Origin of the sequence: Rhodopseudomonas sp. G2_2311 (assembly GCF_047501505.1) — a bacterium.
GTDB lineage: Bacteria > Pseudomonadota > Alphaproteobacteria > Rhizobiales > Xanthobacteraceae > Rhodopseudomonas > Rhodopseudomonas palustris_H.
Genome location: NZ_JAZDRK010000003.1, coordinates 224585 through 280142 on the forward strand (window position 1 = coordinate 224585; position 55558 = coordinate 280142).

Sequence of the window (55558 nt, forward strand, 5' to 3'; positions counted from 1 at the left end):
ATCACCTGCACCTGCGAGTTCCGCGGCCGCCGCCGCGACGTGATGGCGACACGGAGCTGGACCGAGCTGTTCTTTCTCGACGAGGCGACCGCGCTCGCGGCTGGGCATCGGCCTTGCTATTACTGCCGCCGCACCGACGCGAATGCCTTCGCCGCGGCCTGGGCGCGCGGCAACGGGCTCGAGCAAGTCAGCGCCAAACAGATCGACGCCACATTGCATCGCGAACGGCTCGACGGCCGCGCCAAGCGACTGCATCCGTTGCCGTGCCCGGTGAGCGAGTTGCCGGATGGGGCGATGGTGGCGGACGTAAAGCACGACGATGCCGGCGTCCGCGAGGGTGACTGCACCGACATTGCCTATCTGGTCACGCGGGGCCGGCTGCTACGGTGGTCGTTTGAGGGTTATCTTCCGGCCGAAGCGGCGATGCTCGAAGGCTTGCAAGATCGTCTCGTCCTCCTCACGCCACCATCGACGCTAAGGGCTCTTGAAGCCGGGTACCAACCCGCACTGCATCCGACCGCAGGCACAAACTAACCACGTCATTCCGGGGCGCTCGCGCAGCGAGCGAGCCCGGAATCCATACCCCCTGTGCATGTGATTGAGCACTGCGGCGCGGGCTTCGAGCCACATTTTCACTGGGGGTATGGATTCCGGGTTCGCGCTACGCGCGCCCCGGAATGACGAAAGAGCGGGCAATAATGCGTTGCGCTCGGCGAGTTAAGCTCACTACGCAAACCGCTGCCGTGCCAATTCCGCCCCCGCGCCGAGCGCAAATAGCTTCGCCTCCGCGATCTCCCGCCGCATCGGGGCCATGCCGCAATTGGTGGTGGCGATGATGTTGCTCTTCGGCACGTGCTGCATCACCGCTTCGATCGTGGCGCAGACGTCTTCGGCGGTCTCGACTTCGTCGCTGGCAACGTCGATGACGCCGGCCTGGACGATCTTGCCCTTCAGCAGCGACAACAGTTCCAGCGGCACTTTCGAATTGCGGCATTCGACCGCGACCTGCTGGATCGAGCTGGCGTCGATCGCCGGGAAGATGTCCTCGTATTGCCGCCACTCGGCGCCGAGCGTTTCCTTCCAATCGGTGTTGGCCTTGATGCCGTAGCCGTAGCAGATGTGGACGGCGGTGGCGCAGGTCAGGTCCTGCGCGGCGCGCTCCAGCGCCTTGACGCCCCAGTCGGCAGCCTCGCTCATGTAGACATTGAACGCCGGCTCGTCGAACTGGATCATGTCGATGCCGTCGGCCTGCAGCGCCTTGGCTTCCTCGTTGAGCTGCTCGGCGAAGGCGAATGCCATCTTGACGCGGTCGCCGTAGTAGCGATCGGCGATGGTGTCGATGATCGTCATCGGGCCGGGCAGGGTGAATTTGATCTTGTGCGTGCTATGCGCGCGTGCGATCTGGCCTTCGAAGCCGTGAACGCGGCCCTTCAGCCGCAGCGGCGCCACCACCTGCGGCACCATCGCTTTGTAGCGATCGTTGCGGATGCCCATCTCGACCTTGTGGGCGAAGTCGATGCCCTCGACGGCTTCGAGGAAACCGTGGACGAAATGCTGCCGCGCCTGTTCGCCTTCGGTGACGATGTCGATCCCTGAGTCTTCCTGCAGCTTCAGCGCCAGGATGGTGGCGTCGCGCTTGGCGCGGAGCAGCTCAGCGCCCGTCGACTTCCACGGCGCCCACAGCTTGTTGGGCTCGGCCAGCCATTCCGGTTTCGGCAACGAGCCGGCGATCGTGGTCGGAAACAGCATCGTGTTCTCTCCCTGCAGCCTGACATGGGCCTGATTGACGCCCTCTGTGCCACGTCCGCGGCGGGGCGTACAGAAGTGCGAGACCGAGGTGACAAGCCGGCCGAAGCCGGGCTAGGATCGACGCAAACCCGTCAAGAGGACCCTGCCGCCATGATCGATCTGTATTACGCGCCGACGCCGAACGGCTGGAAGATCTCGATCATGCTGGAAGAGTGCGGCCTGCCTTACAAGGTGGTGCCGATGCAGCTCGGCCGCGGCGATCAGCACCAGCCGGAATTCCTCAAGCTCAGCCCCAACGGACGCATGCCGGCGATCGTCGATCACGCGCCGACCGGCGGCGGCGTGCCGCTGTCGGTGTTCGAGAGCGGGGCGATCCTGATCTATCTGGCGGAGAAATCCGGGCAGCTGATGCCGACCGAGACGCGCGCCCGATTTGAGGTGATGCAGTGGCTGATGTGGCAGATGGCCGGGCTCGGGCCGATGCTCGGGCAGAACGGCCACTTCCTGCTGTATGCGCCGGAGAAGATTCCGTACGCGATCGACCGCTACAGCCGTGAAGCGAAGCGGTTGTACGGCGTGCTCGATCAGCGGCTGGCCGATCGCGACTATATCGCCGGCGACTACTCGATCGCGGACATCGCCTGCTTTCCCTGGATTATGACCCACAAGGCGCAGGGCTTGACGCTCGACGACTATCCCAACATCAAGCGCTGGTACGCGACGTTGCGCGCCCGGCCCAAGCTGCAGGCCGGTCTCGCCCTCGGCAAGGAGGACAAGAAGCCGATGGACGAGCAGGCCCGCAAGCTGCTGTTCGGCGTCGACAAGCCGGCGCATGCCGACGCCCAGGCGCAGAGCGCGCAGCAGCAGTGATGATGCGGCACAGCGCAAGGCGCGACACAGGGATGGGCGCACGATCAGCTTCTGGCGCATTCCCGATCATCGACGTCATCGCCCGGCTCGTCCGGGCGACCCAGTATTCCCGAGCGTCCGTTGCCGAACGTCTGCGCTCTGCAATACTTGATCCCCCGCATCCGCGGGGGATGACGGTGGTAGCGTAGCGATGTCGTGCACGAACTCAGCGTTCGTCATTCCGGGGCGCGCGGCGAAGCTGCGCGAGCCCGGAATCCATACGCCGCAGCGTTTGCGGTTGAGCAGGGCATCGGTTGCGCTGTGCTTCATCGAGAGGCCAGGGGTTATGGATTCCGGGTTCGCGCTGCGCGCGCCCCGGAATGACGAACGAGAGTTTGATCGCTTAGAACGGGACCAAATCACCATCAAAATCGACGATGACTACGAAGACAAATAACAACAACCAAGAAAAGGAAACGCCGATGCTCGAATTCTTCTTCGACTGTTCCAGTCCTTGGACGTATCTCGCCTTTCACAACATCCAGCCGCTGGCGAAAGAGTTGGGCGAGGAGATCACCTGGCGGCCGATCCTGGTCGGCGGCATCTTCAACTCGGTCAATCCGAGTGTGTACGAATCCCGCAAGACGCCGGTGCCGCTGAAGGCGCGCTACATGGTCAAGGACCTGTCGGATTGGGCGCGCTCGGCGGGCCTTCCGATCAAGATGCCGCCCAGCGTGTTTCCGGTGAACAGCGTCAAGGCGATGCGCGGCTGTCTCTGGTTGCTGCGCGACAAGCCCGACGCGATGGTGCCGTTTGCGACCGCGGTGTTCGAAGCGTATTGGGGTGACGATCAGGACATCTCCAAGGACGATGTGCTGACCGCAATCTGCGCCCGGTGCGGCCTCGACCCGCAGGCATTCTTCGCCGCGATCGCGGAGCAGAGCATCAAGGACCAGCTTAAGGACAACACCGACGAGGTGATGGCACGCGGCGGCTTCGGATCGCCGACCATCTTTGTGGACAAGACCGACATGTATTTTGGTAACGACCGGCTGCCACTGGTGCGCGAGGCGCTGGCGCGTCGCAAGGCGGGTGCCGCCTGATGCCGAAGGCTGTGGTGTGCCGCGAACTCGGACCTCCCGAGTCGCTGCGGCTGGAACAGATCGAACGCAAGGCGTTGAAGTCTGGTGCGGTGCGGGTCGCGATCCGCGCCGCCGGCATCAACTTCCCCGACATCCTGATGTGCGCCGGCGAGTATCAGCTCAAGCCGGAGCTGCCGTTCATTCCCGGCATGGAAGCGGCCGGCGAGATCATCGAACTCGGCGCTGATGTTGCAAACGTGAAGCTCGGCGATCGGGTGATCGTCAAGCTTCGGTTCGGCGCCTATGCCGAAGAGGTGGTGGCTGCGGCCTCGCAGCTGGCGCCGGCGCCGGCGAATTTCGATTTCGCCGAAGCTGCGACTTATCTGGCCGGCCATGGCACCGCCTGGCACGGCCTGGTCGAGCGTGGCCAGCTGCAGCCGGGCGAAGTGCTGCTGGTGCACGGCGCCGGTGGCGGCGTCGGGCTCGCGGCGGTCGAGGTCGGCAAGTATCTCGGCGCCACTGTGATCGCGGCGGCGTCGAGCGAAGAGAAGCTCGCGGTGGCGCGGCAGCGCGGCGCCGACCATGGCATCCTCTATGGCGCCGAACCGTTCAAGGATGCGGTGAAGCGCATCACCGAGGGCCGCGGTGCCGACGTGGTGTTCGATCCGGTCGGCGGCCAGATCTTCGAAGACAGCGTGCGCTGTATCAATTGGGGCGCGCGGTTGCTGGTGGTCGGCTTCACCGGCGGCATCGGGCTCGCTCGCACCAACCTGATCCTGATGAAGGGCGCAAGCGTGATCGGCGTCCGCGCCGGCGAGGCGGTGCGGCGCGATCCGGCGCGCGGCGAGCAGCGCACCGCCAAGCTGCTCGAACTCGCCGCCAAAGGCGTGCTTCGGCCCAACGTGTCGCATCGCTTGCCGCTCTCCGAGTGGGCACCGGCGATGCGTTTGCTGATCGACCGCAAGGCGATCGGCAGGGTGGCTTTGCTCCCGTAACACGGAATGTTCTGCACCCGCGCCGCGCGAAGATTTCGCTTGGCGCGGGTTTCGCGATGTGGAAAGTGCAGCGCGGAACAACGAGGTTGGAATGAGCACTGAACTGGAACTCGACGCCTATATGAAGCTGGTCGGCACCGAGATCGGCGTGTCGGAATGGCATGTGCTCGATCAGAAGCGGATCGATCAGTTCGCCGATTGCACCGAGGATTGGCAGTATATTCACGTCGATCCGGAGCGCGCCGCGCGCGAGACGCCGTTCGGCACCACGATCGCTCACGGCTTTCTGACGCTGTCGATGCTGAGCGTGTTTTCCTACGAGGCGATGCCGAAGATCAAGGGCGTCACCATGGGCGTCAATTACGGCTTCGACCGTCTGCGCTTCATCTCGCCCGTAAAGGCGGGGTCGCGTGTGCGTGGCCGTTTCATGCTGGCTGAAGCCACTATGCGCAAGCCGGGCGAATTGTTGTCGCGTACCAGCGTCAACGTCGAAATCGAGGGCGAGAAACGCTCCGCGCTCGTGGCCGATTGGCTCGGCCTGATCTACTTCGAACAATAATCCGGGGAAGCAACACACATGGCTATCAGGTTCGACGGACGCGTCGCCATCGTCACCGGCGCGGGCAACGGTCTCGGCCGCGCGCATGCGCTGGGTCTCGCGGCGCTCGGCGCCAAGGTGGTGGTGAACGATTTCGGCGGCGCGCGTGACGGCACCGGCGGTTCGATGACCGCGGCAGAGACGGTGGTCGAAGAAATCAAGAAGGCTGGCGGCACCGCGATGGCCGACGGCGCCGATGTGTCGAACTACGAACAGGTCCAGGCGATGGTTGCCAAGGCGACCAAGGAGTGGGGCAGCGTCGACCTGCTGGTCGCCAACGCCGGCATCCTGCGCGACAAGTCGTTCGGCAAGATGGAGCTGAGCGATTTCCAGAAGGTGATCGACGTGCATCTCGCCGGCACGTTCTACTGCTGCAAGGCGGTGTGGGATGGCATGAAGGAGCGCAACTACGGCCGCATCGTGCTGACCACCTCGTCGTCGGGCATGTTCGGCAATTTCGGCCAGGCCAACTACGGCGCCGCGAAGGCCGGCATCGTCGGCTTGATGAACGTGCTGGCGCAGGAAGGCCGCAAGACCGACATCCGCGTCAACACGGTTTCGCCGACCGCCGCGACCCGTATGACCGAGGAGCTGCTGCCGCCGCAGGCGCTGCAGCTGATGAAGCCGGAGGCGATCACGCCCGCGGTGCTGTTCCTGCTCAGCGAGAACGCGCCGACCCGCACCACGCTCGGCGCCGGTGCCGGCTCGTTCGCGCAGATCAAGATCGTCGAGACGGAAGGCATCAACCTGCCGGAATCCGAATGGACCGCCGACGCGATCGCGGCGCACTTCGCCGAGATCAGTGACGACTCCAAGGCCCAGGCGCTCGAAGGTGCGTTCCAGCAGACGCAGAAGTACGTGGCCCAGGCCGCAGCGAGGCTCGGCATCAAGATGTGAGGGGGCTGCGGCTCGGTTTGAGTCGCAGAACAGCTCCGGATTCCGGGTTCGCTCGCTGAGCGCGAGCGCCCCGGAATGACGCATTATCTCTCCACGAGTCATTCCGGGGCACGCCGAAGGCGTGAACCCGGAATCTCTACGCCGATCCCGGTTGGTGTATAAGCGCCGGATGATTTTCATCGCAGGCAGCCGTGGTGGCTGACATTCTCGACATCGACGCCGCTGTGATCGGCGCCGGGCCGGCCGGACTGATGGCGGCCGAGCAGCTCGCGCTTGGCGGCATGCGCGTCATCGTGTTCGACGGCATGGGGGCACCGGCGCGGAAATTTCTGTTGGCCGGGCGCGGCGGCCTCAATCTCACGCACAGCGAAGCGATGCCCGACTTCCTGTCGCGCTACAGCGCGGCGCAGGCGTGGCTGACTCCAGCGCTCGAGGCGTTCGGCCCCGAGCAACTGCGCGCCTGGGCCGATGATCTCGGGCAGCCGACCTTCGTCGGCTCCAGCGGGCGGGTGTTTCCGGTGGCGATGAAGGCCTCGCCGCTGCTGCGCGCCTGGCTGCGCCGGCTCGATGCGCTGGGCGTGCAGCTCCGCCTGAAGCATCGCTGGACCGGATGGGACGGCGAGGGGCGTCTGTCGTTCGACACAGCGGATGGTCCGCGCAGCATCGCGGCGCGGGCGACGGTGCTGGCGCTCGGCGGCGCCAGCTGGCCGCGGCTCGGTTCGGATGGAAGCTGGAGCGATCTGCTCGCCGCCAGAGGCGTCACGATTACGCCGCTGCGGCCGGCGAATTGCGGTTTCGTCGCGCAGTGGTCGGCGCTGTTCGCGGACAAGTATCAGGGCGCGCCGCTGAAGAACGTCGCGTTGTCGTTCGGCGCACGCACCGTACGCGGCGAGGCAGTGATCACCCGCGACGGCATCGAAGGCGGCGCGATCTATGCGATCTCGGCAGTGTTGCGCGATGCGATCCTGGCCGAGGGCCAAGCGCGGCTGTCGATCGCGCTGCGGCCGGATCTCAGCATAGCTGATCTCGCGGCGCGATTAGCGAAGCCGAGGGGCAAGCAGTCGCTGTCGACGTATTTGCGCAAAGCCGCGGGGCTGTCGCCGGCCGGCATCGGTCTGCTGCAGGAAGCCGCGCATGGAACGGGCGTTGCGCTCGCGACGCTGCCGGCCGATCAGCTCGCCGCACTAATCAATGCCGTGCCGGTGCGCTTAGTTGCCACCGCGCCGATCGCCAAGGCGATCTCGACCGCGGGCGGCATTGCACTCGGTGAGATCGACGCGGACTACATGCTGCGCAAACTGCCCGGCGTGTTCGCCGCCGGCGAGATGCTCGACTGGGAAGCGCCGACCGGCGGCTATCTGCTCACGGCCTGCTTTGCGACCGGCGTGATGGCCGGCCGCGGCGCGCTGCGCTGGCTGCAACGCGCCTGACGCCGCGTGGTTATTGCGTCACGACCGGACGGTTCGCCCGGCTATGCGTCGCGTCGCTGTGGCGGTTCGGGAACATCACCAGCGAGCAGGCCTGGCTGAGCTGGGTGCGCTTGGCGATCAGGCAGGCGGTGATGGCCGGCACATCGGGAATTTCGGAGCGGCACAGCCGCATCACGTCGGGCCTGCAGGCGCGGCGCTCCTCCGGCGTCCCTTGCGCCGAGGCCGCGTTCACCGTCACGGTCGCGCACAGCGCTGCGGCCGCGAGCGAAGCGATGCGGAGCCTGAAGCGGCGAGCGGAATGATCGGCTGAAGCAGTCATGGTCTGGTCCTTCACGAGGTGGGGGAATGCAGAAAGGTCGCGACGATGCTGCGCGCCAGCAGGGACGGCGCTTCGGCGGGGGCGATGTCCGGCGCGATCTCGTTGAGCAGCACCGGCACCGAGTGCGGCTGATGCACCGAGTTGCTGAGCAGCAGGAAGAACAGCGCCGGATGCGGCGTCCGCACCACGCCGCAATCGATGCCGGCCTGCACCAGATCGCGGATCGACAGATAAGCGGGACGTGCGAGCCGATCGATCAGCAGCGCGGCGCGCTCCGGCGTTTCGGCGGCGTGCTGCGCGACGAACTGGCGGACTTCCGGATGGGCGATGCCGAAGGCCACGAAGGTCTCGATCGCCTCGCGCAGCCGGTCGTAGGCCGGGCGATCGGTTTCGGTGGAAAGCTTGGTCATCACCGCCATGATCGGCGCGGCTTCCTGGGTCACCGCGTCGAGGCAGGCGAGCCATAGCGCTGCCTTGTCGCCGAAATGGATCCGGATCAGACCGGTATCGACGTCGGCGGCTTTGGCGATGCTGCGCAGATCCGCGCGCTCGAAGCCGAGTTCGGCGAAGGCGCGGGTCGCGGCGGTGAGCAGGGCGGCGCGGCCGCTCGGCGCCCCGGAGGGGCGGCGGCCACGTGGGCGACGGGATGGGGTCGGAACAGCTGTCATGGCTAATATCTACAAATGTAGATATAAACTCACGCACGTGCAGAGTCAACCGCTCGGTCGGCGTGGTGATTAAATACCGTTCAAGGCTTCGGAGGAGCCCGGGTCAGGCGCTTTCGATCTCTTCGCGCAGCATCTCCAGCTCGAGCCAGCGCTGCTCGGCGGCGTGCAGCTCGTCGTGCGCCTTGGCCATCGCGGCCGAGACCTTGTCGAACTTGGCGCGGTCCTTGGCATAGAGCTGCGGATCGTCGAGCTGCTTCTGCAAGTTCGCGATCTCGGCTTCCAGCTTGGCGATGGTCTTCGGCAGCGTCTCCAGCGCGTGCTTCTCGTTGAAGCTCAGCTTGCGCTTCGGCGCAGGCGCGGCGGCGGGCGAGGGCGCCGCCTTCGCGGCCGTCGGCTCGGTCGCGGCGGCCTTGGCCGGCTGCCGGGTCAGGTCGGCGCCGCGCTGCGCCAGCATGTCGGAATAGCCGCCGGCATATTCGATCCATTTGCCGCCGCCGTCCGGCGCGATCACCGAGGTGACGACGCGGTCGAGGAAGTCGCGGTCGTGGCTGATCAGGATCACCGTGCCGTCGTAGTCGCCGAGCATCTCCTCGAGCACGTCGAGGGTTTCGAGGTCGAGGTCGTTGGTCGGCTCGTCGAGCACCAAGAGGTTCGACGGTTTCGCCAGCGAGCGCGCCAGCATCAGCCGGCCGCGTTCGCCGCCGGACAGCGCTTCCAGCGGGGTACGGGCCTGTTCCTGAGTGAACAGGAAGTCCTTCATGTAGCCGATCACGTGGCGCGGCTTGCCGCCGACCATCACCTGGTCGCCGCGGCCGCCGGTCAGTGCATCGCTCAGCGTCGATTTCGGGTCCAGGCTGTCGCGGCTCTGATCGAGCGTGGCGATCTCCAGATTGGTGCCGAGCCGCACCGTCCCGCTGTCGGGGGCAAGCGCGCCGGTCAGCAGGCTGATCAGCGTGGTCTTGCCGGCGCCGTTCGGGCCGACGATGCCGACGCGGTCGCCGCGATTAATCCGGATCGAGAACGCATCGACGATCGGCCGGTCGCCCCAGGCCTTGTTGATCGACTTGGCTTCGATCACCAGCTTGCCTGACTTGTCGGCTTCCGCCGCGGCGAGCGAGGCGGCGCCAGTTGGGCCGCGATAGTCGCGGCGCTGCGCGCGCAGCTCGTGCAGGCCGGCGAGCCGCTTGACGTTGCGCTTGCGGCGGCCGGAGACGCCGTAGCGCAGCCAGTGCTCTTCCATCACGATCTTGCGGTCGAGCTTGTGCTGATCGCGCTCTTCTTCGGCCAGCACGTCGTCGCGCCAGCTTTCGAACTGCGAGAAGCCGCGGTCGATCTGGCGGATCACGCCGCGGTCGAGCCAGGCGGTGGCGCGCGACAGGTTGGTGAGGAAGCGACGGTCGTGGCTGATCATCACGATCGCGCATCTGCGCTGGGCGAGATCGTTTTCCAACCATTCGATCGTGGTCAGGTCGAGATGGTTGGTCGGCTCGTCGAGCAGCAGGATGTCGGGATCGGGCGCGAGAATCCGCGCCAGCGCCGCGCGCCGGGCCTCGCCGCCGGAGAGATTGGCCGGATTCTCGTCGCCGTGCAGGCCGAGCTGCTCGAGCAGATAGGCGGCCTGATAGTGATCGTCGCCCGGCGCGAGCCCGGCCTCGACATAAGCCAGCGTGGTGGCGAAGCCGTTGAAATCCGGCTCCTGCGGCAGATAGCGCACGGTGGCGCCGGGCTGCACGAAGCGGCTGCCGCGGTCGGGCTCGATCAGGCCGGCGACGATCTTCAAAAGCGTCGATTTGCCGGAGCCGTTGCGGCCGATCAGGCAAAGCCGGTCGCCGGCTGAGACGGCGAGTTCGACGCCGTCGAACAGCGCGGCGCCGCCGAAGGTCAGCGCGATGTCTTTCAGTTGGATCAGCGGCGGCGCCATGGTCGGTCCATCAGGTCGGAGCGGCCCTGCGGCGCGCGATCCTGCGGATCGCGCTGTCGAGCGCCGAAAGAAAGGTGGAGCGGTCGCGCGGCGAAAACGCGCGCGGGCCGCCGGTGATCTCGCCGGTCGAGCGCAGATCGGTCATCAGATTGCGCACCGCCAGCGTCATGCCGATCGACTCCTCGGTGAACGGCTTGCCGTTCGGAGCGATCGCGGTGGCGCCCGCTTTGACGCAGCGGCTCGCCAGCGGAATGTCCGCGGTGACGACGATATCGCCCGGTTTGATCCGCTCCGCAATCCAGTCGTCGGCCGCATCCATGCCGGAACCGGCGGCGACACGCTCGATCAGCGGATGCTGCGGCACCCGGATGAAGCCGCCGGCCACCACCGTCACCGGAAGATGGTGACGCTCGGCCACCTTGTACACCTCGTCCTTCACCGGACAGGCGTCGGCGTCGACATAGATGCGGGTGAGGGCGTCGGTCATCGGGCGGTGTGCGGTTCTCTGGGCGGCCTTGCGTTGCCGGCGCAGTGGCGTAGCATCGCCGGCAACGATCGCCAACAAGGTCGGGCAAACCGGGAGACACCATGGCCGCATCGCTTGCGCCCTGGCGCGTCAGCGCCTTCAACACCGCCAAACAATCCGAAAACAAGATGCACGACGACACCGTGGCCCGCCGCTTCGGCTTCACCGGCGGCCTGGTGCCCGGGGTCGAGGTGATGGCCTACATGATGCATCTGCCGATCGCCCGCTGGGGCCGGGACTTCCTGGAGCGCGGGCTGATCGAGGCGCGGTTCGTCAAGCCGGTGTATGACGGCGAGACCGCGACGGTGACGGGCGAGGAGCAGGGCGAGGCCATCACGCTCGCGGTCGAGAGCCGCGGCGAGCTCTGTGCCACCGGCAGCGCATCACTGCCGGCGCAGGCGCCAGCGGTCGATCTGTCCGCCTATCCGGAGACAGCCGCGGCGACGACCAGGCCGCCGGTCGGCGCGCAGTCGTTTCCCGAAGGGCACTGGTTCGGCACCGCACCGGTCAGCTGGGGCGGGGCGAAGCTGCACGCGTATCTCGACGAGATCCGCGAGACCGATCCGATCTACCAGAGCGATGACTTGATCCATCCCGGCACGCTGCAGCGGATCATGAACCGCGTGCTGGTCGACAATGTCGTGCTCGGGCCGTGGATCCATGTCGGATCGAAGATGCAGTTGCTCGCCGCGGCGCGCGGCGACGACGTGCTCACCGCTCGGGCCAGGGTGGTCGCCAACTACGACAAGAAGGGCCACCGCTTCGCCGAATTCGACGCGCTGATCGTGGCGAATGGCGACCGGCCGGTGGCGCATTGTCACCACGTCGCGATCTTCGCCCCGCGACAGCAGGCGGCCGCGTAGCAGACGTTTATTCCGTCAGGCGGATGGTGGCGACGTCATGCGACGTTCTGCCCCCTCTCGCCTTGCAGGCGGGTGCAGCGAGAATGCTTGCCGACGATCACAGCAACCAGGAGGGCGGGGGCACATCCATTCATGCGCGGGAGCCGGCGATACGGCCGAACTGATAACAAATCAAAAAATCATTCCGGAGGAAACATGACACTCGTTCAACGGGCGGCAGCGATCATGCTGGCCGCGCCGCTGCTGCTCGGCGCACCCGCCTTCGCGCAGCAACAGGCTCCGCTCAAGATCGGTCTGCTCGGCGATTTCCAGTCGGTGTATTCCGACATCGGAGGCCAGGGCAACGTCGAAGCCGCCAAGATGGCGATCGAGGAGATGGGCGGCACGATGTTCGGCAAGCCGATCGAGTTCATCTCGGCGGACGTGCAGAACAAGCCGGACATCGCCGCGTCGCTGGCGCGCAAATGGTACGAGAACGAAAACGTCGACATGATCGTCGATCTGCCGACCTCGGCCACCGCGCTTGCCGCGATGGAGATGTCGAAGAAGTTCGAGAAGATCATGATCGTCACCGACGCGGCGTCGTCGGACATCACCGGCAAATCGTGCTCGCCCTATACCGCGCACTGGACCTACGACACCTATTCGAACGCCCACACCGTCGGCTCGGCGATCGTCAAGAACGGCGGCGACACCTGGTTCTTCATCACCGCGGACTATCTGTTCGGCCATTCGATCGAACGCGACACCGGCGAGGTAGTGAAGGCGGCGGGCGGCAAGGTGCTCGGCAGCGCGCGGCATCCCTTGAACAACGCCGACTTCTCCTCGTTCCTGCTGCAAGCGCAGTCGTCGAAGGCCAAGATCATCGGCATGGCCAATGGCGGCGGCGACACCATCAACACCATCAAGCAGGCGGCTGAATTCGGCATCGTCACCGGCGGGCAGAAGCTCGCCGGCATCGTGATGTTCATCTCCGACATCCACAGCCTGGGTCTGAAGATGGCCAACGGCCTGATCATCACCGAGGCGTATTATTGGGACCTCAACGACCGCACCCGCGAGTTCGGCAAGAAGTACTTCGAACGCATGAAGCGGATGCCGACGATGAACCAGGCCGCGACCTACAGCGCGACACTGCACTATTTGAAGGCGGTGAAGGCGGCGAACAGCAAGGACACCAAGACGGTGCTGGCGAAGATGCGCGAACTGCCGGTGCGCGACGCCTTCACCGACAACGGCTTCCTGCGTGAGGACGGCCGCATGGTGCACTCGATGTTCCTGTTCGAGGTCAAGAAGCCGGAAGAATCCAAGGCGCCGTGGGACTACTACAAAGTCCTCGCCGAAGTCCCCGGCGACCAGGCCTTCCGCCCGCTGAAAGACGGCGGTTGCCCGCTGGTGAAGGCGGAGTAGAGAGTAGCCCTCTGACAACGAGGCAACGTCCTCGCAGCACAACAGACGTCGTCGCCGGGCTCGACCCGGCGACCCATCTTCTTCGGTAAGTGCTGTCAGTTGCGCGCCTGCGCGCGCGATGGATGCGCGGACCTTCGCCGCGCCGGAGCGGCTACGGCCGCGCAAGCGGGTCAAGCCCGCGCATGACGATCTGGTTTGAGGAGGCGCAGTGCCACAAGTACAGCGTCATTCCCCGCATGCGCGGGCGATGACGGGGGTGGACTACGCCGCCGTCCTCGCCTTCGCCTCATGGATCGCGCGCCACACCTTCTCAGGCGTCAGCGGCATGTCGAGCGTCGTCACGCCGTAATCCTTCAGCGCATCGAGCGCGGCGTTGACGATGGTCGCAAGGGAGCCGGCGCAGCCGGCTTCGCCGCAGCCCTTGGTGCCGAGCGGATTGGTCTTGGCGGGCACCGGGTGATCGCCGACCGTCATCAGCGGGATGTCCTCGGCGCGCGGCAACGCGTAGTCCTGCAGCGAGCCGGTGATCGGCTGGCCGTCGGCGTTGTATGAGATCTTCTCCATCAGCGCCTGGCCGATGCCTTGGGCGACGCCGCCATGGAGCTGACCGGCGACGATCATCGGATTGACCACGGTGCCGAAATCATTGACCGCGGTGTAGCGCACCACGCGGGTGACGCCGGTGTCCGGATCGATCTCGACCTCGGCGACATGGCAGCCGTTGGGGAAGGCGGAGGGGACGCCTTCGGTGGTGTGATCGACATCGAGCGAGGAGGGGACGCCCTCCGGCAGCTCGGCGCCGCGTAGCCGCTGCGCCAGGTCCATGATGCCGATGCTGCGGTCGGTGCCGGCGACGGTGAAGCGGCCGTCGGCAAATTCGATGTCGGCTTCGGCGGTTTCCAAGAGATGCGCCGCGGCGCTCTTGCCCTTGGCGATCACCTTTTGCGACGCCTCGACGATCGCCATGCCGCTGGCGGTGATCGAACGCGATCCGCCGGTGCCGTTGCCGGTGTGGACGATATCGCTGTCGCCCTGTTCGAGCCGGATGCGTTCGAACGGCACGCCGAGAAACGTGCTGAGCACCTGCGCGAACGGCGTCGCATGGCCCTGGCCGTAGTCGAGCGTGCCGGTGATCAGCCGCACCGTGCCGCCTTCTTCGAACACGATCTTGCCGAGTTCGGGGTTCGGCGGCGCCGTCACTTCGAGATACGAGCCGACCGCGATGCCGCGCAGCTTGCCGGCCTTGCGCGCATCCTTCTTGCGCTTGGCGAAGCCGTCATAGTCGGACAGCTCCAGCGCCTGTCCGAATACGCCGGCGAAGTCGCCGCTGTCGTAGGTCACGCCGGAGCAGGCGGTGAACGGCATCTGCGTCGGCTTGATGAAGTTGCGCTTGCGCAGGGTGAGGCGGTCGATCCCCATCTCGTCGGCGGCGCGATCGATCAGCCGCTCCAGGAAGTAGTTGGCTTCGGGTCGGCCGGCGCCGCGATAGGCGCCCATCAGCGTGACGTTGGTGACCACGCACTTGATATCGACACTGAGCAACGGTGTCCGGTACACGCTGCCGATATTCTTGCCGGTGTTGAGCGACAGCGGCAGCGGCGCGACGCCGGTGATCTGGGCGCCGAGATTGCCAGTGCCGGACAGGCGGATCGCCAGGAAGCGTCCGCCGGCATCCAGCGCCAGTTCGGCGCGGATCTGCTGGCCGCGGCCCTGGCTGTCGGACAGAAAGCTGGTCGAACGCTCGTCGGTCCACTTCACCGGGCGGCCGAGTGCCTTGGCGGCGTGCAGGATGCAGATGTACTCGGGGTAAGAAATGTTCTTCATCCCGAATGAGCCGCCGACCTGGCCGGTCAGCACCCGCACCTTGTCGGTCGGCACGCCGAGCAGTTTGGCCAGCGTATTGCGGTTGCCGGAGACGCCCTGGGTCGGCAGCTGAATGGTGTAGCGGCCGTTCTGCTGATCGTAGGAGGCGAGCCCGACCCGCGGCTCCATCGGCACCGCGGCAACGCGGGTGTTCTCGATATCCAGCGTGGTGACGTGCGCGGCCGCGGCGAAGGCTGCGTTCACGGCTGCGGTGTCGCCGAAGTGATAGTCGAGCGCGACGTTGTTCTCGATGTGATCGTAGAGCTGGGGCGCGCCGGGCTGCATCGCGGCTTCTGCATCGGTGACGGCGGGGAGCGGGTCGATGTCGAGTTCGACCGCTTCGGCGGCATCGCGCGCCTGCGCCAGCGTCTTGGCGACCACAAACGCGACGGGCTCGCCGACGAAGCGCACCTTGTCGGTGGCCAGCGCGCCGTGATGGGTTTGCTTCAGCGGCGTGCCGTCGCGGCTCTTGAGCGGCAGGCCGGAACTGAACGGCGCGTAGCCGGCGACGGCGAGGTCGGCGCCGGTGTAGATCGCGCAGACGCCAGGCATTGCCTTGGCGGCCTCAGTGCCGATGCCGCGGATGATGCCGTGCGGATGCGGACTGCGCACCATCACGGCGTAAAACTGCCCCGGCAGATTGCAGTCGTCGGTGTAGCGGCCCTTGCCGCGCAGCAGCGTCTCGTCCTCCTTGCGCCGGACCGGCTGGCCCACGCCGAATTTGTGCAGCGCGAGGGAGGTGTCGAGCGACGCGTTGGCGGGGCGGTCCTGCATGAGGCTGAGTTCCGGCTTGAGAGGCGCGCGGGACGGGAAAAGGCCGCGTGGGGCGGCGATTCTGCGCGGGGAATGTCAGTGTGATAGTCACAACGGATAGCGCAGCCGCCCACACGCCACAACGCACGAAACCGCATGCTTCGCCCGCAGGTGGGTTGCGCCGGGGCGGTGCGCTGCTAAACTTTCCGTGAATGATGATTTCGACGTCGGCTGTGCACGGCCGCGGAAAGACGAATTTGATGGACGACGAAACGCGGCTTCGCCCAGGCTCGCTGCCTGGCGAGGATCCGCACGCGATCGTTGCGATCGCCGAGGAGGAGCACGCCACCGCGTCCCACGGCGACGGCGTTTACGCCGCGCTCGACCTCGGCACCAACAACTGCCGGCTGCTGATTGCGCGGCCGGCGGGCGACGGCTTTCGCGTGATCGACTCGTTCTCGCGGATCATCCGGCTCGGAGAGGGCGTTGCCACCACCGGCCGGATCAGCGAGGCGGCGATCGGACGGGCGATCTCGGCGCTTGCGGTATGCCGCGAGAAGATCGATGCACGCAAAGCCAGGCGGCAGCGGCTGATTGCAACCGAAGCCTGCCGCGCCGCCAGCAATGCCGACGAGTTTTGTGACAGGGTCGCGCACGCCACCGGCATCCGGCTCGAGATCATCGGCCGCGAAACCGAAGCGCGGCTCGCCGCGACCGGTTGCTCGCCGCTACTCGATCCGAACGGCCGCGGTGCGATCCTGTTCGATATCGGCGGCGGCTCCAGCGAATTGGTGCGGATCGCCCGCGATCCGGATCGGCCCGACGTGCCGCCGCGGATTCAGGCCTGGATGTCGGTGCCGCTCGGCGTCGTCACGCTGGCCGAAGCGTTCGGTGGCAAGGTGGTGACGCCGGAGACCTACACGTCGATGGTCGCCGAGGTTGCCAAGCATGTGGCGCCGTTCGCCGCACAGCATGGCGGCGATCTCGACCGGATGCACCTGCTCGGTACCTCGGGCACGGTGACGACGCTGGCCGGTCTGTATCTCGACTTGATCCGCTACGACCGGCGGCGGGTCGATGGCATCTGGATGAGCGACGCCGAACTCAGCGCCACGGTCGAGAAGCTGCGCAGCATGAGTTATCACGACCGCGCGCATAATCATTGCATCGGCAATGAGCGGGCCGATCTGGTGCTGGCCGGCTGCGCCATCCTCGATGCGGTCCGCGCTGCGTTCCCGCTGCCGCGGCTGCGTGTCGCCGATCGCGGTCTGCGCGAGGGCATGCTGGTCGAAATGATGCGCGAAGACGGCGTGCTCGGGCCGGTGTAGTTCGCGCCGAAGACGCCGCTGGCGGTTCAGACGGTGGTGAGCGCGCCGGCGATCAGCGACAGCGACACCAGCGCCAGCCATAGCGACGCGATCCGCTGCGTCAGCCTCAGGCGGCCGGCGCCGCCGGCTCCGATCTGCGTCATGGTGCCGGCAAAGCCCCACAGCAACGCCACCGCGAAGACCATCAGGCAGAACATCATCAGTCTGGCGGCAAAGTCGGGTTCGCTCGGCGCAGGCAGCAGCACTAAGGCGAAGATCAGCGCCTTGGGGTTCAGCAACGTCGTCAGATAGACCCGCCGCGCCGTGATGGCGCCGGTCGCGCCGGACGGATTCAGGTGCCACAGCCGCACCGCCAGCAGCATCACCCAGGTAGCCGCGGCGACGTTCACGATCACAGCTGCGGCCGGCAGCTCCGCCATCAGGTCGGCGCCGAGATAGGCGAGGGGCAGGATCGCCGTCAGGTAGCCGAGCAGTTCGGCCGGCAGCAGCCGCGCGACGCGGCCGAGCCCACCCTGCGCCCCGGCGACGCCGATCAGGGTGTTGGTCGGCCCGGGGGCCAGCAGCAGCGCCAGGACGGCGGAGGCGAAAGCGGCTAACGACATGATCCCAGCCCGTTGGACCTCCGGGAGGTATTCCTTGCGGCCATCGATGTCTTGATCTTGATCATGCCGCAAGCCTCGAAACGCCGCGGCATCCTGGCACGCATCCGCGATGGCGGCAGGATGGCGCTGGTTCCGCACTGGTTTTTCCGGGCCCGTCTGGTAAGCAGCGGCCTTATCCCTCGATCGTAAGCGAAGCCATGGCCAAGGACACCACCGGACGAATGCGCGTCACCGTCAAAAGCGGCGGGCGGATGAAGCTGTCGTCCAAGCTGTGGCTGGAGCGCCAGCTCAATGACCCTTACGTGGCGCAGGCCAAGCGCGACGGCTACCGTTCGCGCGCCGCCTACAAGCTGACCGAGATCGACGACAAGTTCCGGCTGCTCAAGCCCGGCATGGCGGTGGTCGACCTCGGCGCCGCACCCGGCGGTTGGAGCCAGGTTGCGGCCAAGAAAGTCGGGGCCGCCGACGGCCGCGGTAAAGTGGTGGCGATCGACTTGTTGGAGATGGGCGAGGTTCCCGGGGTCACCTTCGCGCAGCTCGATTTTCTCGATCCCTCGGCGCCGGGCCGGTTGCGGGACATGCTTGGCGGCGGCGCCGATCTGGTGATGAGCGACATGGCCGCCAACACCACCGGCCATCGCAAGACCGACCAGCTTCGCATCGTCGGCCTGGTCGAGACCGCGGCGATGTTCGCGGCCGAAGTGTTGAAGCCGGGGGGGGCGTTTCTCGCCAAGGTGTTTCAGAGCGGCGCCGATGCGGCGCTGATGGCCGAGCTGAAGCGCGATTATGCCAGCGTGAAGCACGTCAAGCCGGCGGCGAGCCGCAAGGACTCGTCCGAGCGCTACCTGCTGGCGACCGGCTTTCGTGGCGGTGCGGCGCGTGACGCAACGGCTGGCGGCGAACTGGAGTGACGCCGCTCGCTTGGCGCCTTGCCGTGCGAGAGTGCAACTTAGTCGCGCTTTAAACTAGCGAATTCATCTGGTTAATTGTTGGTAAAGGTAGCTTTCTACAGAGCACTTCCTCGTAGTTCCCATAGGCTTAGCGGCATCCATCGGGCGAATCGGGGGGGGACCAATGGAGATTCCTACGCCGATGTGCAGAGCCTGCGGTGTCGATCGGGAGCTGATCGAGATCGAGCACGCCAACGCGTCGTTCGATGTGCCGCATTATCGCTGCCCGATCTGCAACGACGTGCTGCGGCTGGCTGTCCGCCAGGACGACGGTGCCCAGTCCGGTGGCGACCGTTTCGGCTGATCGACACAACCTTACTTAGCCAAACCGCTGGTCGCGGGCGTCCTGGGTCTGTTCGGACGCGGCCTTGGTCGCGGCTTTGGCGCCGGCCTTCTTGCTCGAAATCTCGATCGCCTTGCGCCCCGAGATCTCGTGGCCGGCATCGCTCGGCATCTGCCAGAAGAACAGCGCTGACAGCGCGGCGGGCACCGCCACCACGATAAAGGCGGGGGCGAAGTCGGCCGCGCCGAGCGTGGTGACGCCGCGGAGCGCCATCGTCGCTTCCACCGAGAATGCACCGACTGCAACACCTGCCGACAACGCAAGCTGCTGGCCGACGCTGAGCAGGGTGGTGGCGCGGCTCATCTGGGCCTGCTCGACCTCGGCATAGGCGACGGTATTGATCGAGGTGAACTGCAGCGATCGGAAGAAGCCGCCGACCACCAGGATAATCATGATCAGCAAGAGCGGCGTGCCCGGTGCGAACAGTGCGCAGGCGGCGAGAAACACCGAGCTGACCACGGCGTTCACCGTCATGATGTTGCGGAACCCGAACGCGCGGATGATCCGCGCGGCCAGCGTCTTCATCCCGATCGCGCCGGCCGCGGAGGCGAAGGTGACGAGACCGGATTGAAACGGCGACAGCCCGAAGCCGATCTGCATCAGCAGCGGCAGCAGGAACGGCAGTGCGCCGATGCCGAGCCGAAACAGAAAGCCGCCGATCAGGCTGGAGCGCAGCGTCGTCAGGCGCAGCAGCGAGAAATCCAGCACCGGCGCCGTCACTCTGCGGGCGTGGAATACGTACAACGTCATCGCGATCGCGCCGACGCCGATCAGCCCGACCACCACGCTCCAGTGCAGCAGGCCGAGGCCGGCGACCGACAGGCCGAAGGCGATACCGGCGACGCCGATGCCGGCGAGGACCAGGCCCGTCAGGTCGAACCGCTCTGGGCGTTCGCCCTGGATGGGATCGATGAAGCGCTGCGCCATCGCGATCCCGATCAGACCGATCGGGATGTTGATCAGGAAGATCCAGTGCCAGGAGAAGTAAGTGGTGATGAAGCCGCCGAGCGGCGGCCCGATCACCGGCCCGATCAGCGCCGGTACCGTGACCCAGGCCATCGCCCCGACCAGCGCGCTTTTTTCGATCGAGCGCAGCAGCACCAACCGCCCAACAGGAGTCATCATCGCCCCCCCGATCCCCTGGATGATGCGGGCGATGACGAAGTGATGGATCGAGCTCGACAGCGCGCAGCCGATCGAGCCGACCATGAACACCGCGATCGCGATCGAGAACACCGTGCGCGCGCCGAACCGGTCCGCTGTCCAGCCCGACGCCGGAATGAACACCGCCAGCGACAAAAGATACGAGGTGATCGCCAGCTTCAGCGTCAGCGGCGAGGTGCCGATGTCGGCGGCGATCGCCGGCAGCGAAGTCGCGATCACCGTCGCGTCCATGTTCTCCATGAACAGCGCGGCAGCCACGATCAGCGGAATAACTCGATCTTTGTTCATCGGAGATTTCGACCAGAGGAGGGCGCCCGGGCTGTAGCACCGTGTCGCGGCCCCGGCTATTGCGGAGCTTGCGCGGTTACCTAAATCCTCCGTGACCGGAGCACATTCCTCACGGCGGAAACGCTTTCGGATGTGCTGCCGATAATGACGATGAGCGGCGCCTCGATCGGTTCCGCGACGGAGACTGGCCGATGATCTATCTGCTCGCCGCGTTCCTGCCGCCGCTCGGCTTGTTGTTCAACGGCCAGCCGCTGTCGGCGGTGTTCAACCTCGTGCTGCTGGTGGTGTGCATCGTGCTCGGACTGATCTTCCACCCGCTGCTGGTGATCCCATCGCTGCACGCGCTGATTGCCGTGCGGATGGAGCGCGAAAAGCGCATGCACCGCGAGGTCGTGGAGGCGATCCGCGAACACGGTCTGCCGCCGGGCTATCGGCGCTGAGCGTGGCAGGGGCAAGGCGACTCACGGGCAAAGGGAAACGTCGCAAAATCAGCGGTTCCGTGCTAATCTGCCATAATGACCGTCGCCCTTCGGATGTCTCCTGATTTTGCGGCCGCGCTGGAGCGGAAGTATTTCTGGTGGGAGGCTGTCGACGCCGCGCCGCGCACGGAGGCCCGCATCCTGGCACAGGCGATGAGCTTCGCCAATTTCGATGAGGTGCGGAGGCTGGAGACAGTGCTGGGTCCCGACGCGCTGGTCGAAGTGATGCTGGCGGCGCAGCCGGGTTGGATCGATCCGCGCTCCTGGGAGTTCTGGCGGGGTCGCCTGCAGCGGGCGACCGGCCGGTCGATCCCGGACATCCCGCCGCAGAGAAAGTTCGATGCCGGAGACGTTTGAGCCGTGCCTTGAGGTGCTGCCGGAAGCCCAGCGACAGATTTGGCCGCTGCTCGGATTCAGCTCCGGCCTGAACTTCGTGCTCTATGGCGGGACCGCGGTCGCGCTGCATCTCGGCCATCGCGTTTCGGTCGATTTCGACTTTTTCCGTTCCGAGCCTCTCGACAAGCATCAGGTGGGCGCCGCCCTCGATCGACTTCCCAATTCCGACATCGTCCAGGAAGCCAAGGATACGCTGGTGGTTCGGGTGGCGATGCCGGCCGGTGCGGTCAAGTTGTCATTCTTCGGCGGCCTCAACTTCGGCAGGCTCGCCCCGCCGTTGCTGACCGCTGACCGTGTGATGCGGGTTGCGTCGCGCCAGGATTTGCTGGCAACCAAGCTGAAGGCGATCTTGGACCGGGCCGAAGCCAAGGATTATCGGGACATCGCGGCGTTACTGGCGTCGGGCGAATCGTTGCCCCGTTCGTTGGCAGGCTTTTCGAAGATGTTCGGCCGCGATCCCGCTCTGCCGTTGCGGGCGATTGGATTCTTTGAGGACGGCGACCTCGCCGCGGTACCCGAAGAGGACCGCCGGGTGCTCCGCTCGGCCCGCGATGCCGTCAGCGAAATCCCTGAAATTGCGTTGATTTCCGGCTCGCCGGCGGGCCCTTGAGGAATGCTTGGGGAGCGGGGCGGGGCTGTCGTGCTTGCCTCTTTGATTCGTCATATCCCCATGCTATCGACCACCGCCAACCCTACCGACGGGCTCGATTCGACGGTGCCGCACCCAGCGGCGCCGAACGTGCCTCCCGTCCCCGCAAAATCGAGCGCGGCCTTCGGCGCCGCTGAACGGAGTTGGCCATGGCGTCAGTGAGCGCATCCCCGCAATTTATCGAAGCTCTCACCTTCGACGACGTGCTGCTGAAGCCCGGCCTGTCGGACGTGCTGCCGTCCGAGGTCGACATCCGCTCGCGCATCACCCGCGCGATCCCGCTCAACATCCCGATCATTGCCTCGGCGATGGACACGGTCACCGAAGCCCGGATGGCCATCGCGATGGCGCAGGCCGGCGGCATCGGTGTGATCCATCGTAACTTCGATCCGGAAGGGCAGGCCGCGCAGGTCCGCCAGGTCAAGAAGTTCGAGTCCGGCATGGTGGTCAACCCGCTCACCATCAGCCCGGACGCCAAGCTGGCCGACGCGCTAGCGCTGATGAATCAGTACGGCTTCTCCGGCATTCCGGTGGTCACCGGCGCCCAGGGCCACGGCCCCGGCAAGCTGGTGGGCATCCTGACCAATCGCGACGTGCGCTTCGCCACCGATCCGTCCCAGAAGGTCTCGGAGCTGATGACGCACGAGAATCTCGTCACCGTGCGTGAGGGCGTCAGCCAGGGCGAGGCCAAGAAGCTGCTGCATCAGCACCGCATCGAGAAGCTGCTGGTGGTCGACGAGCAATATCGCTGCGTTGGCCTGATCACCGTCAAGGACATGGAGAAGGCGGTCGCGCATCCGCTGGCGTCGAAGGATGCGCAGGGCCGGCTCCGCGTCGCCGCCGCGACCACCGTGGGCGAGGGCGGTTATGAGCGTACCGAGCGGCTGATCGAAGCTGGCGTCGACGTTGTCGTGGTCGACACCGCGCACGGCCATTCGGCCCGTGTGCTCGACGCGGTCACCCGCATCAAGCGGATCTCCAATGAGGTTCAGGTGATCGCCGGCAACATCGCCACCCGCGACGGCGCTCAGGCGCTGATCGATTCCGGCGCCGACGCGGTCAAGGTCGGCATCGGTCCGGGTTCGATCTGCACGACGCGCATCGTCGCCGGCGTCGGCGTGCCGCAGCTCACCGCAATCATGGACGCGGTCGAGGCATGCAAGAAGGCCGACGTGCCGGTGATCGCCGACGGCGGCATCAAGTACTCGGGCGACCTCGCCAAGGCGCTCGCTGCCGGCGCCGATATCGCCATGGTCGGCTCGCTGCTCGCCGGCACGGACGAGACTCCCGGCGAAGTGTTCCTGTGGCAGGGCCGCTCCTACAAGGCGTATCGCGGCATGGGCTCGGTCGGCGCGATGGCGCGCGGCTCGGCCGATCGTTACTTCCAGCAGGACATCAAGGACACGCTGAAGCTGGTGCCGGAAGGCATCGAAGGCCAGGTGCCGTACAAGGGCCCGGTCGGCAACGTCGTGCATCAGCTCGCCGGCGGCCTGCGCGCAGCGATGGGCTATGTCGGCGCCAAGGACCTTGGCGAATTCCACACCAAGGCGCAATTCGTCCGCATCACCGGCGCGGGCCTGCGCGAAAGCCACGTCCACGACGTCACCATCACCCGCGAAAGCCCGAACTATCCGGGCGGGGTGTGAGGCGGCTGACTTTAAGTAACAACTTCTCCACAGTCATTCCGGGGCGCGCGTAAAACGCGCGAACCCGGAATCTGGAGATCGTCGCCGTCTCTGAGGTACGCCGAACTGCGAGATTCCGGGTTCGCGCTTCGCGCGCCCCGGAATGACGAGCGACAGGCTGTCTGCGCGGCCTGACGCAGTTGGCGAATGCGGTGGGGGCGCTTACAGTCGCGGCCCTGACGACCAACGAACATCAAAAAAGGAAACAAAATGCCCAAGGGTCAGCGTATCGTGCTCGCGTCGCGTCCGGTCGGCGAGCCGACGCCGCAGAATTTCCGCCTCGAAGAGTTCGACGTTCCGGCGCCCGGCGAGGGGCAGGTATTGCTCCGCACGATCTGGCTGTCGCTCGATCCTTATATGCGCGGCCGCATGAGTGATGGTCCGTCCTACGCGCAACCGGTGCCGGTTGGCGGCGTGATGGAGGGCGGCACGGTCTGCGAAGTGATCGATAGCAAGAGCCCGGCTTTTGCCAAGGGTGACATCGTGCTGGCGCATTCGGGCTGGGCGACGCATGCGGTCGCCGACGCCAAGCCGCTGCGCAAGATCGATCCGTCGCTCGGCCCGATCTCGACCGCGGTCGGGGTGCTCGGCATGCCGGGGATGACCGCCTATACCGGCCTTTTGGACATCGGCCAGCCGAAGGAAGGCGAGACTGTCGTGGTCGCGGCGGCCTCGGGCGCGGTCGGCTCTGCCGTGGGCCAGATCGCCAAGGTGAAGGGGGCACGCGCGATCGGCATCGCCGGCGGCAAAGACAAGTGCGACTACGTCAAACAGGAGCTCGGATTCGACGACTGCCTCGATCACCGCGATCCCGATCTCGCCGCGAAGCTGAAGGCGGCGTGTCCGAACGGCATCGACGTGTACTTCGAGAACGTCGGCGGCGAAGTATTCGAGGCGGTGTTTCCGCTGTTCAACGCCTTCGCCCGCATGCCGGTGTGTGGACTGATCGCGCAGTACAATGCGTTCGAAACCCCGCCGACGCCGAAATGGGCGACCGCGCTGATGCGCCACGTGCTGACCAAGCGGCTCACCATCCGCGGCTTCATCGTCAGCGATTTCGCCGGCCGGCGTCAGGAGTTCCTGCGCGAGATGTCCGGCTGGGTGCGGGACGGCAAGGTCAAGTATCGCGAGCACATCACCGATGGGCTGCAGAACGCACCGGAGGCATTCATGGGCCTGCTCAAGGGCGCCAATTTCGGTAAGCAGCTGGTCCGCGTCGGGCCGGAGCGGGCCTGATCGCAAGCGCCGCAGCGGAGCCCCGGCGTCGCCGGGACTCTGCGTTGCGGTGGTTCGATTGTCATCGGCGGGGGCGGCAGCTATAGCGGGAGCCTGAAAGCGTCGGACCGATACCGCCCTTGAGCGGATCGTCCTGTTGTGACGCCGCTCGGCGCGTTGCGCGCCCTGACCCTGATTGAAAGCTCCGCATGACCCCCGCCGCACGGCTGTCCGCAGCCATCGACCTGATTGCCACCATCGACAGCCAGCGCATTCCCGCGGCCAAGGCGCTGAAGGAATGGGGGACCGCGCATCGCTATGCCGGCTCCGGTGACCGATCTGCGATCGCCGGGCTGGTGTGGGACGTGTTGCGCCGACGGGCGTCGAGCGCGTTCATCATGGATTCCGATACCGCCCGGGCGCGGGTGCTCGGCATGCTGAAGCTGGAGCGCGGCATGACGGCGGAGGCGATCGCGGCGCTGTGCGACGGCAGCCGGTTCGCGCCGGAGCCTCTCAGCGACGTCGAACACGCCGCGCTGTCGACGCGGACGTTGGACGGCGCGCCGCCGCATATCGCCGGCGACTATCCGGAATGGCTCGACGGCGCGCTTGCCGAGATGTTCGGCGAGGCCCGCGTCGCCGAGGCGGCGGCGATGGCCAGCCGGGCGCCGCTCGATCTGCGCGTCAACACCCTGAAAGCCTCGCGCGACAAGGTGCTGGCCTCGCTGGCGCATCTGCGCGCCAAGGCGTCGCCGTGGTCGCCGTGGGGGCTGCGGATCGAGTTGCCGGCCGACGCCCGCAATCCCGGCGTGCAGGCCGAGCCGGATTTCATCAAGGGCGCGGTCGAGGTCCAGGACGAGGGCTCGCAGCTCGCCGCGCTGTTTTCCGCCGCCAAGCCGGGCGAGCAGGTGATCGACCTGTGCGCCGGGGCAGGCGGCAAGACCCTGGCGCTGGCGGCGATGATGCAGGGCAAGGGCCGGCTGATCGCCACCGACGCCGACAAGCGCCAGCTCGCCCCGATCCACGAGCGGCTGTCGCGCGCCGGCGTCCACAATGCCGAGGTGAGGGCGCCGAAGGGCGACGCCGATCCGCTGGCCGACATCAAGGGCAGCGCCGATCTGGTGCTGGTCGACGCGCCGTGCACCGGTACCGGCACCTGGCGCCGCAACCCCGACGCGAAATGGCGGATGCGCCCCGGCGCGCTGGAGATCCGGCTCAAGGACCAGGCCGAGGTGCTCGGCCGCGCCGCGCGGCTGGTGAAGCCGGGCGGGCGGATCGCCTATGTCACCTGCTCGGTGCTGGCGCCCGAAAATACCGGCCAGATCCAGGCGTTCACCGCCGCCCATCCAGAGTTTGCCGTGATCCCGCCGGCCGAGGTTGCGGCCGCGCTGTGGGACAAGGCCGAGCTTTTCCTGGCCGCCGCCTGGACCTCCCCAGAAGGCCTGCTGATGACCCCGCGCCGCACCGGCACCGACGGGTTTTTCGTCAGCGTGCTGAAGCGCGAAGCCTGAACCGGGCAGGGCGCAGCGCTTTCGTTTTCGAATCCGCGACCGCCCCAAGCACGGCGCGCTCCCTCTCCCGCGCGCGGGAGAGGGCTGGGGTGAGGGCGCCCCAGGTACAGTGCGCTCCCTCGCCCCGCCCTTGCGGGGAGAGGGTTGGGGTGAGGGGCGCTGCGGGCACTGAGTCTCGGCCTTGCGGAGGCGCCCCCTCACCCGACCCGGCTTCGCTGCGCTCCGCCGGGCCGACCTCTCCCCGCCGGCGGGGAGAGGTTGCGCTGTGCATGGGGAGAGGTCAGGGGAGGCTGCCGCTCATCCTGTTTTCCCCGTTGCGAGCCGCGCCGCGGTCGCGTATCTGCTGCCCATGACAGCCCCCAGCACATCCTCCGCTTCGTCCGTCGTCCCCTCTGGCGCCGACACCTCGCCGCACGTCGCTGCGATCCACGAGAAGATCCTGATCGTCGACTTCGGCTCGCAGGTCACCCAGCTGATCGCCCGCCGCGTCCGCGAGGAGGGCGTGTATTCCGAGATCGTGCCGTTCCAGAAGGCGGAGGCCGCCTTCGCCGAGATGAAGCCGAAAGCCGTGATCCTGTCCGGCGGTCCGGCGTCGGTGCTGGACGACAACGCCCCCAGCGCCCCGATGGCGATCCTGGAGGCCGGCGTGCCGGTGCTCGGCATCTGCTACGGCGAGCAGACCCTGGCCAAGCAGCTCGGCGGCACCGTCGAGGGCGGCCACCACCGCGAATTCGGCCGCGCCCAGATCGAGATCACCGATGACTGCGCGCTGTTCGACGGCGTCTGGCAGAAGGGCGGCAAATACGACGTCTGGATGAGCCATGGCGACCGCGTCACCAAGTTGCCCGAGGGCTTTCGCGCGGTGGCGCAGGCGCCGGGTTCGCCGATCTCGGTGATCGCCGACGACACCCGCAAGTTCTACGCGATGCAGTTCCACCCCGAGGTGGTGCACACGCCCGACGGCGCCAAGCTGCTGCGCAACTTCGTCCGCAAGGTCGCAGGGCTGACCGGCGACTGGACGATGCGCGCCTTCCGCGAGGAAGCGATCGAGAAGATCCGCACCCAGGTCGGCAGCGGCAAGGTGATCTGCGGCCTGTCCGGCGGCGTCGACTCCGCGGTGGCGGCGGTGCTGATCCACGAAGCGATCGGCGATCAGCTCACTTGCGTGTTCGTCGACCATGGCCTGCTGCGTAAGGACGAGGGCAAGACCGTCGTCGACCTGTTCCGCCACCACTACAACATCCCGCTGGTGCACGTGGATGCGTCGGAGACCTTCCTCGGCGCGTTGAAGGGCGTCACCGATCCGGAGCAGAAGCGCAAGACTATCGGCAAGCTGTTCATCGACGTGTTCGAAGCCGAGGCCAGACGCGTCGGCGGCGCCGACTTCCTCGCGCAGGGCACGCTGTACCCGGACGTGATCGAGAGCGTATCGTTCACCGGCGGTCCGTCGGTGACGATCAAGTCGCATCACAACGTCGGCGGCTTGCCCGCCCGCATGAACATGAAGCTGGTCGAGCCGCTGCGCGAGCTATTCAAGGACGAAGTCCGCGCATTGGGGCGCGAGCTCGGGCTGCCCGACGTGTTCGTCGGCCGCCATCCGTTCCCGGGCCCCGGCCTCGCGATCCGGTGCCCCGGCGAGATCACCGAAGAGAAGCTCGAGATTCTGCGCAACGCGGACGCGGTGTATATCGACCAGATCCGCAAGGCCGGCCTCTACGACGACATCTGGCAGGCGTTCGCCGTGCTGCTCCCGGTCCGCACTGTCGGCGTGATGGGCGACGGCCGCACCTATGAGTACGTCGTCGGCCTGCGCGCCGTAACGTCCACCGACGGCATGACCGCCGACTTCTATCAGTTTGAAATGTCCTTCCTCGGCGCCACCGCGACGCGGATCATCAACGAAGTGAAGGGCGTCAATCGCGTGGTGTACGACGTCACGAGCAAGCCGCCGGGGACGATTGAGTGGGAATGATTTTATCGACCCATAGGATGAGTATTCGGTGTTGATGGGTCGGGTCACCTCTAATTTCTCACGGTGCTGAGCACGATGGCGGCAACGAATCGTTATTGGGTTGCTGCTGCGTCGCGGTTAGCGAGTGTCGGCGGGGGAGGATTTTGTTTGCCTCCCTGGTCTGTCCAGCCGGGCGGCAGGCCGATGCCGTCTCCGAGCAGGCCGACGACGCCGGGCAACCTTCCGAAAGCTTCGCAGGCTGGATATTTGGGTGCAGCGCCGAGGGCAGCCATCAGCGCGTTGGCCGACGGAGCTGAAGGGAGGCCACCGAACGGCGTCTTCCCGATCACGAGCATCTTGCTGAAATCGTCACCGAACGATGCCGCGAGACCATAGGCGTCGCCTTCCTCGGCCACCCGACCCGGATCGAGCGCTGTGGCGCCGCGGCCCCAGACCATCGCAGCCTTTTGGTTGCCGCGGTCGTCGGTCGCTTCGGCCTCGAGCGACAGGCTGCCGAGGCCGATCGGGATGCGCGGAATGGGGAAGGGGACGCCGGGAAGAAGCACTGTTTTGGCCACGAACGCGCCTTTGGAGAGGCCGACTGCCACGGTGTTGGTTGGTGTGACGTGGGTGATGACGGCTCGCACGGTGAGATCGGCCGGCTCCGCTGCGCTCACGACCCGAAAACGCTCACTCAAACCATAACAGAGTGTCCTGTCGGCGGCATTCGTGACGAGTCTGCGCTGTGTCGCCGTGAGCGGCCCGCGACCGTCGGGGTCCGGAAACGCCGTCGGAACAATCCGCACCGTCTTTGCTGCAAGTACGTCTTCCCGGCTCACCTTCAGGAGTGAGCGGGTCACGAGCCCGTCCGACGGCTTGAGATCGGCATAGCCGTGGAGCGATCCGGCACGGTTCAGGGGGGCGGTGGCGCATCCCGACATCAATCCCGACAGAACCACCGCCGTGCAACAGGTGAAGTCAGCCGAACGGCGAAGGGACGGCGCGGGAGGGGGCATAAGGATGGTTTCCGAGATGCGTGAATAATTGCACTCGGGTGTAATTTAAAAGTGCGGCCGTTTTGTGAAAATATTGCACTCAGGTGTAATTTTACTTCGAGCGCCATTGATGGGAAAAGGCGCTCATGAAAGAGCTGCAGACAAAACAGGACGTTTCCGAGAAGCCGGAAGGCCTTCGCGAGCGAAAGCGGCGCGAGACCTTGCAGCGCATCTCCGACGCCGCGCTCGAGCTGTTTCTCAACAAGGGCTTTGATGCGACGACGCTGGATGAGATCGCCGAGGCCGCCGGCATCTCCCGCAGAACCTTCTTCTACTATTTCGCGAGCAAGGACGACATTCTCACCGCATATCTTGGCCGACGCACGGACGAACTGAGGGCGGCTGTGCTCCAGAGCTCATCGGCTGGCGAGCCCATCGATGTGGTTTGCACCGCGTTGCTCAAGCTCGCGTCCAAGTTTGGCGATCGCAAAACGATTGCGACCGCGGGGCTGGTGTCAGGCAGCGAGTTCTTGGGTACTCGCGCTCAGAGCCGATATCAGACATTCGAGCAAGGTGTTGCCGACGCGCTGTTCGAGATCTGGCCAAAGAAGGATCGCCGCGACGGCTTGCGGTTGGTCGCCATGGTCTCGATCGGCGCCCTGCGGCTTGGCGTCGATCGATGGCTCGAACACGGTGGCAAGCGTCCGCTCGCCAAGTACATCGAGGACGCCTTCAGGAATTTGAAGGCAGAGATCTAAGCTCTGGTCGGGATACCCGGACCGGAGCAAGCAGTGCCGGCTATCTCCGCCCGCTCACCCCGTCCGCAGCATCGCCGCCGCGAAGTTCCGATACGTGTGCAGCGGCCTGCCCAGCAGCTTGGTGAGCCGCTAGACATCTCCGGCCTCCGGGATCGTGCCGTCGCTGACGTCGCGTTCGGCCATGAGGCGCATTTTGTAGGCAGTTCTTTCGGCCTGAAGCTCACCATGGTTTGCTCGAAGCCGCTCGGATCGTCGCCAAAAAAAGATCCACAAAGGATGCCCGAACCGTGATGCCCCGCCCGATCAACCGACAAAGGCGGAAATGATCAGGGCGTTGACGATGTCGATGAAGAAGCCGCACACCAGCGGCACGACGACAAAGGCGCGGTGGGCGGCGCCGTATTGCTGGGTGACCGCTGTCATGTTGGCAATGGCGGTGGCCGTCGAGCCCAGCGCGATTCCGCCGAAGCCTGCCGAGATCACCACTGCCTCGTAGTCCTTCCCCATGAAGCGGAACACGATCGATATGGTGAAGATGACGGCCAGGATGATCTGCACGACAAGGGCCGAGGCGACGAACGTGAAGACGCCATTGAGTTGCCAGAGCTGGAGCCCCATGAGCGCCATGGTCAGGAACAGGCCGAGGGCGAGGTCTGATACCAGCGCCAGCCCGTCGTCCACGCCGGGCCAAAGCTTCTGCACGCGCGAGCTCACGGCGATGGGCATGAGGTTGCGGATCAGGATTCCGGCCATCAGGCAGCTCACGAAGGCGGGCAGGTTCAGGCCTGTGCGTGTCAGCGCATCATGAATGCCGAGCCCGAGGATAATGGCGAGGTTCAAAGCCAGCACAGCCCAAAGGATGCAGAAGTAGTCGAGCTTGGGCTGACGGCCGTCATTGGAAACGCCGATAGAGAGTTCAGGGTCGTCGGTGGCGGCGACACTGTGACGCTTCATCAGGAAGGCGGCCACGGGGCCGCCGATCATGCAGGCCGCGATCAGCCCGACCGTGTTAGCCGCGACACCCAATTCCATGGCGTTGCTGATGCCGAGCCGCTCGGTGAATGTCGGTGCCCAGGCGAGCGTCGTGCCGATGCCACCGGTCAGCGAGATCGAGCCCACCATCAGTCCGGCCTTGGCTTCGAGTCCGAACAGCGAAGCCATGCCCATGCCGGCGAAGTTCTGGATCAGCATGAGGACGACAGCGAGCGACAGCAGGATGACCAGCGGTCGGCCGCCGGCCAGAAGCATCTTGACCTCGGCCTTCAGTCCGATGCCGGCAAAAAACAACAGCAGCAGAAAGTCGCGCATCGCGAGATCGAAGGTGACCGGCCGATCGAAAAGCGTGTAGCTGAGCGCAACCACCGCTGTGCACAGGAAGCCGCCGATGACCGGCTCGGGAATGGAGTATTTGCGCAGCAGCGGCGCGTTCAGCGTCGCGATCTTGCCGGTCAAAAGCAGGATGACGGCGATCGTGAACGTATAGAAGGCATCGATTTCCATAGGCTTTTCGGATTCCAATGGGACCAGGCAGTGACAGCAGTTTTGCCATTACTGCGGACGGGGTTTTGATCGGGCTGCTCACTCAACGCGCGCGATTGGCAGTCACCGAGAGGGGCGGGCGTGGGACACCGCGATGCGCGTATGCCGGCTTAGGCGTGGTTTGGGCGGGTCTGAGCTCCGAAGAGAAACGCTTGTCTGCCGTTCCACGAGATAGCGGATCGGCGGCTTGCCGACCATCTTGCGAAACATCGTCACGAAACTGCTGGCGCTCTCGTAGCCAAGGTCGAGAGCGACGGTCTGGACCGTCTCGCCCGCGCTCAGCCGCCGCAGCGCGAGGATGACGTGGAGCTGGCGGCGCCAGTGGCCGAAACTCATGCCGATCTCGTCCATCAACATGCGGCTGAGGCTGCGCTCGCTGAGCGCGACCCGGCCGGCCCATTCCGCAACGGTCGCATGGTCCGCCGGCGATGACACCATCAACTCGGCGAGTTGCTTCAGCCGGGGATCGGAGGGGATCGGAAGGCAGAGCTGCTCGACGGGAGCTTTGGCGAGCTCATCGAGAATCACCGCAACGATGCGGCCGTCTGGGCCGTCGACGTCGTAGCGCTCCGGCAACTCGCTGGCTCTGATCAGCAGATGCCTCAGGAGATCCGAAATCGCGATCGTGCAACATGTGACCGGCCGGCCCGCGGCCGCATCCGGCGCGACGAAAAGGCAGATGCACTCCACCTCGCCGGAGCCGAAGGCCGCATGCGGCAGACCGCTGGGAATCCAGATGGCGCATTGCGGCGGCACGATCCAGACGCCGTCTTCGACCTCGCAGTTGATGACGCCTCTGGCGGAATACAGCAGCTGCGCCTTGTCGTGACGGTGCCGCTTGGATTGCTCGATGCTTTCGAGGCTGCCGAAACCACTCGCCGCGACGAGGTCGCGCGGGACCTCATCGACATACGACGACCAATCTCCTCGGAGAGTCCGATCCACGGGGGCTCGCTACGACAGTGAATTTGGCCGGTTTAAAACATGCGATGTCGTGGTTGCGCAATGACGCCAATTGCGCGTCACTCTATCGTCGAGGCCAGGCTCCGGTTGACGCGGCCCGCCGCCGCCGACCGATTGTAGATGGATGGACCTGGGATGGACGACAGCAGACAACTTCGGCTTCCGCTCGTTTGGCTGATCACGGCGGTCGGCGTGACGATCTACGGCATGATTCAGATTTTCACCTACCTGGCGCATGCCGGCGCGCAAGAGGCAACGCCGCCGCTGAATTTCACCGCCGCGCAAGTGTGGACGATCGCGGCCTTCTACGGGGCTTGGGTGATCCCGGCTCTGCTGGCGCTGATCGAGCGACGCGCGGCCCATTGGGCGTCGCTGATCCTCGGCGGGATTCTCGTGGTGCTGACGACACTCGCGGGCGTGTTCGACGGCATCCGCGATGGCGGCCATCTCGTTGTCTTGGTGCTGTTGGCCGTCACGCTTCCCGGCGCAGTCGCGACCGCGCTGTCGTGGCTCCGGCTTCGGGCCGCCTGATCAGCACGACAGACCGATAAGGACGCCCGCCATGCCGATGGACAACTCGAATTTCCCTTTCGTCTGGATGAGCTACACAGACGGCCCCGGTCACGATCATGATGAGGACTTCGCATCGTTTGAAGAGAATCTGAAGCGCGGCGAGCCGTTCGTGGTGCTGACCGATTCCGCCCCGAGCGAAGACCATGAGCATTCGCAGGCGGAACGAAAGCGGACGTCGCTGTGGATGAAGAAGCACAAGGCCGAGCTGCGGAAGCTCGTGCTGGCCATGATCATCGTCGAGCCGAGCGCCGCCAAGCGCCTCGCGTTCAAGGCGTTCGGCATCACGTTCCAGAAGTTCTGGGGCTACCCGATGCTGCTCGCCGCGTCGCGCGACGAGGCGATGGCGATCGGGCGAAAACTGCTGTCGGATCGCGCCGGGCCGAACGCTGCCTGACGAATGCGCGGCGGTGCGCTTTTTCTTCGGAGCTAGATCACGCGCGGTGCCGAAATCGGCGGCCGGATCGCGTCATCGCCTCTCAGTGATGTCCGGGCCCTTGCTCTCCGCCAGCGCGCCCTGCACGAAATCGGCGCGGGCTGCGGTGGGGAGCTTGGGGAGCGGTACGACGTCGTAGCCCAGCGCCGGATAGGCTGCGGATAGGCGGTCGTATTCGGCAACGGCCTCGTCGAAACCGTGGCGGCGGCCGTCGTCGGCGACGTAGATCTCGGGCCAGGGCGGGGCCATGAACATGCGAGGGTGATAACGGTGCGCCGCGGCCAGCGGGCCCAGCACGTCGTCGCCGGTCAGGGCCTGCAGCGCCGCTGCCGCATCGATCAGGCCGCGGTCGAAGAACGTCCAGCCGGTGTTCTTCGCCGCCGCCGCATGGTCGGCGATTGCCATCGCGATCGCGCGGCGCAGGAACGCGGCGAGATCGCACCACGGCAGCGCGCTGCCACCGACAGCCGTCTCCTCGGCGATGATGCGGCGGCCGGGCTCTTCGACCACGCGATGTCCTCTCGCCTTTAACTCGGCGAGCAGGCTGGATTTTCCGCCGCCGGAGCAGCCGGAGATCACCACAAGTCCACCGTTCAAACCTGACACTCCTGTGTTGCGGATTGACGCTGCGCGATGGAAGCGAAGTCTGCGGCGTGAGGAGCGCATCGAAGATCGCTGATCGGGTTGCTACGGCTCCCGAAGGGGGACGGCCCGGGCCCTCGACGTCGCGTGTTTGGGCCCGGTACGTCGTCATGTCCCGGGCCCGTTCAGCTTACCCCATCATCCCGATCGCCTTGCGAATTGCGATCTGGACGGGCGAAGCTGGAAGTGAAGGGGCGAACTCACCCTTCGGTAGCAGCGGGGGTTGAGCCATGAAGCGCGGTTGAGACCCACGATGCGGTTGTGCCGAATGCACGAGGAAGGGATGGCAAAGATAGACCGTTCCTGCCTCGCCGGTGGCGAGCACCACATCGCAATTCTCGGTCGAAGCGAAGTTGTCGGCTGCGAGTTCACCGAGGGTGAGGCCTCGCTCGCCATGCGGCAACAACTGCCTGGCTATCGGCAGATGCGAGCCACTGCGGATGCGGGTCGGCGCATCATTCTCTCCGATGTCCGAGAAGAGGAACAGCATCAGCAGAGCACGTCTGCTGCTCTTGACGTTGGCGCGCCATTGCAGGAAGTCGGGATGATCGGTCCCGAAGCTGACGTCGATGTGCCATCCCGTGTCGCCGGGATCGATCGCAGAGGGGAAGCGGATAGGAAACGTCCCAAGCCCGTTTGGCCTCAGCCAGCGTCCAGCACCCACCAGAGCGTCATATGCGCGGTGCAGGATCGGCGTGTTCGCGGCCTCAACAAACGGGCCGCCAGTCATGAAGCCAAGACGAACGACCGGCTGTTTCCAAGTCTCCGGTGCATCTGGCGAAAGGCCCATGGCGTTCCACAGTTGATCCCGCCCCAGACGAGCGAGTTCGTTATCGAAAGCGCCTGCGAGCTTGAGATATCCGTGGTCGATGAAGTGCTCGATCTGAGCGTGGCTTAGATCGGAATGATATAGGTCCGACATTCAATAAATCTCCGCACGGCCTCCACTCGGGAACGGCCGTTGATGATCCAGACGGCATAAAAGTGCCGCGACGACGAACGCCGTCAGATCAGCGGAAAGAATGTGGATTCGAACATCATTGCCCAGATAATTTAGCGATACGTGGCCTCACAGGCAAGACACACGGGCAGACAGCTCGATACATGTCCGAGACCATAAAGCGCAGCGATCTGTACGTTTTTGTATTTGGTCGGCGTGATCGCGATCGCGGTCCTCCGGTGCGGCAAAGATCGACCGGCACCCGGCAACAGTTTCCTGCATTCCGCGGAGCGCGATGCGCGCGTCATCGTCGGTTCGTTCAGAAACAACGAGAAATCATGCGGTTCCGGATGGCACGGCGGTTGCTTCGAGTTCGGCTGAGCGATTGGGTCGAAGGGTCCAGTCGAGCGATGGGATCGAAGGTGCGCCATGAGCATTTCCGGCATCGGGTCGTCTGCTGCGGCCCAGAGCATCACCCCGTGGAGCAGCAGCGCCAAGAGCGCGTCGGCTGCACCGGCATCTGCCGGCGGCGCGACGTCGTCGGCATCGGGCAGCGGCGGTGTACAGAGGACCGACTTCACTCAGATGACCCGCAAGGATCTGTTCGACTGGATCAACAGCAAGATCGCCAGCGGCGAGATGAGTTTCGACGAGAGTTCGACCTTCGTCAGCATGACGGTGAGCTTTCGCGAAGACGGCACGTCCTCCGGGTTGGACGACACGCAGCAGGTCGATTTCATGCAGGCGCTGAGGGACGGCATGGCACGGGCGCAGAAGACCAACGATTCAGAGCTGTTCGACCGGCTGCAAGCCGCACTCCGCACCATGCAGCGCTATCAGGGCGAAGTCCGCGGCGTCGACATCACCGCGTGAGCGCTTTTGCGTATCGCGCAGCCATGGCACGCGCCATCTCTGCGATCGTGTCACGTAGATCGGTGGGGTACAGCACCTCGACCTCCGGACCGAGCCGGAGGAGTTCGGCTGCTGCGTGCCAGCACGTTCTGCCAATCGGAATTCTTGCCGTGCGCCAGCCGTCGGCATCGGCGACATCGTCGAGCTGCGTCCGCGTTCTGACGTAAGGCTGGCTCAGCGCATTCAGCAGCTTCACGCCGAGCGGCGACAGTCGGACGGTCGCCAGGTTGGGATGTAGTTCGGCCTCCATGCGTAGCGTCGCGCTCTGCCAGTAGGCGGCAAGATCGAAATCGGCCGGCCGTTTGAAGCTGTCGTCGAGCGCCGTGCAGTCGAGCACGCGCGAGATCCGGTAGGTCCGGACGCTGCGATCCACCTGTCCGGCGAGATACCAGCTACCGCCCTTCAACACCAGGCCGAGCGGGGCGACGCGGCGGCGCTTCTGCCCACGCCAGCTCTCGTAGCGGATGTCGATCAGCGTGCCGCGCAGCACTGCGCCGGCGACGGCGCGCAGATGCGCGGGTTCTTCGGACTCGCCGAACCAGCCCGGCGCATCGAGATGAAAGCGCTCCTGCATCCGCGCTGCGTCGTCGCGCAAATTCGCCGGCAGCGCAGCCATCAGCTTGTTCTGTCCGGCGATCATCGCCGCATCGAGACCGAGCGCGGCGGCGGGGCCGGGCAGGCCGGCGAGGAACAGCGCTCCGGCTTCGCTCTGCGACAGCCCGTTCAGCCGCACGCGATAGCCGTCGAGCAGCCGATAGCCGCCGTCCGCACCGCGGTCGGCATAGACCGGCACGCCCGACGCTGAGAGCGCATCGATGTCGCGATAGATCGTCCGGACCGAGACTTCACAAGCCTCAGCCAGCTCCGGCGCGGTGGCGCGGCCCTTAGCCTGCAGGGTGGTGAGGATCGACAACATTCGGCTCGCTCGCATGAATCATTGAACCATACCTGACACAAGATGTCAGGTATGGGCTGCTACGACGGTCGCCTCGCAAGATGGCCGATGGAGACCGCCGTGACCGACCCGAACCGACTGACCCTGTTCTATTCGCCGCAAACCCGGGCAACCGGCGCGCGCGTGCTGCTGGAGGAATTGGGCGCGCCCTACGACCTCCATGTGCTCAACATGAAGGCCGGCGAGCAGCGCCAGCCGGCGTATCTCGCGGTCAATCCACTCGGCAAGGTGCCGGCGATCCGCTCCGGCGACGCGCTGGTGACCGAGCAGGTCGCCATCACGATCTATCTCGCTGATCTGTTTCCGCAGGCGGGCCTCGCGCCGACGCTGGATGATCCGCTGCGTGGTCCTTACTTGCGCTGGATCGCGTATTACGGCTCCTCGTTCGAACCGGCGGTCGTGGACAGGTTCATGCAACGCGAGCCAGCGCCGATCACGATGTCGCCCTATGCCGACTATGACACGATGCTCGGTGCGCTCGAAGCGCAGCTCGCGACTGGGCCGTATCTGCTCGGCGACCGCTTCACCGCCGCGGACGTGCTGTGGGGGATCGCACTGAACTGGACGGTGAATTTCGGCCTGGTGCCGAAGACGGACGTGTTCGTGCGCTACGCCGAACGGATCGCCGCGCGACCCGCGTTTCAGCGGGTCGAACAGGCCGATGCCGCAATGGCGGCAGAGCATGCCGCCGCGGTCGGTGGTTGAACGGGCGCGGATTGCTTGCGCTGTCGGCCTGTTGAATGACAAGCGCCAGCGACCGTCGTGAGGCGGCAAGATCGTCATGCAGGCGGCAAGACTTGCCGACATCGGACGGGGCGGCGCCGCTGACGTGGTGCCGCAATGCGCTGCGGTTGTTTGCAAAAACATCCGCGGCCAGGGTGGCACGTGCGTTGCTTTTGAATGTACTCGACCAAACACGTTTGAAGGCGCGTGATGAACATTTCTGGAATCGGATCGTATGCGGCCTCGCTGGTGGCGGCGTCGCGCAGCAGCGCAGGTGCATCGGCGGCGTCCGCCTCTCCGGACAGTGCGGCGGCGACCAAGCCGGGCAGCGGCGGGGTGCAGAAGACCGACTTCACCCAGATGACCCACCAGCAGCTGTTCGACTGGATCAACAGCAAGATCGCCAGCGGCGAGATGAGTTTCGACGAAAGCTCGACCTTCATCAGCATGACGGTGAGCATGCCGGTCGACGGCTCCTCCTTGGCGCCCGACGACACGCAGAAAGTCGATTTCATGCAGTCGGTGCGCAGCGGCATGGAGCGGGCGTTGCAGACTAACGACACCGACCTGTTCGCCCGTCTGCAATCCGCGCTGCAAACCATGCAGCGGTTTCAGGGCGAAGTCCGCGGCGTGGACATTACGGTGTGAGAGGTCATTCTTTCGGTATGCGCTGCTGATTAGGGACTGCCCAGACGGACCGACAGGACGCGGAAGATCATGCATCCACGCAAATCCGGCTTTCCCGTCTCGGGTGTGCGCCGCTATCTCGAGCCGGGGCCGATCGTGCTGGTGAGCTCGCACTGGCGCGGCGCGCACAACATCATGACGCTCGGCTGGCACGTCGTGCTGGAATTCACCCCGTCGCTGATCGGTCTAATGATCTCCAGCGGCAACCACTCGTTCGAGATGATCCGCGGCTCCGGCGAATGCGTCGTCAATCTGCCGACCACGGCGCTGACCGATATCGTCGTCGGCATCGGCAACACCTCGGGCGCCGAGATCGACAAGTTCGCGCATTTCGGGCTGACGGCGGAGAAGGCGACGGCGGTCGCCGCGCCGCTGATCGCCGAATGCCACGCCGCGTTCGAATGCCGGCTGCACGACGATGCCATCGTCGACAAGTACAACTTCTTCATCTTCGAAGTCGTCAAAGCCCACGTCGCCGCCCGGCCGAAACATCCGCAGACGCTGCACTACACCGGCGACGGCGTGTTCATGGTCGCCGGCAAGACCATCAGCCGTAAATCACTGTTCCGGCCGGGGATGCTGTGAGTGCGGGCGGCGCCAGTCAGGGCGCCGAAACGTTTGTGAGACCAGCTGCCTTGGCGGTGCGGATTAAGCGTTGATCGAAGGTGACGAAGCCATCGCAGGCTTCCGCGCAGCCGAGATGCAGGGCATCGGCGAAATCCATGCCGGCCTCGACGCGGTCGAGGGCGGCGGCGACCAGCGCTGGGTCCTCAAGCGTGACGCTGGGCAATCCGGCGAAGCTGCGGAGGGCGTGACATACCGCAGAACCATCGAACCCGTAGGCGCTGCGCAGCACCCATTCTGTCTCGAGCATCACGGTCGTGGAGACGAAGACGTCCTCGCCATCGATGGTGGCGCGGGCTCGGGCGGATTGCATGGGATGATCACCGGTCAGATACCGGACGATCAGATTGGTATCAATCGCGCGCATGACGACGCCGTGCTTCCGCGGCAACCGCGGCGGCCATGTCGTCCAGCGACTTCGGTGGCCCGTCGAAGCGTAGCGAGGCGTAAACCTGGTCCGGCCGGGTCGAAGCGAACAGCGGAGCAGGGCGCAGCAGCACGCCGTCAGGCGTCTCTTCGACGGTCAGTCGGGTGCCGGCCGGCCACTGCCGGCGCTGCCGGATCGCCTTGGGCAGGATCACTTGTCCCTTGGTGGAGACTGTCGTCGTCAGCTTGTCGGCCGGTGCTGCCATTGGTCGTGCCCTGTAAGACGAACGTAAGATAGGGCGGGCTTCGCCGGTCGACAAGCCAGAGCGATGCCGGAGGGTGGCCGTAGCCGCTCCCCAGAGGGCGGTAGTCACTCAACCCAGGTGATGCACCTGTTGCAGGCCGTAGACCGGGGTGGGGAGGCCTTCCATTCGGGCCTTGAGCTGCAGCGCCAGGAACTGCGAGTAGTGCCGCGACTGGTGCAGATTGCCGCCGTGGAACCATAGCCCTTCCTGTTGGGTCGGCTTCCACATGTTGCGTTGCTCGCCTTCCCACGGGCCGGGGTCTTTGCGGGTATTGGAGCCGAGGCCCCAGACCTTGCCGACCTTGTCGGCGACCTCTTTCGAGATCAGGTCGGCGGCCCAGCCGTTCATCGAGCCATAGCCGGTGGCGTAGACGACGAGATCGGCCGGCAGTTCGGTGCCGTCGCTGAGGATCACGGAATGTTCGGTCAGGCGCTCAACGTCGACGCCGCTCTTCAGCTTGATCCGGCCATCGGCGACCAGTTCGGAAGCGCCGACGTCGATGTAATAGCCCGAGCCGCGGCGCAGATACTTCATGAACAGGCCGGAATCGTCGTCGCCGTAGTCGAGCATGAAGCCGGCCGCTTCCAGCCGCTTGTAGAATTCGGCGTCGCGCTCGCGGATCGCGTTGTAAATCGGGATCTGGAATTCGTGCAGGATCTTGTAGGGCAGCGAGGCGAAGATCAGGTCGGCCTTGGCGGTGGTGATGCCGTTCTGCACCGCCTGCTCGGAGTAGAGCCCGGCGAGCCCGAGCTCCATCAGCGAGTTCGACTTGACGATGTGGGTCGATGAACGCTGCACCATGGTGACGTCGGCGCCGGCTTCCCATAGCGCCGCGCAGATATCGTGCGACGAATTGTTCGAGCCGATCACCACCGCTTTCTTGCCATTCCAAGCATCCGGCCCGGGATGCTGCGAGGAGTGATGCTGATCGCCCTTGAACACGTCCATGCCTTCGAATTTCGGCATGTTTGGCTTGGCCGACATGCCGGTGGCGAGCACCAGCTGCTTCGGCTTCAGCGTGATCTCCTGGCCGTCGCGCTCGACCACCACGGTCCATTCCTTGGCGGCTTCATCGTAGGAGGCGCGCTTGCAGACGGTGGAGCCCCAGTAATTCAGCTCCATCACCTTGGTGTACATCTCCAGCCAGTCGCCGATCTTGTCTTTCGGCGCAAACACCGGCCAGTTCGGCGGGAACGGCAGATAGGGCAGGTGATCGTACCACACCGGGTCGTGCAGGCAGAGCGACTTGTAGCGCTTGCGCCAGCTGTCGCCCGGGCGCTCGTTCTTCTCGATGATGATGGTCGGCACGCCGAGCTGGCGTAGCCGCGCGCCGAGCGCGATGCCGCCCTGGCCGCCGCCGATGATCACGCAATAAGGCTGGCGGGTGATGCCGAGTTCGGCGGCTTCGGCGTCGCGTTCTTCCTTCCAGGTCTTGCGGCTGGGATCGGCGCCGTGCTTGACGCCCATCGGGCGCTGGAAGCCCTGCGGCTCTTCGAAGCCCTTCAGTTCGGCCATGGTGGTGAGCAGCGTCCAGATCCGGCCGTCCTTGATGCGGAGATGGCCGACGCCGCGGGCGAGCGCGGTGTCGAACTGGATGAAGCACTCGACGATGCCGTCGGTCTCGGCGGCGTCCTCGCCGTCGGCGATCCGCCAATGCGACGGCTTGGTATCGGCGAGCCGCGCGGTCAGCATGTCGCGGACCTGATCCTTGCCTTCCATCGTCTTGATGTTCCAGGTGAAGGCGATCAGGTCGCGCCAGTAGCAGTCGGTTTGAAACAGATCGACGGCGCGGTCGATGTCGCCGGCGCTCAGCGCGTCGTCGAGTTGTCCGAGGAGCGTGGTGACTTTGCCGTTCGGTGCGGTGTCGAGCATGCTGGTCCTCCCATGGGCTGTTGTTTTGACAGCATTGTTGCGGCGCGATGCGGCGTCGTTTTTCGCGATGATACCATCGCGTCGATCCGAGGGGAGAGCGAAGCTCGCCAGCTAGTGAAGTTGTGATCAGTCGGTTGCTGCGATGCACGCAGCGGCGACAGCGTCTGCAATGCCCATGTGTGCGGCTCTATTCGGTCTTGACGTCCAGTTTGGGCGCGCCGGTGTAGTTGTAGACGTCGTGCAGCAATGTGAGGATTTCGGCGGCAATCGCGGCATCCGTCAGGGTCAGCGGATAGCTCTTGCTGTAGTTCGGCGCGCGGCCGGGCTCCTTGTAGCCGGCGGCCGTCAGGCGGGCGATGCGATCCGGATTCAGGACGGCGCTCAACGCCGCCCAGCTTTCGGCCGACGCGGCCTCGCAATACAGCGCCACCGGCGGCGTTTCCGGCATGCATTGGATGTAGCCGATGCCGCTGTCGAACACCGCATAGACCCGATGTGTCGCGTTCACCCGCAGTCGCTGAATCTCTGCTGTGACCGACGGACCATACAGCTTGATCAGCGCTTCCGCAGTTTCGGCGGTCTGCGGCTGCGGTTTCGCCGCATAGGAGCAAGTGAGTAGCGCCGTCGAACGCATCGACGGTGCGCCGCTGACCATGCCGGCGAGATTCTGGGACGGCCCGTTCCGCGGCGGGCAGGGGATGTCGATCACCCAGTCGGTTTTCAGTTCGAGGTCTTGAAGGTTGATGTCGTAGGCATCAGTCAGCGTGCGTAAGATGTCCGCAGAGATCTGGCCGGTCGGCGCGTCAGCCGGAAATACTTTCGCGTAGTTGCCGAAAGCCGGATCTATAGTCCAGCCGAGCGCCGCGAGCCGATTTTGCCGTTCGATCGTCAGGACGTGCTTCAACGTTGGTTGCAGCGTCGGGCCGCCAGCTTCGCAGCGCATCTCGCGGCTCGGCAGGCGGCGGCACTGGATGTATTTGTTGCCGTCCCAGATCGTCGCGTAGCCGACCTTTTTGGCTCGGACGATGCTGGTGATGTTCTGCAGCGCGGCGTCGATCCGATCGACCGCAGCCTCTTCGGCGTGCCCCGGCGCTGCCGTCACGCCCAGGGTGATTAGCAGGGCGATCGCGGCTGCAATGCGAGCCGTCTGCTGCCTCATGATTTCCTCCGCTCACTCCGGCCGGCACAGCGGCTCTGCTCCACCACTGGAACATAGAGTGAACGAAGGCGTTGCGGAGTCAACCCTAGGTTGATACCAAAAGTGATTGCGCTCAGCCCCAGCTGCGCAGCCGCCGGAGCTGCGGCGTCTTCTTGTGCTGATGGTCGGCCATCCGGCCGAGCAGCGTATCGAGCTCGGTGATCGCCTTGAACAGGTACGGGCCCTTGTTCAGCATCACGCATTCGGCGCGTGCCGCCATCGCGGCGTCGGTCATTTCGCCGCGCGAGGGCGTGCCCTTCTTCACCAGATGTTCGAGCACCTGGGTGGCCCAGATCACCGGGACATGGGCGGCTTCGCCGATCCACAGGATCTCTTCCTGCATTTCGGCGAGCCGGGCAAAGCCGATCTCGACCGCCAGATCGCCGCGCGCGATCATCACCGCGGTCGGCTGGCGGCCGGCGGCCTGGACCAGGATGTCCGGCAGGTGCGCGACCGCATCTGGCGTCTCGATCTTCAGCACCAGCGACAGCTTGTGCCAGTCGTCGGGCCGGCGTTCGGCGAGCGCAGCCTGCAGCATCTTCACGTCGCCGACCGACTGCACGAACGAGAACTCGACGCCGTCGGCATGGGCGGCGACGAAATCGAGGTCGGCGCGGTCCTTGGCGGTGAGCGCCGGGATATCGAGCGGCGTATCCGGGAAGTTCAGGCCTTTCTCCGGCTTCAGCCGGAAGCCGGTGTCGGCCGTGGCGGTGACGCGGCCGAGCAGACCCCACGCCGTCTTGCGCTCGATCCGGACGCACAGCTTGCCGTCGTCGACGAACACCCGGGCGCCGACGGCGGCGCGGGTCAGCGGATCGGGCAGGGTGCATTCCACCGCGAAATGCTCGTCGTCGAGATCGATCCGCTCGAATTCGCCCTGCGCCACGATCGCCACCAGATCGCCAGTGACGATGCGGTCGCGGCCGTCGGGCGTGCGCGCGGCGCCGGTGCGGATCTTGGGGCCGGCAATATCCATCAGTACCTTCATCCGCCGCCCGGTGGCCTCCTCGGCGACATGGAGGTGATTGATCATCCGCTGCCAGGCGGCGGCATCGTCGTGGGCGCAGTTGATCCGCACCGCCTCGACGCCGCGCTCGGCGAGCCGCAGCATGAAGGTCGGATCGTCGGCGGCTTCGGACGGGCAGGTGACCAGCAGGGCGGAGTGGCGGGCGCCCGACAGCGGTCCGAACAGCTCGGCGCTGCGGCTGGCGAGATCGTGCTCGCCGGCGAAGAACTGCTTCGACGACGGCCGCAGCATGTCCGGCTCGCCCGCCAGCGCCGCCAGGGTGGCGCGCACCGCGAGCAGCGTCGGCATCACCCGGCTTTCGAGCCGGCCGAGCGAGGACAGCCCCAGCGCCATCAGGGCGTGCTGCAGCGGGCGCAGATCGTGGTGACGCAGCGCCAGATAGTGGGCGAGGTTGGTGGCGCTGGGGCCGAAGCCGGGACGATGGATCTGATCCGCCCAGCCGGCCAGCCGCTCGCGGCTGCCCTCGTCGATCTCCGCGATCAGCGTGTCGAGCTTGTGCTTGAGGCGGAGGATTTCGGTCGACATCGCAGGCATCTCGCGAGTTTGGGCGGCGTGGAGAACCGCATTCCATCCGCTCTAGGATCGCTGGATGAAATCGATGTGACAGGGCCGGTGGCGGAAAGTCGTAGCGGTGCGGCCGTCTGGACGCTGGTTGATCGCTATTTCGACATCAACTAGCATCCTGCAATGGTTGATCGACGGCAAGGCAGACCGATGAGGGTCACGGTCACAGAGGCGAAGCATCAGCTTGCCGAACTGGTTGAGCGCGCCGAGGCAGGGGACGATGTCGTGCTCACGTTACCTGGGCATGCCGCTGTCCGTCTCGTTCCGCTTGGTCAAGCGGGCCAGGTGCGCTCCCAGCGTGAGCTGTTGGAGGCTGCGCGGGCGGCCGGTGCTGCGAAGGCAACCGCCGGGGGGGCGGCAGCCCGCAGCCAGGATTTCCTGTATCGGGAAGACGGCCTGCCGCTGTGATCGCGGTCGATACCTCGGCCTTGATGGCGATCGTGTTGGACGAGCCTCAGGCGGCTGCCTGTATTGATGCCATCGAGGTAGAGGAGCGGATCTTGATCTCGCCCGGGACGATGGTCGAGAGCCTGATCGTGGCAGCCCGCCGAAATGTTCGCGACGAGATCGCCGGTCTGATCGAGGGCTCGGTTTCGAGGTGGTCCCGGTCACGTCCATATCTGCGCAGGAGATCGCGGACGCGTATGAGAGATGGGGCAGAGGTTCCTCTACCGCCGGGTTGAACTTCGGCGATTGTTTCGCCTATCAGGTGGCGCGCGCATACGGATGCCGGCTGTTGTACGTCGGTGAGGATTTTGCGCACAGATATCGAAGGCGTACTGTCACCCCGATAGCCTGATCTGGACGGCGCCGTCAGCAGCGAAAGGTTTGTCGTGCCCACCACCCTCTATGGCATCAAGAACTGCGACACGATGAAGAAGGCGCGGACCTGGCTCGATGGCCACGGCGTCAGCTACACGTTCCACGACTACAAGACCGCGGGCATCGACCGGGAGCATCTCGAGCGCTGGGCGAAGCAGGCCGGCTGGGAGACGCTGCTCAATCGTGCCGGCACCACCTTCCGCAAGCTGCCCGAGGCGGACAAAGAGGAGCTGACCGAGGCCAAGGCGATCGCGCTAATGCTGGCGCAGCCGTCGATGATCAAGCGCCCGGTGCTGGAGCACGGCCAAAAGCTGCTGGTCGGCTTCCGCCCGGAAGCCTACGCCGAGGTGTTTGGCTAATACTGATCACCGCTCGGCCGCGAGCCGGAGTTTCCCCAAAACCGACCGGGCGCAAACGCTGCCCAGCTTTGCATCTTGCACAAGGCTCGCGAATAGCGGCATAGTCGGGCCAGAAAGACGGGCCGGGCGCCAACGGCGCTCCGAGCACCGGCTCCAAAAAAGAAGACATCGGACGTCTGCGCCGGCACCGCCTGCGTTCGATGGGGGGAAGTTGCTTGGCCGATGATATCATCCTCGAAACCAACGGATTGACGAAGGAATTCGCCGGCTTCTTTGCCGTGCGGGACGTCAACCTACGGGTCCGCCGTGGTCACATTCATGCACTGATCGGTCCGAACGGGGCCGGGAAGACCACGTGCTTCAATCTGCTCACCAAGTTCCTGCGACCGTCCGCCGGGCAGATCCTGTACAATGGGCAGGATATCACCGCGATGGCGCCGGCCGACGTGGCGCGGCTCGGGCTGGTGCGCTCCTTCCAGATCTCGGCGGTGTTCCCGCATCTGACCGCGCTCGAGAACGTGCGGGTCGCGCTGCAGCGGCAGCACGGGTCGTCGTTCGATTTCTGGCGCTCCAAGAGCGTGCTCGACAAGTACAACCACCGGGCGCGGGAACTGCTCGATGACGTCGGGCTGAGCGAGTTCGCCGACACGCCCGCGGTCGAGATGGCTTACGGCCGCAAGCGCGCGCTGGAGATCGCCACCACGCTGGCGCTCGATCCGGAGATGATGCTGCTCGACGAGCCGATGGCCGGCATGGGGCACGAGGACATCGACAAGATCGCGGCGCTGATCAAGCGGATCTCGGCCAAGTACACGATCCTGATGGTCGAGCACAATTTGAGCGTTGTCGCCAATCTGTCGGACGTCATCACCGTCCTGACCCGCGGTCAGGTGCTGGCGGAAGGCAACTACACAGACCTGACCCAGGATCAGCGGGTCAAGGAAGCCTATCTCGGAGCGGGTCATGGTTGAGGCGACCACAATGGAACGGCCCGCATCGTCGGCTGCCGGCGCAGCGATGCTGAGCGTGCGCGATCTGCAGGCGTGGTACGGCGAGTCCCACATTCTGCACGGCATGAATTTCGACGTCCGCGAAGGCGAGGTGGTGACGCTGCTCGGCCGCAACGGCGCCGGCAAGACCACCACGCTGAAGGCGGTGATGGGGATCGTCGGCAAGCGCAGCGGCACCATCACGTTCGACGGCACCGACATCAGCCGGGCGTCGTCGGATAAGATCGCCCGCCGCGGCATCGCGTTCTGCCCCGAGGAGCGCGGCATCTTCGCCAGCCTCGACGTCCGCGAAAACCTGATGCTGCCGCCGCAGGTTCGCCCCGGCGGGCTGTCGCTCGATCAGATCTTCGAACTGTTCCCGAACTTGCGCGAACGGCTGAAGAGCCAGGGCACCAAGCTCTCGGGCGGCGAACAGCAGATGCTGGCGATCGCCCGCATCCTGCGCACCGGGGCACGGTTCCTGATGCTGGACGAGCCGACCGAAGGTCTGGCGCCGGTGATCATCCAGCAGATCGGCCACACCATCGCGCGGCTCAAGAAGCAGGGCTTCACCATTCTCTTGGTCGAGCAGAACTTCCGCTTCGCCGCCACGGTGGCCGATCGCTACTACGTGGTCGAGCACGGCAAGATCATCGACGGCTTCGCCAATTCCGAGCTCGAAGCCAACATGGACAAGCTTCACACCTATCTCGGCGTCTGACGGCGGGACCGGTGACCTCCACGAAAGACTGAGAGCAAGATGGATATCAACGTCCCCGCTCTGTTGGCGCAGCTTCTGGTCGGCCTGATCAACGGCTCGTTCTATGCGCTGCTCAGCCTCGGCCTCGCCGTGATCTTCGGCATGCTCAACATCATCAACTTCGCGCATGGCGCGTTGTATATGATGGGCGCGTTCTGCGCGTATTTCCTGCTCAATCTGCTCGGCCTGAACTATTGGTGGGCGCTGATTCTGTCGCCGATCATCGTCGGCCTGTTCGGCATGGTGATGGAGCGCACGCTGCTGCAATGGCTGTCGGGGCTCGATCACCTGTACGGCCTGCTGCTGACCTTCGGCGTCGCGCTGATCATCCAGGGCGTGTTCCAGAACTATTTCGGCTCGTCCGGCCTGCCTTATGCGATCCCCGAACAGCTGCGCGGCGCGATCAATCTCGGCTTCATGTACCTGCCGGTGTATCGCGGCTGGGTGGTGGTGTTCTCGCTGGTGGTGTGCCTGCTCACCTGGTTCCTGATCGAGCGGACCCGGCTCGGCGCGTACCTGCGCGCCGCCACGGAGAACCCGACACTGGTGCGGGCGTTCGGCATCAACGTGCCGCGGATGATCACGCTGACCTACGGCCTCGGCGTCGGGCTCGCGGCGCTGGCCGGCGTGTTGTCGGCGCCGATCAACCAGGTCCGGCCGCTGATGGGCGCTGATCTGATCATCGTGGTATTCGCGGTGGTGGTGATCGGCGGCATGGGCTCGATCATGGGCTCGATCATCACCGGGTTCACCCTCGGCGTGATCGAGGGCTTGACCAAATACTTCTACCCCGAGGCCTCCAACACCGTGGTGTTCGTGCTGATGGTGCTGGTGCTGCTGGTGAAACCCTCGGGCCTGACTGGACGGGCAACCTGACATGACCACGATTACGCAGAATTCCGTCCCGACCACGACCCGCCGCCCGGTGCGCGATGAGATGATCGCGTTCGGCATCATGACCGCGCTGCTGGTGGTGGTGCCGTTCACCGGCGTCTATCCGTTCTTCGTGATGCAGGGGCTGTGCTTCGCGCTGCTGGCCTGCGCCTTCAATCTGCTGATCGGCTATGGCGGCCTGCTGTCGTTCGGCCACGCGATGTTTCTCGGCACCGCCGGCTACGTCAGCGGCCATGCGCTGAAGGTGTGGGGACTGCCGCCGGAACTGGCGATCATCGCGGGCACCGGGGCGGCATTCGCGCTTGCGGTGGTCACCGGGCTGATCGCGATCCGCCGCCAGGGCATCTATTTCGCGATGATCACGCTGGCGCTGTCGCAGCTGTTGTACTTCATCTATCTGCAGGCGCCGTTCACCCATGGTGAAGACGGCATCCAGGGCATTCCGCAGGGCAAGCTGTTCGGCTTCATCGACCTGTCCAACGCCACCACGCTGTACTTCGTGGTGCTGGCCGGCTTCCTGCTCGGCTTCCTGATCATCTACCGCGCGATCAACTCGCCGTTCGGCGAAGTGCTGAAGGCGATCCGCGAGAACGAGCCGCGGGCGATCTCGCTCGGCTACAAGACCGACCAGTACAAGCTGCTGGCGTTCATCCTGTCGGGCACGCTGGCCGGCTTTGCCGGCGCGCTCAAAGTGTTCGTGGCGCAGAACGCCTCGCTGACCGACGTGCACTGGTCGATGTCTGGCGAAATCGTGCTGATGACGCTGGTCGGCGGCCTCGGGACGGTGTTCGGCCCGGTGGTCGGCGCCTTCGTGATCATCGCCATGCAGCAATACCTTGCGGGCTTCGGCCAATGGGTCACGGTGATCCAGGGCGTGATCTTCGTCGCCTGCGTGCTGACCTTCCGCCGCGGCATCGTCGGCGAGATCGGGCACCTGTTCAAACGCTCGCTATAACGGCGAGGCGAGGGCAGAGGGAAAGCAAGCGCCGCAAAGGGCGCTGGTCTTCTGGCTCGCGGGCCTCGTTAGACCGCTGTCAGAAACAAGAACCGCCGCGTGGCTGAGCCGCGCGGCGGTTTTCTGTTGGGGCGGCTCTAACTCCGCAGGGGTTACGCCTGCGGCGGCGTCTCGTGTCGCACCTTGTGCTCCAGCGGCAATTCGGCTTCGCCTTCGGCGTGATGCTCCCGCCGAGGATGCGCCGCCTTCTTGCGCGGCCGGGCCTGCTCGACCGCGTCGGTCATCAGTTTCTCGACGTCGCCGCTGGACTTGAACTGCGGTCCGATGGCCTCGGGACTGCCGATGCTTGCCGTCGCGGTGTCGCTTGCGATCGCCGCCTGGGGCGTCGGCTGCTCCACCGGGGCCGGACGCGTGCGCGCCAGCACGTTCGGCAGGACATCCGGCTCCAGCGCCTGCGGCGGTGCTTCAGCGACCGTCATGGCCGGCTCCGCGGCCGGCATCGCGGACGTGGGCTCAGCCATCGCGACGACGACAGGCTCTGCGGCAGCGGGCTCGGCGGCGGTAGGCACGGGCGTCGCGGGCTCAATCGCGGTCGGTTCGCTGGGGGCGGGGTCAGGCCGTGGCGCCTCGACCGGACGCAGGGCTTCGACGCGCGGACTCTCGGCCGGCACTGCTTCGCTGCGCAGCGGTTCGGCGCGGGCGGCTGAGCCGGCATCGGCCAGCACCTGGCGAACCAGTTCGCGGGTGTTGAGGTCGTCGACCGGAATGCCGTCAGGCCAGCGCAGGCTGCGTTCGGCGGCCGGCTCCAGGGCAGCGCTCCGGGCCATCGCGCGGTCATCGACGGGGACCCGAACCCGCGCCGCCGGTTCGACCGCGTAGGCCTCGCGCCGCGCCGAGCCGCGCCGCGGCATGATCAGGTTGCGAACGTCGAGGTCGCTGGCTTCGTAGTCCGGTTCGGCGAAGTCGCGGCCGCCATAGTCGCGGACCGCGTAGTCGCGTGCGACGAATTGCGGCTGGGCACGCCGAGCGGTGGCGCGGCGCGGCCGGTCGTCATAGCGGTCGTAGTCGTGGCGGCGAGCGAACTCCCGGCGTTCGACCTCGCGCGGATCGTACTCGTCATAGCCGCCATCGCTGTCGCGACCGCCGTAGCGCCGCCATTCATAGGCGCGGCGATCGTCGCGGCGGCGCATCTCCTCGTACTCGGCCTCGTCATCGTAGGACGCATGCTCGAAGCTGCGCGGGCGCTCCGCCGGGCGCTGCGGTGCGGGGGGCGGTTCTTCGGCGCGCACCGGCTCTTGGGTCACCGGTTGTGGTTTCGGTGGTTGCGCCGGTGGCTGCACGGCTGCGACCGAAGCCGGCGCCGCGGGATGGACCGCTGCGGCCACCGCGGCTGCGGGAGTGGGCTTTGGCGCTTCGTCCTCGAGGTCTTCGTTGTTCTCGATGCGCTGCCGCGCGCGTTCGACCTGCGCCTGAATCTTCGCGGCATAGACGCTCGGCGGCGAGAAGAAGATTTTCGCAACCACCGGAACGATTTCCAGGAAGATGATGAAGCAGCGGGTCATCCACGAGAACAGCGTCATGGTGGCGCCGTCACGCGGGTCGTTCTTCAATTCCTGATACGCGGCGATCCGGGTCAGCGGATCGAATTTGTCTTTCTTCTCCTGGTAATAGGAGTCCGCCATCACCTTCTTGCGGAAGTCGGCGACGCTTGCGGCCTTGTCGATTTCGAACTGCTTCAGGTCGGCGCGGGCCGCATCGATCCGCTGCTGCAGCGCATCGGCGCGCGCCTTGATCGCCCCGCGCTCCTGCTCGCGGGCGCCGAGCGCGTCCGCGGTGATCTTGGCTTGAGCGGCGCGGAGATCGTCGCGGCGGACGTGGAGCTGGGCGATCTCGGCTTCACGCTCGGCGCGCTGCGCCTGGAAGGCCTGGCGCTGCTTCCTGGCGAATTCGTAGCGGGGGCCTGCGCCGGGGCGGCCGGAATTGTTCGGCGTCGCTTTCAGGCCGAACTCTTCGGCGTTCATGTCGGCGATGTAGCGCTGGATCGTCTTGTCGATCTCGGCGATGTCGGCGCGGATGCCGGCCTCGCGGGTCGCCAGCGCGCGGATCTGCTGCTCGATGTCCTCGGTGCGGGCCTGGGTGGTCGGCTCCGGCTTCGGCTGCTCGGTGAGGGCGTCGCGGTGGAGCGCCTCGAGCTGTTCGATGTCGGCGAGCCGGCGCTTGGCTTCGGCGTTCAGCCCGGCTTCGAAACTTGCGATCTTGTCGTAGATCGGCTGGTTGGCGGCGACGCGGTCGGCTTCGATCTTCTCGTTGATGGTCGAGGAGAAGATCGCGAGTTCCAGGAACATCGCGATCACCCAGGCGAGCCCGAACGACAGCAGCAGCCGGATGCCGACGCGGACGAACCGCCAGGCGGTCTGCTTGGCCTCGGCGCGCGACTGGATCGCAGAGGTGTTCCACAGCGTGCCCTGATAGAACCAGTCGGACTGGCACAGCGCGCGGTCGAACATCAGCACGGTCAGCGCGATCACCGTCGAGACCAGCAGCCGGGTCCATATATTGTCGATCATGTAGCCGGTGGCGTGGAACGACACGCCGAGCACGACCACGAACGACAGACAGAGCGATGCACCGAGATGCGTGGCCCATAATTTGTCGGAGGGCGGGCAGCTCTGAAGAGTCTTGCGATCGACGCCAGCGATGATGCCAAGAACGCGTTGAATCATGGCCGCCCAGTTCTGCGGTGACATGCGCCGCGGTTTGGTTGTGACAGGTCGGTCGAGTCTAACAGAGCGTAAACAAATTCAATACGAGGCGACGTTTAGTAGGCGAGTCACCAGGCTCCGATTTGATCTCAGCAGTTGCTGCTAAGTGACCGTGATCGATTGCAAACTTGCTGAGTTGGAGAGGCGGGGAGGCGGCCTTCGCCGTCCTCAATATTTTGTCGTGATGGTGGGGGCGGACACGTCCGTCCATTCCTCGATTACCACTGCTAAGCGACCTCTCGGGGATCGATTTCACATCAGCGCGTTGAAGTGATTCGCGAGCTAGCGAGACCCGGGCCGTGACAACGGTGTCCGCCGGCAACCCGGCGGCGGCGCGAAACCTGTGGACGAGGGGGGACGGCGATTGCCGAAATGTCCCGATCCCGTGCCGTCCGATCGCGGACAGGACCGGTCCGCGGCTCCCACGTCCAGTCGGTCCGGAATGGACGGTTGCCTGTGAGCCTCTGAAGTGTTTTATGACGCCGGTGTGACGCGGTCGGGCGTCTCCGGCCTCCCACGGCCGATCTACGAACCCGCGTTACGTCAACCGGATAGCTCCCGATGCTACGATACTTTCGAGCCTTTCTGCCCAAGGAAGAGAGGTTCTTCGACCTGTTCGCCCAGCACACGCATACAGTCGTGCAGGGAGCCCAGGCGCTGCAGGACATGCTGCGCGGCGGCGATGAGACGCTGGTGCACTGCCAGCGCGTCAGCCATTTCGAATCCGAGGCCGACAGCATCACCCGCGAGGTGCTGACCGCGGTGCGCCGCACCTTCATCACGCCGTTCGACCGGGTCGACATCAAGAACCTGATCAACTCGATGGACGACGCCATCGACCAGATGCAGCAGACCGCCAAGGCGGTGATCCTGTTCGAGGTCCGCGAGTTCGAGCCGCCGATGCGCGAGATCGGGTCGCTCCTGGTCGAAAGCGCCAATCTGGTCGGGCGCGCGGTGCCGCTGATGCAGTCGATCGGGCCGAACCTGCAGATGCTGACGGCGATGACCGAGGAGATCACCAAGCTGGAAGGCCGGGTCGACGATCTCCACGACATCGGGCTGAAGGAACTGTTCCTCAAGCACCGTAACGCCAACACCATGGATTACATCGTCGGCGCCGAGATCTACGACCACCTCGAAAAGGTCGCTGACCGTTTCGACGACGTCGCCAACGAGATCAATTCCATCGTCATCGAGCAGGTCTAGGGCAGGGGCCGGCCGTGGACGCTTCGCTCGGGCTGCCCATCCTGGTCGGGTTGATCGCCGTCGCACTGCTGTTCGACTTTCTGAACGGCCTGCACGACGCCGCCAATTCGATCGCCACCATCGTCTCGACCCGGGTGCTGCGGCCGCAATATGCGGTGTTCTGGGCGGCCTCGTTCAATTTCATCGCTTTCATGGTGTTCGGCCTGCACGTCGCCAACACCATTGGCACCGGCATCATCGAGCCCAGCGTGATCGACGCCTCGGTGATCTTCGCGGCGCTGACCGGGGCGATCGTCTGGAACCTGGTGACCTGGGGGCTCGGCATTCCCTCGAGCTCGTCGCATGCGCTGATCGGCGGTCTGCTCGGCGCCGGCCTCGCCAAGGCCGGGCTGTCGGCGGCGGTGTGGAGCGGCCTGACCAAGGCGCTGCTGGCGATCGTGTTGTCGCCGCTGGTCGGCTTCTTGCTGGCGCTGGTGCTGGTCGCGATCGTGTCGTGGGCGTCGGTGCGGTCGACGCCATTCGCGGTGGACCGCGCCTTCCGCATTCTGCAGTTCGCCTCTGCTTCGCTGTATTCGCTCGGCCACGGCGGCAACGACGCCCAGAAGACGATGGGCATCATCGCGGTGCTTTTGTATTCACAGGGCTATCTCGGCAGCGAGTTTTCGGTGCCGTTCTGGGTGGTGCTGTCGTGCCAGGCGGCGATGGCGCTCGGCACGCTGATGGGCGGCTGGCGGATCGTCCGCACCATGGGGCTGCGCATCACCAAGCTGACGCCGATGCAGGGCTTCTGCGCCGAAACCGGCGGCGCCGCGACGCTGTTCATGGCGACCTTCCTCGGCGTGCCGGTGTCGACCACCCACACCATCACCGGCGCCATCGTCGGCGTCGGCGCCGCGCGCCGGATGTCGGCGGTGCGCTGGAACGTGGCGAGCTCGATCGTCTACGCCTGGGTGATCACGATCCCGGCCTCGGCGATCGTCGCGGCGCTGGCGTATTGGGCGACGCGGCTGGTGCCGGCGTTCTGAAGCGGGCTGTCATTGCGAGCGTAGCGAAGCAATCCAAGGCCGGGCATACCGAATCCTGGATTGCTTCGTCGCTTTGCTCTTCGGAATGACGGATGGACTCGTCGGCCTTAGCCCACCAGCTTTAGACCCACAATGCCGGCGACGATCAGGCCGATGCAGGCGAGGCGGCCGACCGTGGCCGGATCGCCGAACAGCGCAATGCCGAGCGCCGCGGTGCCGACCGCGCCGATGCCGCTCCATACCGCATAGGCGGTGCCGATCGGCAGTGTCTTCAGGGCGAGCCCGAGCAGCGCGACGCTGGCGACCATCGCCGACACGGTCAGCGCCGTCGGAACCAAGCGGGTAAAGCCTTCGGTGTATTTCAGGCCGAGCGCCCAGCCGATCTCCATCAGACCGGCGACGAACAGATAGAACCAAGCCATAGCGGCCTCCTTGCGCAACGTCCGGGCAATTTTCATGAGGCCATCCAACGGGATGGCGCGCCGGCGCAATGCGCGGTGGTGAGGAGGCCGGGTCGTCCCGGCCGAAAAGGTGATTTTGAGGTCGTCCTCGATCCCTTATATGAGGGACGCCGTTCCGCCGCGCAACTGCCGGCGCTGCGACCCGCCGGAAGCCCTTGATCGCGCCGGCTTTCCCTGCCACAGGCTGATGAATGTCCGACACCGCTGTTCCGGCCGAAGCGCCGTCCTCGACCCCGTTTTCGCTCGCCCATGAAGTGGCGCGGCGGCGCACCTTTGCGATCATTTCGCATCCTGACGCCGGCAAGACCACGCTGACCGAAAAGCTGCTGCTGTTCGGCGGCGCCATCAATCTCGCCGGCCAGGTCAAGGCCAAGGGCGAGCGCCGCAACACTCGGTCGGACTGGATGAAGATCGAGCGCGACCGCGGCATTTCGGTGGTCACCTCGGTGATGACCTTCGAGTTCGACGGCCTGGTCTTCAACCTGCTCGACACGCCGGGCCACGAGGACTTCTCGGAAGACACCTACCGGACGCTGACCGCGGTCGACTCCGCCGTGATGGTGATCGACGCCGCCAAGGGCATCGAGGCGCGCACCCGCAAGCTGTTCGAGGTCTGCCGGCTGCGCGACATTCCGATCATCACCTTCATCAACAAGATGGACCGCGAGACCCGCGATATCTTCGATCTCTTGGACGAGATCGAGAAGACGCTGGCGCTCGACACCACGCCGATGACTTGGCCGGTCGGGCGCGGCCGCGACTTCC

57 protein-coding genes and 1 pseudogene (2 of these 58 cut by a window edge) are annotated in these 55558 nt (G+C 65.6%); 36 read left to right on the forward strand and 22 right to left on the reverse strand.

The features are described from left to right. Positions 1-534: the 3' portion of a hypothetical protein gene (locus VRZ08_RS06480; RefSeq protein WP_414532018.1), read on the forward strand. It extends 141 nt beyond the left edge of the window; only the last 534 of its 675 coding nucleotides appear in the window; its start codon lies off the left edge, out of view; the stop codon is at positions 532-534. Between the two features lie 192 nt (positions 535-726). On the opposite strand, the gene VRZ08_RS06485 is transcribed toward VRZ08_RS06480, so the two are convergent. Then, positions 727-1749: a methionine synthase gene (locus tag VRZ08_RS06485; RefSeq protein ID WP_414532019.1), complete on the reverse strand. Its 1023-nt coding sequence runs from the start codon at positions 1747-1749 to the stop codon at positions 727-729. A 150-nt stretch (positions 1750-1899) separates the two neighbouring features. Between VRZ08_RS06485 and VRZ08_RS06490 the strand changes: the two genes are divergently transcribed. The 6 genes from VRZ08_RS06490 to VRZ08_RS06515 all read left to right on the forward strand — a co-directional run bounded on the left by VRZ08_RS06490 (position 1900) and on the right by VRZ08_RS06515 (position 7600). Further along, entirely contained in the window at positions 1900-2619 is a 720-nt protein-coding gene (locus tag VRZ08_RS06490; protein ID WP_414532020.1) for a glutathione binding-like protein, read from the forward strand. A 461-nt stretch (positions 2620-3080) separates the two neighbouring features. Further along, entirely contained in the window at positions 3081-3701 is a 621-nt protein-coding gene (locus tag VRZ08_RS06495; RefSeq protein WP_414532021.1) for a 2-hydroxychromene-2-carboxylate isomerase, read from the forward strand. Beyond that, positions 3701-4675 (forward strand): NADPH:quinone oxidoreductase family protein, encoded by a 975-nt coding sequence (locus VRZ08_RS06500; RefSeq protein WP_414532022.1) that lies wholly within the window; start codon positions 3701-3703, stop codon positions 4673-4675. Before VRZ08_RS06495 ends, VRZ08_RS06500 begins: the two co-directional genes overlap by 1 nt. 91 nt (positions 4676-4766) lie before the next feature. After that, positions 4767-5234: a MaoC family dehydratase gene (locus VRZ08_RS06505; protein WP_107355337.1), complete on the forward strand. Its 468-nt coding sequence runs from the start codon at positions 4767-4769 to the stop codon at positions 5232-5234. An 18-nt stretch (positions 5235-5252) separates the two neighbouring features. Further along, complete coding sequence (locus tag VRZ08_RS06510; protein WP_414532023.1) at positions 5253-6170, forward strand: SDR family NAD(P)-dependent oxidoreductase; 918 nt, start codon at positions 5253-5255, stop codon at positions 6168-6170. A gap of 194 nt (positions 6171-6364) precedes the next feature. After that, positions 6365-7600 (forward strand): NAD(P)/FAD-dependent oxidoreductase, encoded by a 1236-nt coding sequence (locus VRZ08_RS06515; protein WP_414532024.1) that lies wholly within the window; start codon positions 6365-6367, stop codon positions 7598-7600. Between the two features lie 10 nt (positions 7601-7610). Here VRZ08_RS06515 and VRZ08_RS06520 read toward each other — a convergent pair whose 3' ends face one another. From VRZ08_RS06520 to VRZ08_RS06535, 4 genes are all read right to left on the reverse strand, one after another. After that, a complete protein-coding gene (locus VRZ08_RS06520; RefSeq protein ID WP_107357485.1) occupies positions 7611-7919 on the reverse strand; it encodes a hypothetical protein in 309 nt (102 codons plus the stop codon). Between the two features lie 11 nt (positions 7920-7930). Further along, complete coding sequence (locus VRZ08_RS06525; protein WP_414532025.1) at positions 7931-8587, reverse strand: TetR/AcrR family transcriptional regulator; 657 nt, start codon at positions 8585-8587, stop codon at positions 7931-7933. Positions 8588-8690: 103 nt separating this feature from the next. Further along, positions 8691-10508 (reverse strand): ABC-F family ATP-binding cassette domain-containing protein, encoded by a 1818-nt coding sequence (locus tag VRZ08_RS06530; protein WP_414532026.1) that lies wholly within the window; start codon positions 10506-10508, stop codon positions 8691-8693. Between the two features lie 10 nt (positions 10509-10518). Next, positions 10519-10995 carry a YaiI/YqxD family protein gene (locus VRZ08_RS06535; RefSeq protein WP_414532027.1) on the reverse strand — a complete coding sequence of 159 codons (477 nt, stop codon included), beginning with the start codon at positions 10993-10995 and terminating at the stop codon, positions 10519-10521. A 101-nt stretch (positions 10996-11096) separates the two neighbouring features. Here VRZ08_RS06535 and VRZ08_RS06540 point away from each other — a divergent pair, with 101 nt between their 5' ends. Next, positions 11097-11897: a hypothetical protein gene (locus tag VRZ08_RS06540; protein WP_414532028.1), complete on the forward strand. Its 801-nt coding sequence runs from the start codon at positions 11097-11099 to the stop codon at positions 11895-11897. Positions 11898-12092: 195 nt separating this feature from the next. Continuing rightward, positions 12093-13307 carry an ABC transporter substrate-binding protein gene (locus VRZ08_RS06545; protein WP_263991534.1) on the forward strand — a complete coding sequence of 405 codons (1215 nt, stop codon included), beginning with the start codon at positions 12093-12095 and terminating at the stop codon, positions 13305-13307. A gap of 261 nt (positions 13308-13568) precedes the next feature. On the opposite strand, the gene VRZ08_RS06550 is transcribed toward VRZ08_RS06545, so the two are convergent. Continuing rightward, complete coding sequence (locus VRZ08_RS06550; protein WP_414532029.1) at positions 13569-15944, reverse strand: xanthine dehydrogenase family protein molybdopterin-binding subunit; 2376 nt, start codon at positions 15942-15944, stop codon at positions 13569-13571. Positions 15945-16183: 239 nt separating this feature from the next. Here VRZ08_RS06550 and VRZ08_RS06555 point away from each other — a divergent pair, with 239 nt between their 5' ends. After that, on the forward strand, positions 16184-17251 hold the full coding sequence (locus VRZ08_RS06555) for a Ppx/GppA phosphatase family protein (RefSeq protein ID WP_107357486.1): 1068 nt from the start codon (positions 16184-16186) through the stop codon (positions 17249-17251). 26 nt (positions 17252-17277) lie between these two features. Here the strand turns inward: VRZ08_RS06555 and VRZ08_RS06560 are convergent, their stop codons facing one another. Continuing rightward, positions 17278-17853 carry a hypothetical protein gene (locus VRZ08_RS06560; RefSeq protein WP_414532030.1) on the reverse strand — a complete coding sequence of 192 codons (576 nt, stop codon included), beginning with the start codon at positions 17851-17853 and terminating at the stop codon, positions 17278-17280. 197 nt (positions 17854-18050) lie between these two features. Here VRZ08_RS06560 and VRZ08_RS06565 point away from each other — a divergent pair, with 197 nt between their 5' ends. After that, the gene (locus VRZ08_RS06565) at positions 18051-18764 is read left to right on the forward strand and encodes an RlmE family RNA methyltransferase (protein WP_414532031.1); all 714 of its coding nucleotides are present in this window, start codon (positions 18051-18053) and stop codon (positions 18762-18764) included. A gap of 163 nt (positions 18765-18927) precedes the next feature. Then, entirely contained in the window at positions 18928-19107 is a 180-nt protein-coding gene (locus tag VRZ08_RS06570) for a hypothetical protein (protein ID WP_012495747.1), read from the forward strand. A 15-nt stretch (positions 19108-19122) separates the two neighbouring features. On the opposite strand, the gene VRZ08_RS06575 is transcribed toward VRZ08_RS06570, so the two are convergent. Next, the gene (locus VRZ08_RS06575) at positions 19123-20598 is read right to left on the reverse strand and encodes an MFS transporter (RefSeq protein ID WP_264076452.1); all 1476 of its coding nucleotides are present in this window, start codon (positions 20596-20598) and stop codon (positions 19123-19125) included. Between the two features lie 191 nt (positions 20599-20789). On the opposite strand from VRZ08_RS06575, the gene VRZ08_RS06580 reads away from it, so the two are divergent. From VRZ08_RS06580 to guaA, 7 genes are all read left to right on the forward strand, one after another. Further along, positions 20790-21038: a hypothetical protein gene (locus tag VRZ08_RS06580; RefSeq protein ID WP_164601932.1), complete on the forward strand. Its 249-nt coding sequence runs from the start codon at positions 20790-20792 to the stop codon at positions 21036-21038. Between the two features lie 75 nt (positions 21039-21113). Further along, positions 21114-21434, forward strand: a complete 321-nt coding sequence (locus VRZ08_RS06585; protein WP_414532032.1) for a hypothetical protein — start codon at positions 21114-21116, stop codon at positions 21432-21434. Continuing rightward, entirely contained in the window at positions 21418-22083 is a 666-nt protein-coding gene (locus VRZ08_RS06590) for a nucleotidyl transferase AbiEii/AbiGii toxin family protein (protein ID WP_414532033.1), read from the forward strand. Before VRZ08_RS06585 ends, VRZ08_RS06590 begins: the two co-directional genes overlap by 17 nt. A gap of 188 nt (positions 22084-22271) precedes the next feature. Next, a complete protein-coding gene (gene guaB / locus VRZ08_RS06595; protein ID WP_230767380.1) occupies positions 22272-23768 on the forward strand; it encodes an IMP dehydrogenase in 1497 nt (498 codons plus the stop codon). A gap of 249 nt (positions 23769-24017) precedes the next feature. Continuing rightward, on the forward strand, positions 24018-25043 hold the full coding sequence (locus VRZ08_RS06600; RefSeq protein WP_414532034.1) for an NADP-dependent oxidoreductase: 1026 nt from the start codon (positions 24018-24020) through the stop codon (positions 25041-25043). A gap of 188 nt (positions 25044-25231) precedes the next feature. Further along, the gene (locus VRZ08_RS06605; RefSeq protein WP_414532035.1) at positions 25232-26533 is read left to right on the forward strand and encodes an RsmB/NOP family class I SAM-dependent RNA methyltransferase; all 1302 of its coding nucleotides are present in this window, start codon (positions 25232-25234) and stop codon (positions 26531-26533) included. Between the two features lie 349 nt (positions 26534-26882). Further along, on the forward strand, positions 26883-28505 hold the full coding sequence (gene guaA, locus VRZ08_RS06610) for a glutamine-hydrolyzing GMP synthase (protein ID WP_414532036.1): 1623 nt from the start codon (positions 26883-26885) through the stop codon (positions 28503-28505). Between the two features lie 92 nt (positions 28506-28597). Here guaA and VRZ08_RS06615 read toward each other — a convergent pair whose 3' ends face one another. Then, positions 28598-29500 carry a DUF3313 domain-containing protein gene (locus tag VRZ08_RS06615; protein WP_013502947.1) on the reverse strand — a complete coding sequence of 301 codons (903 nt, stop codon included), beginning with the start codon at positions 29498-29500 and terminating at the stop codon, positions 28598-28600. 125 nt (positions 29501-29625) lie between these two features. Here VRZ08_RS06615 and VRZ08_RS06620 point away from each other — a divergent pair, with 125 nt between their 5' ends. Further along, positions 29626-30237: a TetR family transcriptional regulator gene (locus tag VRZ08_RS06620; protein ID WP_107355357.1), complete on the forward strand. Its 612-nt coding sequence runs from the start codon at positions 29626-29628 to the stop codon at positions 30235-30237. 303 nt (positions 30238-30540) lie between these two features. On the opposite strand, the gene gltS is transcribed toward VRZ08_RS06620, so the two are convergent. After that, complete coding sequence (gltS, locus tag VRZ08_RS06625) at positions 30541-31737, reverse strand: sodium/glutamate symporter (protein WP_414532037.1); 1197 nt, start codon at positions 31735-31737, stop codon at positions 30541-30543. A gap of 102 nt (positions 31738-31839) precedes the next feature. After that, positions 31840-32721, reverse strand: a complete 882-nt coding sequence (locus VRZ08_RS06630; RefSeq protein WP_414532038.1) for an AraC family transcriptional regulator — start codon at positions 32719-32721, stop codon at positions 31840-31842. 210 nt (positions 32722-32931) lie between these two features. Here VRZ08_RS06630 and VRZ08_RS06635 point away from each other — a divergent pair, with 210 nt between their 5' ends. Continuing rightward, on the forward strand, positions 32932-33270 hold the full coding sequence (locus VRZ08_RS06635) for a hypothetical protein (protein WP_414532039.1): 339 nt from the start codon (positions 32932-32934) through the stop codon (positions 33268-33270). A 31-nt stretch (positions 33271-33301) separates the two neighbouring features. After that, positions 33302-33706 (forward strand): hypothetical protein, encoded by a 405-nt coding sequence (locus tag VRZ08_RS06640; protein ID WP_013502942.1) that lies wholly within the window; start codon positions 33302-33304, stop codon positions 33704-33706. Positions 33707-33778: 72 nt separating this feature from the next. Here VRZ08_RS06640 and VRZ08_RS06645 read toward each other — a convergent pair whose 3' ends face one another. The 3 genes from VRZ08_RS06645 to VRZ08_RS06655 all read right to left on the reverse strand — a co-directional run bounded on the left by VRZ08_RS06645 (position 33779) and on the right by VRZ08_RS06655 (position 35908). Then, on the reverse strand, positions 33779-34342 hold the full coding sequence (locus VRZ08_RS06645; RefSeq protein WP_414532040.1) for an AAA family ATPase: 564 nt from the start codon (positions 34340-34342) through the stop codon (positions 33779-33781). A gap of 175 nt (positions 34343-34517) precedes the next feature. Further along, the gene (locus VRZ08_RS06650; protein ID WP_414532041.1) at positions 34518-35309 is read right to left on the reverse strand and encodes a phytanoyl-CoA dioxygenase family protein; all 792 of its coding nucleotides are present in this window, start codon (positions 35307-35309) and stop codon (positions 34518-34520) included. 131 nt (positions 35310-35440) lie between these two features. Next, on the reverse strand, positions 35441-35908 hold the full coding sequence (locus tag VRZ08_RS06655; protein WP_414532042.1) for a hypothetical protein: 468 nt from the start codon (positions 35906-35908) through the stop codon (positions 35441-35443). A 4-nt stretch (positions 35909-35912) separates the two neighbouring features. Between VRZ08_RS06655 and VRZ08_RS06660 the strand changes: the two genes are divergently transcribed. Beyond that, positions 35913-36200 carry a hypothetical protein gene (locus tag VRZ08_RS06660; protein WP_414532043.1) on the forward strand — a complete coding sequence of 96 codons (288 nt, stop codon included), beginning with the start codon at positions 35913-35915 and terminating at the stop codon, positions 36198-36200. Here VRZ08_RS06660 and VRZ08_RS06665 read toward each other — a convergent pair. After that, complete coding sequence (locus VRZ08_RS06665; RefSeq protein WP_414532044.1) at positions 36190-37170, reverse strand: helix-turn-helix transcriptional regulator; 981 nt, start codon at positions 37168-37170, stop codon at positions 36190-36192. The genes VRZ08_RS06660 and VRZ08_RS06665 overlap by 11 nt on opposite strands. 84 nt (positions 37171-37254) lie before the next feature. Between VRZ08_RS06665 and VRZ08_RS06670 the strand changes: the two genes are divergently transcribed. From VRZ08_RS06670 to VRZ08_RS06680, 3 genes are all read left to right on the forward strand, one after another. Further along, positions 37255-37899, forward strand: coding sequence for a glutathione S-transferase family protein (locus VRZ08_RS06670; RefSeq protein ID WP_414532045.1), 645 nt, complete (start codon positions 37255-37257; stop codon positions 37897-37899). Between the two features lie 228 nt (positions 37900-38127). Then, entirely contained in the window at positions 38128-38565 is a 438-nt protein-coding gene (locus VRZ08_RS06675; RefSeq protein WP_264076469.1) for a hypothetical protein, read from the forward strand. Between the two features lie 69 nt (positions 38566-38634). Continuing rightward, on the forward strand, positions 38635-39189 hold the full coding sequence (locus VRZ08_RS06680; protein ID WP_264076470.1) for a flavin reductase family protein: 555 nt from the start codon (positions 38635-38637) through the stop codon (positions 39187-39189). A 16-nt stretch (positions 39190-39205) separates the two neighbouring features. Here VRZ08_RS06680 and VRZ08_RS06685 read toward each other — a convergent pair whose 3' ends face one another. The 5 genes from VRZ08_RS06685 to VRZ08_RS06705 all read right to left on the reverse strand — a co-directional run bounded on the left by VRZ08_RS06685 (position 39206) and on the right by VRZ08_RS06705 (position 44521). Beyond that, entirely contained in the window at positions 39206-39595 is a 390-nt protein-coding gene (locus VRZ08_RS06685) for a type II toxin-antitoxin system VapC family toxin (protein ID WP_264076471.1), read from the reverse strand. Further along, positions 39582-39860 (reverse strand): AbrB/MazE/SpoVT family DNA-binding domain-containing protein, encoded by a 279-nt coding sequence (locus VRZ08_RS06690; protein ID WP_164601966.1) that lies wholly within the window; start codon positions 39858-39860, stop codon positions 39582-39584. The genes VRZ08_RS06685 and VRZ08_RS06690 overlap by 14 nt, the downstream gene beginning before the upstream one ends. 108 nt (positions 39861-39968) lie before the next feature. Next, positions 39969-41771 carry an NAD(P)-binding domain-containing protein gene (locus tag VRZ08_RS06695; protein WP_414532046.1) on the reverse strand — a complete coding sequence of 601 codons (1803 nt, stop codon included), beginning with the start codon at positions 41769-41771 and terminating at the stop codon, positions 39969-39971. 187 nt (positions 41772-41958) lie between these two features. Then, a complete protein-coding gene (locus VRZ08_RS06700; RefSeq protein WP_264076473.1) occupies positions 41959-42930 on the reverse strand; it encodes a hypothetical protein in 972 nt (323 codons plus the stop codon). Positions 42931-43042: 112 nt separating this feature from the next. Further along, complete coding sequence (locus VRZ08_RS06705) at positions 43043-44521, reverse strand: pyruvate kinase (protein ID WP_414532047.1); 1479 nt, start codon at positions 44519-44521, stop codon at positions 43043-43045. 189 nt (positions 44522-44710) lie between these two features. Between VRZ08_RS06705 and VRZ08_RS06710 the strand changes: the two genes are divergently transcribed. From VRZ08_RS06710 to VRZ08_RS06740, 7 genes and pseudogenes are all read left to right on the forward strand, one after another. Next, positions 44711-44968, forward strand: coding sequence for a type II toxin-antitoxin system Phd/YefM family antitoxin (locus VRZ08_RS06710; protein ID WP_414532048.1), 258 nt, complete (start codon positions 44711-44713; stop codon positions 44966-44968). Further along, a pseudogene (locus tag VRZ08_RS06715) lies at positions 44965-45354 on the forward strand (type II toxin-antitoxin system VapC family toxin). The gene VRZ08_RS06710 and the pseudogene VRZ08_RS06715 overlap by 4 nt, the downstream one beginning before the upstream one ends. A 39-nt stretch (positions 45355-45393) precedes the next feature. Further along, positions 45394-45741 (forward strand): ArsC family reductase, encoded by a 348-nt coding sequence (locus VRZ08_RS06720; protein WP_414532049.1) that lies wholly within the window; start codon positions 45394-45396, stop codon positions 45739-45741. Positions 45742-45956: 215 nt separating this feature from the next. Then, positions 45957-46712 carry an ABC transporter ATP-binding protein gene (locus VRZ08_RS06725; protein WP_107344178.1) on the forward strand — a complete coding sequence of 252 codons (756 nt, stop codon included), beginning with the start codon at positions 45957-45959 and terminating at the stop codon, positions 46710-46712. Next, on the forward strand, positions 46705-47451 hold the full coding sequence (locus VRZ08_RS06730) for an ABC transporter ATP-binding protein (RefSeq protein WP_107344179.1): 747 nt from the start codon (positions 46705-46707) through the stop codon (positions 47449-47451). Before VRZ08_RS06725 ends, VRZ08_RS06730 begins: the two co-directional genes overlap by 8 nt. A 39-nt stretch (positions 47452-47490) precedes the next feature. Then, on the forward strand, positions 47491-48366 hold the full coding sequence (locus VRZ08_RS06735; RefSeq protein ID WP_107344180.1) for a branched-chain amino acid ABC transporter permease: 876 nt from the start codon (positions 47491-47493) through the stop codon (positions 48364-48366). Position 48367: 1 nt separating this feature from the next. Continuing rightward, on the forward strand, positions 48368-49339 hold the full coding sequence (locus VRZ08_RS06740; RefSeq protein ID WP_107344181.1) for a branched-chain amino acid ABC transporter permease: 972 nt from the start codon (positions 48368-48370) through the stop codon (positions 49337-49339). A 152-nt stretch (positions 49340-49491) separates the two neighbouring features. On the opposite strand, the gene VRZ08_RS06745 is transcribed toward VRZ08_RS06740, so the two are convergent. Continuing rightward, on the reverse strand, positions 49492-52062 hold the full coding sequence (locus tag VRZ08_RS06745) for a DUF4407 domain-containing protein (RefSeq protein WP_414532050.1): 2571 nt from the start codon (positions 52060-52062) through the stop codon (positions 49492-49494). A 600-nt stretch (positions 52063-52662) separates the two neighbouring features. Here VRZ08_RS06745 and VRZ08_RS06750 point away from each other — a divergent pair. Further along, positions 52663-53307, forward strand: coding sequence for a DUF47 domain-containing protein (locus VRZ08_RS06750; protein ID WP_107355372.1), 645 nt, complete (start codon positions 52663-52665; stop codon positions 53305-53307). Between the two features lie 14 nt (positions 53308-53321). Continuing rightward, entirely contained in the window at positions 53322-54332 is a 1011-nt protein-coding gene (locus tag VRZ08_RS06755; protein ID WP_264076480.1) for an inorganic phosphate transporter, read from the forward strand. Positions 54333-54439: 107 nt separating this feature from the next. Here VRZ08_RS06755 and sugE read toward each other — a convergent pair whose 3' ends face one another. Beyond that, positions 54440-54754 carry a quaternary ammonium compound efflux SMR transporter SugE gene (sugE, locus tag VRZ08_RS06760; RefSeq protein ID WP_011157837.1) on the reverse strand — a complete coding sequence of 105 codons (315 nt, stop codon included), beginning with the start codon at positions 54752-54754 and terminating at the stop codon, positions 54440-54442. A 230-nt stretch (positions 54755-54984) separates the two neighbouring features. On the opposite strand from sugE, the gene VRZ08_RS06765 reads away from it, so the two are divergent. Continuing rightward, positions 54985-55558, forward strand: partial view of a peptide chain release factor 3 gene (locus tag VRZ08_RS06765; protein ID WP_414532051.1) — the 5' end (the start) only. Its footprint extends 1052 nt past the window's final position; the window shows 574 of its 1626 coding nt (coding positions 1-574); it begins with the start codon at positions 54985-54987; its stop codon lies off the right edge, out of view.

Bases quoted from the DNA above. Each gene is read 5' to 3' on its own strand.
- VRZ08_RS06485 (WP_414532019.1), bottom strand. From the start codon at position 1,749: ATGCTGTTTCCGACCACGATCGCCGGCTCGTTGCCGAAACCGGAATGG.
- VRZ08_RS06490 (WP_414532020.1), top strand. From the start codon at position 1,900: ATGATCGATCTGTATTACGCGCCGACGCCGAACGGCTGGAAGATCTCG.
- VRZ08_RS06495 (WP_414532021.1), top strand. From the start codon at position 3,081: ATGCTCGAATTCTTCTTCGACTGTTCCAGTCCTTGGACGTATCTCGCC.
- VRZ08_RS06500 (WP_414532022.1), top strand. From the start codon at position 3,701: ATGCCGAAGGCTGTGGTGTGCCGCGAACTCGGACCTCCCGAGTCGCTG.
- VRZ08_RS06505 (WP_107355337.1), top strand. From the start codon at position 4,767: ATGAGCACTGAACTGGAACTCGACGCCTATATGAAGCTGGTCGGCACC.
- VRZ08_RS06510 (WP_414532023.1), top strand. From the start codon at position 5,253: ATGGCTATCAGGTTCGACGGACGCGTCGCCATCGTCACCGGCGCGGGC.
- VRZ08_RS06520 (WP_107357485.1), bottom strand. From the start codon at position 7,919: ATGACTGCTTCAGCCGATCATTCCGCTCGCCGCTTCAGGCTCCGCATC.
- VRZ08_RS06525 (WP_414532025.1), bottom strand. From the start codon at position 8,587: ATGACAGCTGTTCCGACCCCATCCCGTCGCCCACGTGGCCGCCGCCCC.
- VRZ08_RS06530 (WP_414532026.1), bottom strand. From the start codon at position 10,508: ATGGCGCCGCCGCTGATCCAACTGAAAGACATCGCGCTGACCTTCGGC.
- VRZ08_RS06535 (WP_414532027.1), bottom strand. From the start codon at position 10,995: ATGACCGACGCCCTCACCCGCATCTATGTCGACGCCGACGCCTGTCCG.
- VRZ08_RS06540 (WP_414532028.1), top strand. From the start codon at position 11,097: ATGGCCGCATCGCTTGCGCCCTGGCGCGTCAGCGCCTTCAACACCGCC.
- VRZ08_RS06545 (WP_263991534.1), top strand. From the start codon at position 12,093: ATGACACTCGTTCAACGGGCGGCAGCGATCATGCTGGCCGCGCCGCTG.
- VRZ08_RS06550 (WP_414532029.1), bottom strand. From the start codon at position 15,944: ATGCAGGACCGCCCCGCCAACGCGTCGCTCGACACCTCCCTCGCGCTG.
- VRZ08_RS06555 (WP_107357486.1), top strand. From the start codon at position 16,184: ATGGACGACGAAACGCGGCTTCGCCCAGGCTCGCTGCCTGGCGAGGAT.
- VRZ08_RS06560 (WP_414532030.1), bottom strand. From the start codon at position 17,853: ATGTCGTTAGCCGCTTTCGCCTCCGCCGTCCTGGCGCTGCTGCTGGCC.
- VRZ08_RS06565 (WP_414532031.1), top strand. From the start codon at position 18,051: ATGGCCAAGGACACCACCGGACGAATGCGCGTCACCGTCAAAAGCGGC.
- VRZ08_RS06570 (WP_012495747.1), top strand. From the start codon at position 18,928: ATGGAGATTCCTACGCCGATGTGCAGAGCCTGCGGTGTCGATCGGGAG.
- VRZ08_RS06575 (WP_264076452.1), bottom strand. From the start codon at position 20,598: ATGAACAAAGATCGAGTTATTCCGCTGATCGTGGCTGCCGCGCTGTTC.
- VRZ08_RS06580 (WP_164601932.1), top strand. From the start codon at position 20,790: ATGATCTATCTGCTCGCCGCGTTCCTGCCGCCGCTCGGCTTGTTGTTC.
- VRZ08_RS06585 (WP_414532032.1), top strand. From the start codon at position 21,114: ATGACCGTCGCCCTTCGGATGTCTCCTGATTTTGCGGCCGCGCTGGAG.
- VRZ08_RS06590 (WP_414532033.1), top strand. From the start codon at position 21,418: ATGCCGGAGACGTTTGAGCCGTGCCTTGAGGTGCTGCCGGAAGCCCAG.
- guaB (WP_230767380.1), top strand. From the start codon at position 22,272: ATGGCGTCAGTGAGCGCATCCCCGCAATTTATCGAAGCTCTCACCTTC.
- VRZ08_RS06600 (WP_414532034.1), top strand. From the start codon at position 24,018: ATGCCCAAGGGTCAGCGTATCGTGCTCGCGTCGCGTCCGGTCGGCGAG.
- VRZ08_RS06605 (WP_414532035.1), top strand. From the start codon at position 25,232: ATGACCCCCGCCGCACGGCTGTCCGCAGCCATCGACCTGATTGCCACC.
- guaA (WP_414532036.1), top strand. From the start codon at position 26,883: ATGACAGCCCCCAGCACATCCTCCGCTTCGTCCGTCGTCCCCTCTGGC.
- VRZ08_RS06615 (WP_013502947.1), bottom strand. From the start codon at position 29,500: ATGCCCCCTCCCGCGCCGTCCCTTCGCCGTTCGGCTGACTTCACCTGT.
- VRZ08_RS06620 (WP_107355357.1), top strand. From the start codon at position 29,626: ATGAAAGAGCTGCAGACAAAACAGGACGTTTCCGAGAAGCCGGAAGGC.
- gltS (WP_414532037.1), bottom strand. From the start codon at position 31,737: ATGGAAATCGATGCCTTCTATACGTTCACGATCGCCGTCATCCTGCTT.
- VRZ08_RS06640 (WP_013502942.1), top strand. From the start codon at position 33,302: ATGCCGATGGACAACTCGAATTTCCCTTTCGTCTGGATGAGCTACACA.
- VRZ08_RS06650 (WP_414532041.1), bottom strand. From the start codon at position 35,309: ATGTCGGACCTATATCATTCCGATCTAAGCCACGCTCAGATCGAGCAC.
- VRZ08_RS06660 (WP_414532043.1), top strand. From the start codon at position 35,913: ATGACCCGCAAGGATCTGTTCGACTGGATCAACAGCAAGATCGCCAGC.
- VRZ08_RS06665 (WP_414532044.1), bottom strand. From the start codon at position 37,170: ATGCGAGCGAGCCGAATGTTGTCGATCCTCACCACCCTGCAGGCTAAG.
- VRZ08_RS06675 (WP_264076469.1), top strand. From the start codon at position 38,128: ATGAACATTTCTGGAATCGGATCGTATGCGGCCTCGCTGGTGGCGGCG.
- VRZ08_RS06680 (WP_264076470.1), top strand. From the start codon at position 38,635: ATGCATCCACGCAAATCCGGCTTTCCCGTCTCGGGTGTGCGCCGCTAT.
- VRZ08_RS06685 (WP_264076471.1), bottom strand. From the start codon at position 39,595: ATGCGCGCGATTGATACCAATCTGATCGTCCGGTATCTGACCGGTGAT.
- VRZ08_RS06690 (WP_164601966.1), bottom strand. From the start codon at position 39,860: ATGGCAGCACCGGCCGACAAGCTGACGACGACAGTCTCCACCAAGGGA.
- VRZ08_RS06695 (WP_414532046.1), bottom strand. From the start codon at position 41,771: ATGCTCGACACCGCACCGAACGGCAAAGTCACCACGCTCCTCGGACAA.
- VRZ08_RS06700 (WP_264076473.1), bottom strand. From the start codon at position 42,930: ATGAGGCAGCAGACGGCTCGCATTGCAGCCGCGATCGCCCTGCTAATC.
- VRZ08_RS06705 (WP_414532047.1), bottom strand. From the start codon at position 44,521: ATGTCGACCGAAATCCTCCGCCTCAAGCACAAGCTCGACACGCTGATC.
- VRZ08_RS06710 (WP_414532048.1), top strand. From the start codon at position 44,711: ATGAGGGTCACGGTCACAGAGGCGAAGCATCAGCTTGCCGAACTGGTT.
- VRZ08_RS06730 (WP_107344179.1), top strand. From the start codon at position 46,705: ATGGTTGAGGCGACCACAATGGAACGGCCCGCATCGTCGGCTGCCGGC.
- VRZ08_RS06735 (WP_107344180.1), top strand. From the start codon at position 47,491: ATGGATATCAACGTCCCCGCTCTGTTGGCGCAGCTTCTGGTCGGCCTG.
- VRZ08_RS06740 (WP_107344181.1), top strand. From the start codon at position 48,368: ATGACCACGATTACGCAGAATTCCGTCCCGACCACGACCCGCCGCCCG.
- VRZ08_RS06745 (WP_414532050.1), bottom strand. From the start codon at position 52,062: ATGATTCAACGCGTTCTTGGCATCATCGCTGGCGTCGATCGCAAGACT.
- VRZ08_RS06750 (WP_107355372.1), top strand. From the start codon at position 52,663: ATGCTACGATACTTTCGAGCCTTTCTGCCCAAGGAAGAGAGGTTCTTC.
- sugE (WP_011157837.1), bottom strand. From the start codon at position 54,754: ATGGCTTGGTTCTATCTGTTCGTCGCCGGTCTGATGGAGATCGGCTGG.